General features: G+C 54.6%; 52 protein-coding genes (1 of these 52 only partly in view). 8 read left to right on the forward strand and 44 right to left on the reverse strand.

Annotation, left to right across the window (positions count from 1 at the left end; genetic code table 11):
• From DF196_RS06825 to DF196_RS06915, 19 genes are all read right to left on the reverse strand, one after another.
• On the reverse strand, positions 1 to 250 hold the 5' portion of the coding sequence (locus DF196_RS06825; protein ID WP_158276288.1) for a hypothetical protein. The gene continues 53 nt to the left of window position 1, outside the view; 250 of the gene's 303 nt are visible here — the first part of the coding sequence; the start codon lies at positions 248 to 250; its stop codon lies beyond the left edge, outside the window.
• 4 nt (positions 251 to 254) lie between these two features.
• A complete protein-coding gene (locus DF196_RS06830; RefSeq protein WP_109057110.1) occupies positions 255 to 1,343 on the reverse strand; it encodes an RNA ligase family protein in 1,089 nt (362 codons plus the stop codon).
• A 97-nt stretch (positions 1,344 to 1,440) separates the two neighbouring features.
• Positions 1,441 to 1,839 (reverse strand): hypothetical protein, encoded by a 399-nt coding sequence (locus DF196_RS06835; protein ID WP_109057111.1) that lies wholly within the window; start codon positions 1,837 to 1,839, stop codon positions 1,441 to 1,443.
• 91 nt (positions 1,840 to 1,930) lie between these two features.
• Complete coding sequence (locus DF196_RS06840) at positions 1,931 to 2,734, reverse strand: thymidylate synthase (RefSeq protein WP_241519628.1); 804 nt, start codon at positions 2,732 to 2,734, stop codon at positions 1,931 to 1,933.
• 90 nt (positions 2,735 to 2,824) lie between these two features.
• Positions 2,825 to 3,256: a hypothetical protein gene (locus DF196_RS06845; RefSeq protein ID WP_109057113.1), complete on the reverse strand. Its 432-nt coding sequence runs from the start codon at positions 3,254 to 3,256 to the stop codon at positions 2,825 to 2,827.
• Positions 3,257 to 3,260: 4 nt separating this feature from the next.
• On the reverse strand, positions 3,261 to 3,770 hold the full coding sequence (locus DF196_RS06850; RefSeq protein ID WP_109057114.1) for a hypothetical protein: 510 nt from the start codon (positions 3,768 to 3,770) through the stop codon (positions 3,261 to 3,263).
• Complete coding sequence (locus DF196_RS06855; protein ID WP_109057115.1) at positions 3,767 to 4,429, reverse strand: P-loop NTPase family protein; 663 nt, start codon at positions 4,427 to 4,429, stop codon at positions 3,767 to 3,769. Before DF196_RS06855 ends, DF196_RS06850 begins: the two co-directional genes overlap by 4 nt.
• The gene (locus DF196_RS06860) at positions 4,426 to 5,016 is read right to left on the reverse strand and encodes a hypothetical protein (RefSeq protein ID WP_109057116.1); all 591 of its coding nucleotides are present in this window, start codon (positions 5,014 to 5,016) and stop codon (positions 4,426 to 4,428) included. Before DF196_RS06860 ends, DF196_RS06855 begins: the two co-directional genes overlap by 4 nt.
• Before the next feature lie 14 nt (positions 5,017 to 5,030).
• Complete coding sequence (locus tag DF196_RS06865; protein ID WP_109057117.1) at positions 5,031 to 5,330, reverse strand: hypothetical protein; 300 nt, start codon at positions 5,328 to 5,330, stop codon at positions 5,031 to 5,033.
• Between the two features lie 84 nt (positions 5,331 to 5,414).
• Positions 5,415 to 6,065 (reverse strand): DUF2637 domain-containing protein, encoded by a 651-nt coding sequence (locus DF196_RS06870; RefSeq protein WP_109057118.1) that lies wholly within the window; start codon positions 6,063 to 6,065, stop codon positions 5,415 to 5,417.
• A gap of 103 nt (positions 6,066 to 6,168) precedes the next feature.
• Positions 6,169 to 7,473 carry a hypothetical protein gene (locus tag DF196_RS06875; RefSeq protein ID WP_109057119.1) on the reverse strand — a complete coding sequence of 435 codons (1,305 nt, stop codon included), beginning with the start codon at positions 7,471 to 7,473 and terminating at the stop codon, positions 6,169 to 6,171.
• Positions 7,474 to 7,572: 99 nt separating this feature from the next.
• Complete coding sequence (locus DF196_RS06880; protein ID WP_109057120.1) at positions 7,573 to 7,797, reverse strand: hypothetical protein; 225 nt, start codon at positions 7,795 to 7,797, stop codon at positions 7,573 to 7,575.
• 153 nt (positions 7,798 to 7,950) lie between these two features.
• On the reverse strand, positions 7,951 to 8,652 hold the full coding sequence (locus tag DF196_RS06885; RefSeq protein WP_241519626.1) for a C40 family peptidase: 702 nt from the start codon (positions 8,650 to 8,652) through the stop codon (positions 7,951 to 7,953).
• Positions 8,653 to 8,762: 110 nt separating this feature from the next.
• Positions 8,763 to 9,524 (reverse strand): metallophosphoesterase family protein, encoded by a 762-nt coding sequence (locus DF196_RS06890; protein ID WP_109057121.1) that lies wholly within the window; start codon positions 9,522 to 9,524, stop codon positions 8,763 to 8,765.
• A complete protein-coding gene (locus tag DF196_RS06895) occupies positions 9,521 to 9,925 on the reverse strand; it encodes a PH domain-containing protein (RefSeq protein WP_109057122.1) in 405 nt (134 codons plus the stop codon). Before DF196_RS06895 ends, DF196_RS06890 begins: the two co-directional genes overlap by 4 nt.
• Complete coding sequence (locus DF196_RS06900; protein WP_109057123.1) at positions 9,922 to 10,626, reverse strand: hypothetical protein; 705 nt, start codon at positions 10,624 to 10,626, stop codon at positions 9,922 to 9,924. Before DF196_RS06900 ends, DF196_RS06895 begins: the two co-directional genes overlap by 4 nt.
• Positions 10,623 to 11,015: an HTH domain-containing protein gene (locus DF196_RS06905; RefSeq protein WP_109057124.1), complete on the reverse strand. Its 393-nt coding sequence runs from the start codon at positions 11,013 to 11,015 to the stop codon at positions 10,623 to 10,625. The genes DF196_RS06900 and DF196_RS06905 overlap by 4 nt, the downstream gene beginning before the upstream one ends.
• Positions 11,016 to 11,083: 68 nt before the next feature.
• The gene (locus DF196_RS06910; RefSeq protein ID WP_109057125.1) at positions 11,084 to 11,428 is read right to left on the reverse strand and encodes a hypothetical protein; all 345 of its coding nucleotides are present in this window, start codon (positions 11,426 to 11,428) and stop codon (positions 11,084 to 11,086) included.
• Between the two features lie 105 nt (positions 11,429 to 11,533).
• Positions 11,534 to 12,337, reverse strand: a complete 804-nt coding sequence (locus tag DF196_RS06915) for a helix-turn-helix domain-containing protein (RefSeq protein ID WP_109057126.1) — start codon at positions 12,335 to 12,337, stop codon at positions 11,534 to 11,536.
• 125 nt (positions 12,338 to 12,462) lie between these two features.
• On the opposite strand from DF196_RS06915, the gene DF196_RS06920 reads away from it, so the two are divergent.
• Positions 12,463 to 13,008, forward strand: coding sequence for a hypothetical protein (locus DF196_RS06920; protein ID WP_109057127.1), 546 nt, complete (start codon positions 12,463 to 12,465; stop codon positions 13,006 to 13,008).
• Between the two features lie 108 nt (positions 13,009 to 13,116).
• Here the strand turns inward: DF196_RS06920 and DF196_RS06925 are convergent, their stop codons facing one another.
• The 12 genes from DF196_RS06925 to DF196_RS06980 all read right to left on the reverse strand — a co-directional run bounded on the left by DF196_RS06925 (position 13,117) and on the right by DF196_RS06980 (position 26,033).
• Complete coding sequence (locus tag DF196_RS06925; RefSeq protein WP_146194726.1) at positions 13,117 to 13,950, reverse strand: hypothetical protein; 834 nt, start codon at positions 13,948 to 13,950, stop codon at positions 13,117 to 13,119.
• Positions 13,951 to 14,084: 134 nt separating this feature from the next.
• Positions 14,085 to 15,482: a 3'-5' exonuclease family protein gene (locus tag DF196_RS06930; RefSeq protein WP_109057129.1), complete on the reverse strand. Its 1,398-nt coding sequence runs from the start codon at positions 15,480 to 15,482 to the stop codon at positions 14,085 to 14,087.
• 12 nt (positions 15,483 to 15,494) lie between these two features.
• Positions 15,495 to 16,787, reverse strand: a complete 1,293-nt coding sequence (locus tag DF196_RS06935; RefSeq protein WP_109057130.1) for a hypothetical protein — start codon at positions 16,785 to 16,787, stop codon at positions 15,495 to 15,497.
• 113 nt (positions 16,788 to 16,900) lie between these two features.
• On the reverse strand, positions 16,901 to 18,466 hold the full coding sequence (locus DF196_RS06940; RefSeq protein WP_109057131.1) for a hypothetical protein: 1,566 nt from the start codon (positions 18,464 to 18,466) through the stop codon (positions 16,901 to 16,903).
• An 11-nt stretch (positions 18,467 to 18,477) separates the two neighbouring features.
• On the reverse strand, positions 18,478 to 19,470 hold the full coding sequence (locus tag DF196_RS06945; protein WP_109057132.1) for a hypothetical protein: 993 nt from the start codon (positions 19,468 to 19,470) through the stop codon (positions 18,478 to 18,480).
• Between the two features lie 3 nt (positions 19,471 to 19,473).
• Complete coding sequence (locus DF196_RS06950; protein ID WP_158276289.1) at positions 19,474 to 20,265, reverse strand: hypothetical protein; 792 nt, start codon at positions 20,263 to 20,265, stop codon at positions 19,474 to 19,476.
• A 146-nt stretch (positions 20,266 to 20,411) separates the two neighbouring features.
• The gene (locus DF196_RS06955) at positions 20,412 to 21,533 is read right to left on the reverse strand and encodes a hypothetical protein (RefSeq protein ID WP_109057134.1); all 1,122 of its coding nucleotides are present in this window, start codon (positions 21,531 to 21,533) and stop codon (positions 20,412 to 20,414) included.
• 2 nt (positions 21,534 to 21,535) lie between these two features.
• Entirely contained in the window at positions 21,536 to 22,633 is a 1,098-nt protein-coding gene (locus DF196_RS06960; RefSeq protein ID WP_109057135.1) for a hypothetical protein, read from the reverse strand.
• A 129-nt stretch (positions 22,634 to 22,762) separates the two neighbouring features.
• On the reverse strand, positions 22,763 to 23,449 hold the full coding sequence (locus tag DF196_RS06965; RefSeq protein WP_109057136.1) for a hypothetical protein: 687 nt from the start codon (positions 23,447 to 23,449) through the stop codon (positions 22,763 to 22,765).
• A gap of 81 nt (positions 23,450 to 23,530) precedes the next feature.
• Positions 23,531 to 24,379: a hypothetical protein gene (locus DF196_RS06970; RefSeq protein WP_109057137.1), complete on the reverse strand. Its 849-nt coding sequence runs from the start codon at positions 24,377 to 24,379 to the stop codon at positions 23,531 to 23,533.
• Positions 24,379 to 25,251, reverse strand: a complete 873-nt coding sequence (locus DF196_RS06975; RefSeq protein WP_109057138.1) for a hypothetical protein — start codon at positions 25,249 to 25,251, stop codon at positions 24,379 to 24,381. The genes DF196_RS06970 and DF196_RS06975 overlap by 1 nt, the downstream gene beginning before the upstream one ends.
• Positions 25,251 to 26,033, reverse strand: a complete 783-nt coding sequence (locus tag DF196_RS06980) for a hypothetical protein (protein WP_109057139.1) — start codon at positions 26,031 to 26,033, stop codon at positions 25,251 to 25,253. Before DF196_RS06980 ends, DF196_RS06975 begins: the two co-directional genes overlap by 1 nt.
• A gap of 224 nt (positions 26,034 to 26,257) precedes the next feature.
• Here DF196_RS06980 and DF196_RS06985 point away from each other — a divergent pair, with 224 nt between their 5' ends.
• From DF196_RS06985 to DF196_RS07005, 5 genes are all read left to right on the forward strand, one after another.
• Positions 26,258 to 26,638, forward strand: coding sequence for a hypothetical protein (locus tag DF196_RS06985; RefSeq protein ID WP_109057140.1), 381 nt, complete (start codon positions 26,258 to 26,260; stop codon positions 26,636 to 26,638).
• The gene (locus tag DF196_RS06990) at positions 26,631 to 26,834 is read left to right on the forward strand and encodes a hypothetical protein (RefSeq protein ID WP_109057141.1); all 204 of its coding nucleotides are present in this window, start codon (positions 26,631 to 26,633) and stop codon (positions 26,832 to 26,834) included. The genes DF196_RS06985 and DF196_RS06990 overlap by 8 nt, the downstream gene beginning before the upstream one ends.
• On the forward strand, positions 26,828 to 27,433 hold the full coding sequence (locus tag DF196_RS06995) for a 3'-5' exonuclease (protein ID WP_109057142.1): 606 nt from the start codon (positions 26,828 to 26,830) through the stop codon (positions 27,431 to 27,433). The genes DF196_RS06990 and DF196_RS06995 overlap by 7 nt, the downstream gene beginning before the upstream one ends.
• A 65-nt stretch (positions 27,434 to 27,498) precedes the next feature.
• Positions 27,499 to 28,380: a DsbA family protein gene (locus tag DF196_RS07000; protein WP_158276290.1), complete on the forward strand. Its 882-nt coding sequence runs from the start codon at positions 27,499 to 27,501 to the stop codon at positions 28,378 to 28,380.
• An 87-nt stretch (positions 28,381 to 28,467) separates the two neighbouring features.
• Positions 28,468 to 28,938 (forward strand): hypothetical protein, encoded by a 471-nt coding sequence (locus DF196_RS07005; RefSeq protein ID WP_109057144.1) that lies wholly within the window; start codon positions 28,468 to 28,470, stop codon positions 28,936 to 28,938.
• 81 nt (positions 28,939 to 29,019) lie between these two features.
• On the opposite strand, the gene DF196_RS07010 is transcribed toward DF196_RS07005, so the two are convergent.
• Positions 29,020 to 29,328 carry a helix-turn-helix domain-containing protein gene (locus DF196_RS07010; protein ID WP_109057145.1) on the reverse strand — a complete coding sequence of 103 codons (309 nt, stop codon included), beginning with the start codon at positions 29,326 to 29,328 and terminating at the stop codon, positions 29,020 to 29,022.
• 56 nt (positions 29,329 to 29,384) lie between these two features.
• On the reverse strand, positions 29,385 to 29,732 hold the full coding sequence (locus tag DF196_RS07015; RefSeq protein ID WP_109057146.1) for a type II toxin-antitoxin system RelE/ParE family toxin: 348 nt from the start codon (positions 29,730 to 29,732) through the stop codon (positions 29,385 to 29,387).
• An 803-nt stretch (positions 29,733 to 30,535) separates the two neighbouring features.
• On the opposite strand from DF196_RS07015, the gene DF196_RS07020 reads away from it, so the two are divergent.
• On the forward strand, positions 30,536 to 31,510 hold the full coding sequence (locus DF196_RS07020) for a replication protein RepA (RefSeq protein ID WP_109057147.1): 975 nt from the start codon (positions 30,536 to 30,538) through the stop codon (positions 31,508 to 31,510).
• Between the two features lie 805 nt (positions 31,511 to 32,315).
• Here the strand turns inward: DF196_RS07020 and DF196_RS07025 are convergent.
• The 5 genes from DF196_RS07025 to DF196_RS07045 all read right to left on the reverse strand — a co-directional run bounded on the left by DF196_RS07025 (position 32,316) and on the right by DF196_RS07045 (position 38,908).
• Positions 32,316 to 35,600, reverse strand: coding sequence for a hypothetical protein (locus DF196_RS07025; protein ID WP_109057148.1), 3,285 nt, complete (start codon positions 35,598 to 35,600; stop codon positions 32,316 to 32,318).
• 241 nt (positions 35,601 to 35,841) lie between these two features.
• Positions 35,842 to 36,561, reverse strand: coding sequence for a hypothetical protein (locus tag DF196_RS07030; protein WP_109057149.1), 720 nt, complete (start codon positions 36,559 to 36,561; stop codon positions 35,842 to 35,844).
• A gap of 14 nt (positions 36,562 to 36,575) precedes the next feature.
• Positions 36,576 to 36,839 carry a hypothetical protein gene (locus DF196_RS07035; RefSeq protein WP_146194728.1) on the reverse strand — a complete coding sequence of 88 codons (264 nt, stop codon included), beginning with the start codon at positions 36,837 to 36,839 and terminating at the stop codon, positions 36,576 to 36,578.
• Positions 36,840 to 36,904: 65 nt separating this feature from the next.
• Complete coding sequence (locus tag DF196_RS07040) at positions 36,905 to 37,909, reverse strand: hypothetical protein (protein ID WP_109057151.1); 1,005 nt, start codon at positions 37,907 to 37,909, stop codon at positions 36,905 to 36,907.
• A gap of 105 nt (positions 37,910 to 38,014) precedes the next feature.
• Positions 38,015 to 38,908 (reverse strand): PD-(D/E)XK nuclease-like domain-containing protein, encoded by an 894-nt coding sequence (locus tag DF196_RS07045; protein ID WP_109057152.1) that lies wholly within the window; start codon positions 38,906 to 38,908, stop codon positions 38,015 to 38,017.
• A 334-nt stretch (positions 38,909 to 39,242) separates the two neighbouring features.
• Between DF196_RS07045 and DF196_RS07050 the strand changes: the two genes are divergently transcribed.
• Positions 39,243 to 40,298, forward strand: a complete 1,056-nt coding sequence (locus DF196_RS07050) for an ssDNA-binding protein (RefSeq protein WP_109057153.1) — start codon at positions 39,243 to 39,245, stop codon at positions 40,296 to 40,298.
• 127 nt (positions 40,299 to 40,425) lie between these two features.
• On the opposite strand, the gene DF196_RS13270 is transcribed toward DF196_RS07050, so the two are convergent.
• From DF196_RS13270 to DF196_RS07085, 6 genes are all read right to left on the reverse strand, one after another.
• Positions 40,426 to 43,485 (reverse strand): hypothetical protein, encoded by a 3,060-nt coding sequence (locus DF196_RS13270; RefSeq protein ID WP_146194729.1) that lies wholly within the window; start codon positions 43,483 to 43,485, stop codon positions 40,426 to 40,428.
• Positions 43,486 to 43,577: 92 nt separating this feature from the next.
• A complete protein-coding gene (locus DF196_RS07065) occupies positions 43,578 to 45,392 on the reverse strand; it encodes a cell division protein FtsK (protein ID WP_109057156.1) in 1,815 nt (604 codons plus the stop codon).
• 20 nt (positions 45,393 to 45,412) lie between these two features.
• A complete protein-coding gene (locus DF196_RS07070) occupies positions 45,413 to 46,759 on the reverse strand; it encodes a hypothetical protein (RefSeq protein WP_109057157.1) in 1,347 nt (448 codons plus the stop codon).
• A gap of 139 nt (positions 46,760 to 46,898) precedes the next feature.
• Entirely contained in the window at positions 46,899 to 47,840 is a 942-nt protein-coding gene (locus tag DF196_RS07075; protein ID WP_146194730.1) for a P-loop NTPase family protein, read from the reverse strand.
• Between the two features lie 103 nt (positions 47,841 to 47,943).
• A complete protein-coding gene (locus tag DF196_RS07080; protein WP_158276291.1) occupies positions 47,944 to 51,324 on the reverse strand; it encodes an FtsK/SpoIIIE domain-containing protein in 3,381 nt (1,126 codons plus the stop codon).
• A gap of 126 nt (positions 51,325 to 51,450) precedes the next feature.
• Positions 51,451 to 51,993 (reverse strand): hypothetical protein, encoded by a 543-nt coding sequence (locus DF196_RS07085; protein ID WP_109057160.1) that lies wholly within the window; start codon positions 51,991 to 51,993, stop codon positions 51,451 to 51,453.
• Between the last annotated feature and the right edge of the window lie 338 nt (positions 51,994 to 52,331).

The raw sequence follows: 52,331 nt of genomic DNA on the forward strand, positions 1-52,331 counted from the left end.
CGGCTGGTGTGGTGAAGTACCAGCCTTTCCAGATGATGCCGAGGATTTCACCGTCCGGCGTTGTGTCGGTTTCGGCGTCTGAGCCGAAGATTCTGGTGGGTTTCCCGTTGTCGAGATGGTTCAGCCAGAGGTCGTGTCCGTTGTGTTGGATGGACCAGTCTTTGCCGAATATCATTCCGGTTCGTTTGGCCCATTCTTCGATTGTCAACGTGGGCGGTACGCCTCTGCCACGTAATCCCAAATAGGTCATGCGATTACAGCCCGTACTTCGTCAGATACTTGTTATTGATGATCTTGAAGCACCGGTTATCGCCAAGCATGGCGGCGAGCTTCGGACTGATCTGCTGGTCGGTGCGAACGTGCCAGACGATACCCTCATCCAACAGGTTCGGCGTAACGTTCCCGCGTAGACCGTCGACTTTGCGGATCATGTCGTCCATGCTGCCGGTCAACGCCCATTCGGTTTCATCCAACTGTGGGGCAGCCCAGGCGAGCAGGCCGGGGTTCCAATCCTCTCGGTCGATTTTGTGGTGATTCTTCCAGACGGCGAAAACGAACGGCTGGAGTTTCGCCAGTTTTAGACGGTTTGACTGGATGCCTGGACCGCACATTTCGAACTGGCAGACCATGCCGGGTTCCAGCATGGTGTCCAATCCGGCTCTTAATGCGACCTGCATGTTGGTGCTGTCCGCCGCCAACTCCCAGTTACGCGAGTAGACGTGCAGATTATTGTCGCCATCCTTGTAGAGGGTGGTGCTGGTACCATCGACCTTCACAGTCGGCACAGCCTTCAGAGACTTGAGTTCTTCCCACCCGGCGTTGGCGGGTTTGCCGGAAACCGTATTCCAAATCTCATCCTGCACTGCGGCGATCGACTGGACTCGTGGAGCGTCGGACTTGTCGCAGGGCGCGTTGAATCGGCCGATCTGATTGCCGCCGACCGGAATCGGCTCCTCGTATTTGACTACGCCCGTCTGCATGGTGATATCAGTGCCGACCGGCGTATCCGAGGCGATGCCCAGCTCGTTCAAGCTCATGATGAGCCCTTGTGAGTAGACGCCGCGGAGTTTCATGGTGCGCAACACGTGTCCACGGACTTCCTTACCGCCTTCGATAAGCATGGTTTTCTGACCACGCGACTGGAATGGGGCATAGACTGGGTTGATTTCAGGTAGGAGGCTGTCAGTTTCGAAGTAAGCGACCTTATCCCCCGGCTTGAGGTGCATGTCCTTGTTGACGACGATCTTCCAGCCGAGAACACGGGCGACTTCGATTCGGTCGGCTCCTTCGATGGGGTCGATGCCGATAATTTGCTGGACGCTGACGAGTTTTCTGCTGCTCATGTTGTTTTCCTTACGATATTATGCAAACGTTTTCAGAGTGTGACCGTTTTCGGCAAGGTAATTCCGTGGACAGAACGGTCTTAAACAGGACTGCCGGTCACATGTCCTTCGAGGTGCGTTCGTCTTCCAGTTTCCGCAGCAGGTCCAGCTGTCGGTCGGCCAGCAGTCGCAGGAACTCCTTCAGGGATTCCTCTTCCGAATAGGATTCCGCCTCATCGGCTGTCATGAACTCGGTCTCAACGGTTGCATTAATCTTCTCGACGGGATGGACTTCTGGAAAATCACCGGAGTAATACTCGTTCTCCTGCATTTCCGTATTACCGCGATACCACGTGATTCGATAATACTTGCCATCGTCGTCCATCTTGACGACGCCTTCCATCCTGGTCTGCCATCGGCTCTCGCCCACGGGTTTGCTTCTGACGATCTTGCCGGTGTCTTCGTAGACCGCGGATTCGAGTTCCTCATCGGTAAAATGTCTGGCGTTGTCGGTCAATGTCTTTCTCCTGCTGTTTTAACTTCTTAACGTGTGGACGTTTACAGTATATGACAACAGGCGGAAAGACTCGCCCGAAACCAACCAAACATCAAACAGCAACCAGCGCCTTAATCGAAGGATGATGCCGGTATCCCATGATGGTGAAGTCGTCGTAGTCGTAGTCGAACAGCGAATCGGCCTTGCGGATCTCGATCTGCGGGTACGGGTACGGCTCACGTGAGAGCTGTTCGAGCACCTGGTCGATGTGGTTGTCGTACACGTGGCAGTCGCCGCCGGTCCACACGAACTCTCCGGGCTCCAGACCGGCCTGCTGGGCCATCATCAGCGTGAGCAGCGAATAGGACGCGATGTTGAACGGCACGCCGAGGAACATGTCGCACGAACGCTGGTACAGCTGGCAGGAGAGCCGGCCGTCCGCCACGTAGAACTGGAACAGCGCATGGCAGGGCGGCAGGGCCATCTGCTCCACTTCGGCCGGATTCCATGCGGAGACCACCATGCGGCGGGAATCCGGGTGGTTTTTGATGAGATCCATCACATTGGCGATCTGGTCGATGGTGCGGTTCGGGTCCTCCGGCGTGGGGGCCGGCCAAGAACGCCACTGGGCTCCGTACACGGGGCCCAAGTCTCCCTGGTCATTCAGCTGCCATTCATCCCAGATATGGACTCCGCGCTCTTGGAGCCAGCGCACGTTCGTGGAACCCTGTAGGAACCATAGCAGCTCATAGGCGACGCCTTTGAAGAACACGGTTTTCGTGGTCAGCAATGGGAAGTACTGCGAGAGATCGAATCGCATCTGCTGGCCGAACAGGCTGATGGTGCCGGTGCCGGTGCGGTCGGACTTCAGGGTGCCTTCGGTCAGGATCTTGCGCACCAGGTCCTCGTACGGCATCGGGATAACCGTTTCGGGGCGCGCGGGGATACGGGTACGAATGTCTGCGAGCTGTTCTTCGGTCAAAGCCATATTCTCTCGTGCCTTTCTTTAATCTTGAGTTTCTGCTGTCAGATCGGCTACAACAACCCCGAGTTTCCGCGGCTTATGATTGGCGATATACGCCCACTTCGGATCGAACACAAGATGCATTATCTCCGGATAATCAACATCGGTCAGATGCTTCGCATCGTACCGGCAACGGTCCCCCATGTGTTCTCGCGCTTGGTTTCCTATCTGCGCATACCACAGATTCATACGACGCTCGAAATTATTCAACTTCTGCTGGCTATCGCCGCGCTTGAGAGGATTACAGGGCGGAGAATCGACAACCAGTCCTTGGTTGGTTATGAGAGGCCCGCTATCCAGCGGGATGATCGCGATTTCGCGTTCCTCATCGAACTTAGGACGATATGGTTCGCGGCCGCTACCCGTTGTCTTATCTGCGGACGACTTATCTTGATTTCGCTGGTTTCTACGCACTCACTCACTCCTCTTGCCGTGTTTTTACTTCAGGCACATCCTCTGACGGAGGCTCGTCCGGCGCTTCGAAAGCCTCGTAACCGAGAGTGATAAGCGCATCCTCCAAATCCAAGGACTCCTCTACAAGAGGCCGCATTGAATCAGCATCGTGCAGTCGCCCGTTCTGCCAAACAACGCAACCGACACCCTCGTAAGGCGGTGTGAGGTCCGCGAACCGGAACGCGCCGATCGTATATGTTTCCGCCCGACCGGGTCCACGCTGATGCAGGATAACCTCCATATGCGGGTCGATTGCGGTTTCGAACAAGCCAATCCAACGGGAGCCGACATGCAGGGAGGGAAGTCCAGTACGAGGTTCGACAGACACTGTGAATTCCTCGGCGTCGAGTCCGTGGCATAAGGCGCCTTGGTCTCCGACTCTTGGCGAGTCCGGCCCCCAACCGTCGTCGGTTCGGTCCGCGTAATGGAAGTGATTGAGGTAGGCGTGTTGGAATCGTTCGTCTTCAGCGTTCATCGATTCTCCTTCGCGGCCATGCGTTCGACGCGACGGTATTTCGCATCCGAATCATGTTCAATCCACTTCCGCCACGTCGGATAGTCGGACAGGTTTACGGTCTTCAACGTGCGGGCGGCAAGCACAGTCGCATCATGCCGGTTCGCCCAGTCGACTGGTTCGAACGTGTTCGAGGAGACAATCGCATATGTGGGCGAGTCCTTTCGCTCCTTGACCAGCCAGTCACAGGAGTCAAGGAACACACTAATCTCGTGAGCGTCCAGCCCGGAGTCGAGCGCATCCACGGCAAGCAGGAACGGCCCGTCGCCCGCTTCAGACAAAGGTCGGGATAAGGCGCGGGATTCCATGCCGAGAATATACGCAATCTGCTGGCCTTCAGAAGACAGTTTCGCCCCGAACGCCCGATTGAACGAGTCAACATTACCGCTCCATGCGGCGCGGCCGATCAGATCGTTCGCGGTCGTGGCACGCGCATCAATCGCATGAGTAACCCACCCCATGTCCTGAGCTGTTTCCTGGAGCCGATTCAGCAGCGTCGTTTTGCCGGCACCGTTCGCTCCAATGAGAATCGTCACGCCCGGCTCCAATGAAATCGTGGCGTGCGGGTAGAGCGGCAGCTGCTCGTGGTTCGGGTTCGTCCCGATACGAAAGTCCGTCACGTTCGCTCCTTCAAAGGTTGCAGGGTTGTCGTCCACGCCGTTTCATGGGCTGCGATGATGGAACGCAGCTCGTCAGCTAATTGGTCTCCATTAACCAGCCCATCCAAGCTTGGAACGTTCTTGTATGGTTTGTCGTTGATAAGAATGACGGCCGTACCGTCTGACGCGGGGATGACGGATATCCAATTGAAGCCATGTTCGATACGGCCTAATCCATCAGGCCCGTTCGTTCGCTCCCAATCACTGTTATCCGCAGCCCAAGCAAGGGTTGAATCTGCTATCTCCGCGTTAGTGCGTTGTACGGCTGAAATCACAATGCGCTTGGATTCGGTTTCCAACCATGCTGCGACAATACCCGGGTCAGGGTTCGAGCAGGCGACTGGGGTTGAAAGAGCGTCCCAACCGAGCGAAGTCGGCCCTGATGAGTCGAGCACAGGCAGGCCGTTGATGAGACGAAAACGCACTCGGCAGATGTTGTATGGTGCGAATCCTCTGGCGATGTTCTCATGATGGTCGACGAACTTGAACAAGCCCGTGCTTTTCAGAACCATTGCGGCGTCCGCCGTCGTGAAGCTGCTATACTCCATGTTTTCGGCTCCTGTTAGGCGATGTTCCAAGTGATGTCCTTTGCCTCATCGTTGGTCTTATGTCCACGGAATCGCAGCGCATGCCCGGCGCAGGATTCGCAGAGGTTGAGTTTCTGGATGCGTACGATGGTGCGGGTCTGCTGGGTGTGGTGTTCCTCGTCATAGTGGTTTTCGTCGATGAGAATCGGGTAGTCGAGCTCCCAGTATTGGGGGTTGCCTGCATTGTTTCCGCAGATGCTGCACTTGTGCGGGTTCTTTTTGACGATTGCGAGTCGCTCTTCGAGGGTGAGGTTGTCGTATGCGGTGTTGTTCATTTTTTCTCTCCGTTTTTGTTTTACTCTATTTTGTGTGGACAATTACAGTATACAGTGAAGAGAGAAACAACACGCCGGAAACAACTAAGCCACAGCATCCTTCGCAACAAACAACGGAGCCTGACTCCATGAAGTATCGGTACCCTTCCGACTCTTCTTACCGGTGGGCTTCCGCTGAGTCATGCCAACAACCTCATCATCCGAGACGCTTTCCATCAAACGCCTAGCGGCTTCGAGACGCAGATACCATTCCTGGAACTCATCGAAACGGACGGAGGAATCCTTATCCTCTACTGCAGCAAGAGCCGGTTCGGCTGTGGGTTCAGCTGCCGTCTGGCTACCTGCGACGATAACAATCAAATGAGTCGAATACATGAGCGCAATCGGCGGAATCGCCATAACCATAGGACCAGCCCAAGCAGGCAACAGGCCGCCATCCTGAATCCAAGCATGCAGCGCGTTACCGAGAATACTCAGCAGGCCGGCGACAATGAAACCAGCCCACGGATACCACCTGTAATGGATGCCATTGCGTTCGAAGCCCCAAACAGCCCAAGTTGAAAGCAAGATAGTTCCGTCGATGCAAATCGGTCCACCCCACGCCAACCACGGCGACGCACCGCACTCGACGAATAGGCTTTGCAGGGCGTCGAAGCTGAGCAGGAATGCGATCAGGCCGATGAGTGTTCCCGCGAGGAAACCGGGCCAGAGGCGGATTTTGGTTTTGTCTTTCATGATTCTTTTGCCCTTTGGTTGTTTAGGATAGCGACATTTATCTGAGTCCGACGAAGTGGGGCGGACTCAGATTTTCGCGCAATCTCACTGCTGATTATTCGAGTTACTTCATGGCTTTCCACGCCACGCCTTCTCCACGCCATCCGCGAGAAGTCACCGTTCTGTATTCGGTTTCGCTGGTTGTGTAAAGGTGTTCGCCGTTGCGCGGATTATAGGCACGCCAGACGTTTACAGAGCCAGCCCCAGACGTATACCAGCCGACGCCTTCTCCACGCCAACCACGCTTCCAAGTCAGTACCTGGTATTCGCGTTGGCTGGCGGTCCAGTGGTGATTGCCGGTTCGCGGATCATAAGCACGGTAAACCGGGGTTCCGGTTTTCGACTGAGTAAAGCTGACGCCCTCATATCGCCAGCCGGAATTGATTAACGATACGGTTTCCGTATCGCTGGCCGTGTAATGGTGCAGGCCGTGGTTTGGATTGTAGAGTCGGTGGACTGGTTGGCTGTTTGGGTCCTGCTGACTATCGTCGGCTGGACCCATGTTTTCCGCTTTGCTGATGATTGTGTTCTGGGTGTTAACCCAGTTCGTCAAGTCTGCGCGGAACGCGGTGGCAGTCATTGTCCTGCCGAGATTCAGGTTTGCACCGTTGCTGTTGGAACGAACCTGAAGCTGGTTATGCATGTTGAGCGCCATGACGTAAGGATATTGTCGGCCGAGATGACTGATGGCTGTCCCGGCGTACTGTATTGTCGAATCGGACATGGTCACGTAATGACCGGTCTGCGTTTCCTGTTCCTGTCCGGCTACACCGTAGTAGACGGTCGGCCAGCCCTTGGCAACCTCGTAAGCGTCATGACGTATCGATTGGAGTCTTGCGTCTTTTGTCGCATGCTGTTCAAATCGGACCTTTTCTTTATCCCACCAACGGTAAACGACGTTATCGGTGATATCCCACGCCCAACCGAGGTTTTCCGCGGAATTGTACTGTTTCGAATGCTTGATGTGATTGGCGCTCCAGTCGGCATCAACGATGCTGATGGCCGTGATTGTGTCGGACATTTGCAGTGGCGGCAGGCCTTCGGTTGCGCGCTTCGCGTTGGCTTCGTCGAGGATGTTGATGCTTCGCAGAAGCAGGCTGATGTTGGTTGCACTGTTCTGACTGCCGGCTTGTACCGAGTCGAGGTATTTGGTTGAGCTGCGATCGGTGAGGACTTTCACCGCCGCCACGGCTCCCTTGTCCCGGAAGTAGGCGATGGCACCTTGGTTGAGTTTCGCTCGTGCGGTTTCGGCTTGTTTTTGTGCGGCTAGGATTTCGATGGATGTTGCGGCTTGCGCGACTGGGGTCAGTGTGAGCGCAAGTGCGGCCAGGATGATCGCCGCGGTGAGTTTGGTTGCGTTTTTGGGCATGGTTGCTCCGAATACTTTTAACGTGTGGACGTTATCAGTATATCTTTAATGCGTTAATAGGGGCGCCCTCCTGATTTAGGAAGGCGCCCCGAACTTGAATCAGGCGAACCGGACGTCGTGGGCGCTATCGGCCACCCACATGTAGTCATGCTTGATTTCCGGCGCATAGCGCATGGAAGCGGTGCCGGTCACGACGTTCTTGCTGTTGAGGTACTTGCGGACAATCGCTTCGGGCAGCTTCTCGGTGAGCATGTACATGGTTCCCGGCTTGTCGCCGCGGTTCATGCTGGTGGCTTGGAAGAATGCGGGGATGGTGATAGTCATTGTTCTTCTCCTTTTGTTTTGTGGAACCGGTTTGGTTCCCGCTCTATTCTGTGTGGACATATTCAGTATAACAACATATGCGAGAAGACACGCCGACAAACAAAAACGGCGGACGCAAAAGCATCCGCCGCACAACACCCAGATCAGAAAACGCTACTGCAACACCCGATAAAACGCCATACCCGGAAACACAGCAGTCACCTTCGTCCCATCAACCGGATTCATGGCATGAATCATCATCCCATTCCCGATATAAATACCAGCATGCCCCGGCCCGACCATCAGATCACCCGGCATCGGATTCGAAACCAACGTACCCATCGACGGTTGAGCATACGAGGAATGCGGCATATTAATCCCGAAATGCGTATACACGTACTGGGTGAAACCACTGCAATCCCAGCCCGCAGGCGTATTCCCACCAGCCACATACGGGTAGCCTTGGAATTGGAGGGCGAACTTCACCAGACTCTCCGCATCCTTCGACGCAGGCATTTCAATCGGCTTCGCCGCCAGCTCGGCCTGCTGTTGCGCTTGCGCCGCCGCCTGAGCCTCCGCCTGCTGTTTGGCCACCGCTGCAGCCTGCTGTTCTGCCGGGGACTGGGTTTCCGGCACGTTCAACGTTTCGATTCCACCCCAATCGCCGGTCACGTCGGTGGTCGTCGCTTCGGCGGTCAACCGGCGTATGGCGATGTTCTGTTTGGGGAACTTGCGTGCCGATGATACGGTGGCCGCCGTTTCAGTGGTCGTGTCGGCGGCGTATACGTTCGGCGTGACCATGACCGAACCTAAGAGGATGATCGATATGCCGGCTGAAATGCCTGCGATCAGGTTCTTGCGATTCTCCAACTCCAACAGAACTCACTTCTCTACAGAAATCAAGGAAACAGCCGCCAGACGGTAATGGTCTGACGGCATTATTCGACAACCAGAAAAAATGATAACGGTTCCCAACAAGAAAACCATCAGCCCAACAGTGGAACCTTGCGATACTTGCCCTTGTTCGACTTGAACAGGAGCGTACCGTCACCGATATTCCGTCCATCCTGCGTCGTGGAGAACGTGTCGCAGAACCAGAACCCGTTCGACTCAGTCACAGTCTCAACCGGGGAGTGGCCGACGATCTGAATGAAATTATGGTCACCATCCCGCAACAGTTCCGTCAGATCAGCCCATACGGGTGACGGCGTCTTCGACGTGCCGCCACGCGCCGCACCGATCTCCATATACAGGTTCGCCAATGAAGCGGAATGCTCCATCTGCTTGTTCAACCATGCGGCGATATTCAACGGCGACTGGTTCCGCAGATCATGTTTGATCTCCCACATGTCCGTCACACCAGCATGAGTGGCCAGCAGACTCCCGTCCGACCATGCGACTCGGAACGGGATGTGTTGCATGAGTTCGTTCACGCGACGGTGTGCGCCCGGCCTGAATCCGGGGGCGATGTTGCGGACACGGTCGAATGCTTGGGAACCGTTGTTCAACATGTAGGGGATGTCATGGTTTCCAAGCAAGGGGATCAGGTCCCTACGGCGTCCTTCGGAGCGGCTCCAGTCAGCGAATGTTTTGAACCAGGCGCTCATCATATTGTTCGATAGACCCCAGTCGTCGCAGACGTCCCCCAGTAGGACGATCCGGTCGGCGTTCTCCCGGTCGGCTACCCGTGAAATCAGTGGTAACAGGTCGGGTTTGCCGTGGAGGTCTCCTACGAATAAGGTGCTCACCAGTTACTGTTTCCTTCCTTATCATTGAAATCCGTACCCATATATTCGCGCGAGGTGACACGGTTCACTGATCGTGCTCCGTCCACTGTACGGTCGATCAACCGTTTCGCGTTGAACACGTGGCGAATGTTCTTGATCTCCAAGTGACCGCCTGTGGACTGGTCGAATCCTTCCACGATGATCGTGCCCAATCCGAAGATACGCTGCAATAGTCCGCGTGTGACGGTCAGGTCGGTGATGCGGAAGAGTTTGACCGTATCGTATTTCTGGCGGAGGAAACCGCTTTTGACAATCAGACTGTCGTCGGTCAGCGTATACGTGGTGAACGTGAACGGGGTACCGCACCAGTTGCGCTTCCGTTCACTCCACATGACCTCTTCCGGGTCGATGCTCGCGTTCACTTCACTGTCTCCTGTCCTGCGGACGGGATCACCAGATCATTACTGGTGGCCATCAGCGTGATACGACCGTCAGTGATCAGCAGGTTCGCAGCCTTGATCTCCGGATTACCGGGCACGGAATACCAGATGATGTAACGGCCCAACGTGTGGATGAGTTTGACCGGTTCGGTCACATCCGTGTCCTGAATGACCTTCAACACGTGGAACCCGTATCCGTCTTCGATGGACCGCACCAGGGTGGTGACGGGCGTCCAGTCGAACACGCAGATACGCCAGCCGATCAAACCGATGACGGACAGGCCGAGGATGATGGCCAACGCGAACTGGTTGCAGACGAGACTCACGACGGTCAGCAATACGAGACCGGCCGCACCGAGAATGGTCGGTAGGGCGACGAGGCTCATCTCCTTGAACGTGGCCGGTTCCAACGGTTTCGGACCATACGGGTCGTCAACCAACGTCGGATTCTTCACCGGCTCCGGCTTAACCTCCTCGGTCTTCTCCGCAACCGGAAGCTCCGGCTTCTTCGCCTGACGCGGCTTGCGCTTGCGCACGCCGGACGGCTGGAAGCTTTGCGGCGTCGGCTTCTTCCCCGTAGCCTTCATGGCGACGGTCTCCGTCTCATCCGGATTCTGATTCTCTCCGGGGGTGCGCACGCTGTCGTCCAGTTCCTTCTCCAAATGCTGGATGCTGCTGTTCATCGTTTCCTATTCTCCATTGCGTCGAGCACGGCTTGAAGCTGCTCGACCTTCACTTTCAACATGACGTTTTCGAGTTTCATTTTCTGGACTTGCTTCTTCAAATCCTGATATGTGGGGCGGCTGCTTTTGGTTTTCACCCTGCGAACCGTCTTGCGGGTCAATCCTTCGGTCCACCGGCTCATGCATCGTTCGATGCGTTTACGGCCGATGAGCGCCGGATCCAATCCTTTGCTACGGAAGATTTCCTGCGGGGTTTCACCGTTCTGCCATCGTTGGACGGCTTCGGCGCGGAATTCAGGCGAGTAGCTGATTCGACCGTTGATGATGTCGTCTACTACATCGAGTCTGAGGAGTTGTTTGACGTCTGAATCCGTTAATGGTTTGCTCAATGGTCATGTCCTTCTGCATTGGCAGACTCGTTTCCGGCTTGCTGGACTCTCCGTTTATCATTGTTCGGTTATTCTCCGTCTCGGATTCGCCTGTATTCGCTGTTCATGCTGGCGATGCGGCATCGTAGGCATTGCGTGTCGATCGGCGGGTTTTTGATGAGGTTGTGGGGCCTGTTGTCTCCGAGCATGGTTTGTCCGCAGGCGGTGTGGAGGAAGGTGCCTTTGAGGTCTACGGCTTCGAGGATGTGGTAGAGCTTGTCTGGCTGGTTTGCGGGTATGCCCCACATGCCTGGGATGGAGTCTTCTGGTCGGGCTGGGTCTTTTGCTTGTTGCCAGTCTTGGTGGTTGATGGTTTGTAGGGTGATGATGGGGTCGGTGACGGCTGTGTCGTCTATGTTTTGGGGTGTTGGCAAGTTCTTTTCTCCTGGTTTTACCCTGTTCTTATCGTGTGGACAGAATCAGTATATAACCTTTTAGGGGAAAAATAAACCGCGAACACCCCCTACGGCATGTTTCGGTTAACGAATCACCCTCAACGTGATCAGACGGGCAGGCCAACCATGCGCACGACCAGCATCTCGAATCAGACCAACCGCACGCTGCGTGATCGCATTCTGCACGCCGAAATACCCCGCATCGGGAAACACGGTGAACGCGCAACCAGCCTCCAACGCTTCCACGCCACCCTCGGGTTCACCCGACTTCGGATAGAACCGGTTCACCATATCCAAATACGCTTTCTGACTGGAGAAGAACCGGACCGTCAACGTCGCATCCAAACCATCAATCATCGACGGCGGGGCAGGCGCACCCGAACCATTCTCAGTCAAATCACCCAACTGTTTCACCAATTCGCACACATCATGCCACTCCCCCGGTTTCACCACGGCACGATACGCGGTACGCTCCACATACTCATCCAAACCATCCAACCACTTCCACGCCTCATGGCTCGGCGCATACGGTTGATCCGGATCCTCCCAACGCCGCACCGTACTCAGACTGACGCCAAGTGAGTCGGCGGCCCACTGTTGGGCGACACCACACCGGTTCCGCAGGAACATGAACTCACTGCCGGTGCGGTTGATGAGACGCTTGGTTTCCTGTGCTGTCAATGTGGTCATAGCGAAATCCAATAGTGTCCTGTATTCCCTGTCGTTCAGTTCCGCGAATGTCAATGCGGCCACGATGTCACGCAGTTGGAGACGTTGGAGGCGGGCGAAACTTGCGTCGGGTCGAATTTCCGGGTCTGTGCTGGTGACGAATCGTTGGATGTTTCTGATGTCCGAGACTATTTGCGCGCTTTGGTCTGGTCTTTGCATGTTCACTCCTTGAAGCTACTTCGCCAGTCATGACTTATCGGCAATCATTATATGAACACATTATGCTCACATTGTGTTGTACCTTATATTACAGGTAATCCGAACAAGGAAAGCAGGGACGGGAAATGCCGATAGAACAACAGCTCAGACCCATATGGAAGAGATGGAATGGGGTCATACCCATTTGGGAAGCGGAGCAGGCAGGCGTCGACCGCGAAACCCTCCTCACTTGGGCGCAAAACAATCCCGACACCGATATCGTCACCACCGAAGCGATAGCCTGGTATCCTGACTATCCGGAAACGGAATCCATCAATTGGGAAATCATCCCCCACGTGTTTTCCCTCGCCAGCGCGGGACCCGGCGCATACCTGTGGGGTCCATCAGTCCTGGAATTCGCGGAACTAGGCACCTGGGGAAGCGGCATAACATTCATCGCCACACCCAGAGAACAACCCGAGAACACAGGCATCCACTGGACCGTCACCGATAAGAAAGCCGACAGCAGCATTTTAGGTTTTCTCTCCCAGAACATCAGAGACGCCATACTGTCCTCAATGAGATTCTTGGACGGCGACAAATACGTTGAGGCGCTAGAAGATGCAAACAGTCGGGGCATTATCACGGACGTTGAACGCTTGCGTCTTGAGAAAGCCAAATACAGGCAATGAGTAAATCACCTCTCAGATTGAAAAACCGGCTCCGGACAAGGGAAACGAAACGACATCGCCCACATGTTGCAGGTTCCGCCTCCTTCTTGACAAAACCTGCAACACATATCAACCTTCGAACGGGTTCTCATCCAACGCATCCAAAATCCGCTGGCGTTGTTTAATCTTGTAATTTCTGTTTTCGGCTTCATCTTCAAGTATTTGCCGAAGCTTGTAATTCGTTCGAGACTGCGGATTCCTTGCTACGGCCGCTGTGATTTCTGATCGTTTCGCCCATGCTTGTTTACGTCTCTTGATTAGAGCTACCAGCATTTTCGGATGAACATTCGGATTGACAGCGAGCCTACAGTCATCCTCAGAGGAATACGAATCAGGCAATAGTGCATAGCAGCGGTTAATAAACTCCTGGTCATCCGATAATTCTCGAGTGTATCTTCGAGCCTCTGCCACCTGTCGTCTGCAGTCATCGTCGAGCGTAGGGTTTTCCTCTAACTTGGTAATGACCTGTGCTTGATATTTGGACTCTATCGATAGAAGTGCCTTGACCCGATCGCTATTCAAATCCGCTCTATCGGCCAATTCCACGTTTTCGTCGGATCTCACGATAGCTGCAAAAGCACCGTCACTTAATGGTTTCTCCTGCCGTGCCATATCACATAGCAGCTGCTTTTCCTCATCGTTGATTTGTTTTAATCGCTCAGCTCGGACGAGAGTAACCGCTACGTCCGTCTCATCATCGTGTGGATAGTAATCTCGCCGAATCCAACGGTTTCCCATTATTCCCGCACTAACATTTGACGATTCCCGTTGATAATCCGAGAGCTCTGACCAAGGTATTTCTTGGAGATTCAGAGCTCTCGCGGAAACCCGGTTATGCCTTTCATAAAAAGACTCAACCTTTGGAAGTTCATAATTAGGATCTTCCGGATCTAATTGAGACACTTCCTCGGTTGTTAAATCTTCTTCAGGAAGAACTGAAGGCAGAGCCCCCCCCCGCGGATTTCCGCATATCTGCCTCTAGGGTCACGTGGCTGTTGGTTTGGATCGTACATTGGTTTTGCCTCCGTTATTTACGGTTACTTCCAGTTCTTGTCGCCGGTGCGTTTGCCGCCGACACCGGTCATCGGATACTTCGGGTTCCATGGGCCGAGCTGGTTTTCGTGCAGCCAGGACATATGGTTTTTCATGGCGACTAGCATTCCGTCCGTGTCTTCGAGGCCGCGATGTACTTCTTTGCTGGTTGCAGGAATCGCATTCCATTGCTTCATGTACGTGTCAAGTTTGAATCCTTTGAGTGCTTTGGCGGATTCCGGCTTAGGCAAGGATCGACTCATTTGCATGGTGTCCATGAGCCGTACTTTGCCTTTTCGATAGGCTTCAGCGTAACCATCCACGTTGGCCATCAGATGATGATGTTCGAATAGGGCGTTGTGGGCGACGAGTGGGGCACTTGTCGCGAAGTCCAGAAGTTGCTTCTGAGCGGCCGGGTTCTCATCCAATGGTTTGTACTGGGTGAATTCGCGAGGATCGATGTGGTTTGTGTCTTCTGCTGGATTACCGGCGAGCGATCGGACGTTGTCGGTTCCGTATTGGAAGCTGCGAATACCGTAGGCGCCGTTATCGCTGGAGTAGCAGTCTTCGCGGTACTTATAGTTTCGATCGGCTTCGGAACGCTTGTCCTCGTGCTGAATGGTCGGATTGATATCCATGTATTCCATGCCGGCATCAACGATGAAATCCGTGTCTGGATTCAAGCCGGTTGTTTCGAAGTCCAGACCAGCGACAGTGTTGGCGTCCTGTCCGGGCATCCACCGGTAGGCTTTCGACCGTTGTTCCAGTCTTGCCTGTCGTGTTTCCTTGTTTTGGGCTTTTATTTCTTCTGGAGTGAGCAGGGCTTTCGCTGCTTCGGCGTCTTTCTTGTTTTTGTCAGTAACGTCGTCCCTGTATTTCTGCAGGAGCTTTTCGACTGGCTGGCCGCCAGTTTCGTCTTGGATGCGCTGGTTAAGCAAATCAATTTCGCCGTCCAGGCGCCGGTTGGCATAGGCGATGGTTCGCGCGGTTCGATAGGATTCGATGTTGAAGCCGTCACCGTATAGGAAGTCGCGGGACATTTGATCATAAGCGGCGTGGAGTTCTTCCTGCAGTTGAACGTCCTTGGTGGCGCCTTCAACCGGGTCTGGGTAGTCGATTCCGACTCCGACACCGTTACGCAGGTCAAGGTCAGCGATCTTATCCCAGTCGATTTCTCGACCTAAAGCGTCGGTTTTGGTGACTTGGCTCCACTGTTCGATGTCCTCTTTGGCATCATCAACCCAAGCGTTGCCTTCTTCACCATATGAGTCGTCGTCATATGTATCGAAGTCATTGTCTTCTGGCGGGAGACCGCCTGGCGTATTGCCATTGTTGGCATCCTTCCATCGTCCGGTTTTGGCTTCGCGTGGATGTTCGCTCGGATCGAATGCCTTGTTTCCCATATTCGCCTCCTATCAGTCCATCGGATGCATGAAACGACTGGTACGCATGACCAACGGTTTCCCGTTCTCCCCCAAAACGGGAGTGCCATCCCGATGTACCAGGCCAAGGGTTTTGATATCCGGCGTGTAACCAAGTTCGGAGTATTCGGCGTTCCGGTCACTGTGATGTTCCAGCAGGAACGTCTGCCGGTCGGCGCTCACCCCTCGGAGATCGCATTTGACGCTGTCATGCAACTGGGGCATATTCTCCACCAGTTGCCGGTCGCTATCGTTGCCGGGACGGATCATGGTCATGTCTTTGGTTTGACGGTAGAAGGCGAGACAGGTTCTGGCCTCATCGCGTTTCATATTGACGTGTTTTCTTGATTCCTCATTGGCTCTCCGAGTTTTCTCGGTTTTGAAGATCTTCTCCTCGAGCTCATTACGCTTGCTATTGAGCTCATTGACCTTCACACTCAACGGACCGGACTCATCGAACGGGAGTTTCCGATCATCCGTATACCGGTAGTCAGGCCACCCATGCCCCGGATACATGAAATCAGGATCATCCAAACCACGCTGCAGACACCTATCAGCCCACGTCATGGTTAGGAGTTCCTTCGCATGCTGGGCTCTATCCTGCTGCTCACCGGTCAAATCCATGGCGTCGGCCGGGAAAGTGACTTTCCCTTTCAACCCTTTACTCGTGGTGTAGTTGACCCGATATCGTGTGGAACCCCGGTATTTGTAGGGTTCGACCTTGTCGATCTTGGTGTCGAACGCGGTGATGGCCCAATACTGTTCGGGCTTGTATTCGTGGATGCTGTTCAGATAGCGTTGGCTTCGGATGAAACGTCGAGGATTATCCTGTCCAGCAAGGTTATCCAATTGCTGTTGGATGGGTTGGCTGGTTTTCTCCCAGTAGCGTTTGTCGCATTCGTCGAGTTTGGTTTGTTCTTCCTGCCGGTATTCGGCTAGGCGTTCGCGTGATTGTTTGACGAGTTCGATGGTTGCCGCGCGTTGTTCTTCGATGGTTTTGGCGAGTTCGGTCTGGACGGTGTCGTCGACGGGGTATCTGTTGTTGATTTCCTCATCGGTGAGGTTTGATATTTGTTCGAGCCGGTTAACAGTGTATTCGTCGTAGAGACGTAATAGGTCGTCTTCTCCACCGACTTGGGCTTCCTCGCATTGGTCGAGCAGGTCGTCCATTTCATCCCGAGCCTTGGCTGGCAGGGATACGGGCTTGCGTTTGGCGTCCTCATTGTCGAATTCGCCGTTGCGCTTGCGTCGGCGTTGGGAGACATCTGGACCCTTGTGTTCGACCATGCGGAACCACTCCTTATATATAAGGAATCATTTTCTGCGGTTGACGCTAATGGTTCGGACTGTGCTTGGTTGCACAGTCCGTAATATGTCCACTTTCTGTCCGTATTATGAAATCAGTTGAAGAGTCGTCCAAACAAGCGATCAATCCGCTCCTCCTCGCCTTTGAACGGCGCATAATCGAAACGGGTCTGATAGGTTTCCTTCGACTCCAGGAAACTGGAGCCATCGCCACCATGTCGGCTCATCCAGGTCTCCGCGCAGCGTGCGAACACTTCAGTCGGAGCGAGATACCGGTCCGGGTTAGTGCCCGTCATCTGCTCCCGGTCGACTGTCGCCCGGTAGTGGTCGAGAATCGGCTTGAAATCAGGGTCCAACGACAGTTCATGATCGGACTTCGTGAAGTCCATGTGATGGAAATACTCATGGGTGAATGACGCCGGGTGGCGAGGGTCCACCGCGATGTTGACGAAACCCGGATGGTAGACGCCGGTCGCATTATGTCGGCCGGTGTACCGGAAGCGGAGGTTCGCCGTCTCAGTTTGTGCGGGTAGAAGATGCTTGTATTTAGAGTATTCGGAGCCTAGTGATTTGAAGCGTTCGAGGTCAACGTCATTGTCGATTTCTATATGGCCGAAGTCACGGGCGAACGGACTGGTTCGGCCTGCTTCCACGTGCGCTGGATCCTGGTTCTTCTTATCCATGAACACGGTTGCGTTCGTTTCGGAGGATTGTTTCTTCTGCCAATCCCGGTTGGCTCGAACATTGCCTTCCGTATTTAGAATGTTGCTGACTGAGTTGCGGAAGGATTTTGCAGGCCCGACCATGTCAAGTTGCGGTATCGCCCGTTCGACGGTGGTTTGGATGATGCGCATCTCGTCATAGGGGCGGTCTTTATTGTCCTCCTCATACTTATCAACGATGCTTTTCGCGTGAGCCCACCATTGTTTAGCCTCATCCAAATCATCGGATGGAGAGTCGAGTTTGATGCCGGTCTTTTTCTCTATGACGGCAATGGTTTGATCGGCATTGGGCATGCCTTTGATGTTGAGTTTATAATGCGACCAGCTTTTACGGTTATCATCAAGGATCGTCCGAATGGTGTCGGATGGGTTTGGGCCAAGCTCATCCATTCCGTTGACGATTTCCCGAGTTGCAAGCATGTCCGCCAGGTTGGTCGTATCCAAGTCGCGGCCGCTTTTACGGAATCGGTAGTTGAATTTGTTGACCGCCGCCTTATGTGGTCCGAGGTTAACGAACAGGTATCGTCCGTCCGGCAGCTCGTAGGCGATATCCTGACTGCCAGTTTTTTCCTCATCCAATCTCATATGTAGGGCAACATCGGAATCGTCACCATCATATCTGACGACACCGGGCCACAAATCGTATACGGTTTCGTCAGCCAAGGCTTCCCGGTCTGCGTTCTCATCCAGAGAGTTGTACAAATATCGGCCAAGTTTGGTGCGTGCTTTAACCGAATCATCATCAGGGTCGAGCGTCGGGACCTTCATTCGACGGTTGAAGTCCAATGGTAGGCGTTCTTCCAGCAGCGTCGAAAGCCGCTCTTCCTCATCGAAACCGGTCTCCTCGTCGGGCAGTTGTCCCGGTAGGTTCCCGTTCTTGTCGCGGAAGGTACCGTCAGTGCGGCGCGGATGTTCTTTCTCGAACTGCTGGTTGACCATCTTCTACCCGCTTACTGTTGATCCGACTCGATGTCATCGAGGAAATCGGAGTAGTTGCCGAATGTGTGGTACATGGCCTGCCCGTCGCCCATGCGTCCGAAGTCCTCGATGGTGGTTCGCTGTGACTGATGGTAGACGCGGTCCAACGCGCTATCAGGGTACTGGTTGAGGTTGAATCCGCGTGCACAGGAGTTGGCGAAGGCGCGGCGTCCCTGTTCTCCGTGGTCGATGATGAAATCGTCTATCTCATCCCATGCATCATCGTCATCCAAACGGTTGGCTTGCTCGTAGAGTTTGTCGGACTGGTTTTGAAGTTCCGGATCGGTCACCGGCCAAGGATTATGCGCGGATTGGGCTCGTGGTGTGACGACGGCCGGTTTCGTTGGAGTGGGTGTAGTGTTCTGGCCCATGACCTGCAGTAGGGATTGGGTGTCGATGAACGATTGTTCGATATCACCGGCGTATGCGGCGGAGTCATTGTCTCCGGCACGATTGCAGGCGTTCGTGTAGATGTTATCCACGAGGGCCTTGTCGAAGATTCCGTATTTGGATGCCAGTGCATTCGCATACTCGTCGTCGTAGGAGCCATCCTCGATCATTTCGCCGATCGCTTCGTAATCGTCCTCATCCAACAGGTCGTTGACACGCATCTGTTCGTTCGGGTCAGTGTCGTATGGGCCGTATGGTTCCATACTGGCGATCTGCGAGTTCACATGCGGTCCCTCAGCGTCACGTCGCCAAACCATTTCCTGATGCTGGTTATAGTAGGTGTCGCCTTCCCGATGGAGATACATTTCCATCGGCTTGCCGTCCATGTCCAGGACGAGAACCTTCATCCCATCCCACTGGTTCTCGTCTTCTGGCATGGAGGGGCGCAGCCGGTTGAGTGCGGCTTCACCCGAGTATTCATCGACTTCGCCAGGCAACGGGTTGGGATTGTTGCCATCCTTGTCCTTGAATTCGCCTTTGCCGTTACGCGGATGCTCTTTGGGATCAAACGCCATGGTTTAGTGCTCCTGCTTGTATTCGTTTAGTTTGCTGTTGATGAAGTCGCCGGCATTCTGGTCGGCCGGGAACGTGGTTCGCCCTTCGACCAGCCAATCCTTGTGGTAGAGACGCCGTTCGCGGGTCAATGTGGCCTGCCCGTTATCGTCGAGGCTGACATGGAATCGTTCGTCGTTCGCCTTACCTGCTTCTCCTATATATATGGAGCCATCATCGGAATCAGGCCATGCGGTCATGCCATGATGCGTGTTCAGATTGTTCTGGACCGCTTCGACCAGATCATTCCCGCCTTGCATGTCTTGGAATTGGCTATGCCATTCAGGATTCTCGCCCTTGTTGGCGCAGAGGACGGTCAGGTAGGAGGCGTCCACGTAATCGTCTTCATCCTCCTCGGCATCCTGCAGGTAGCCGGCTGGCATGATGGAGTACATGTTGACCGTATCGGTTTTCCCGTTGAGGAAATCCTGGACGGGTTGCAGGTTCTCCCATTGGTGTGAGTTCATGTTGTCGATGATCCTGTAATCGTCCGGCGTATCCATGCCGAAATCGATATCCGCATAATTGGCGTTCCCATCGTTATCGTATGGGAGGTCACAGGACCGGTAGCCGCTTTCATCCAATGAGGTCAAACCCCAGCCGTCACCTTTACGACTGATACCGATACCACCCTCGTAGGTTTCCAGATAGTCGGCGGCCTCCAAAGCGTCCGACCGGTTGTCGTACACTTTGTCCATTTTCTCCCGCAGCTCATCCTCGAACACTGCAGCAGGGTCGGCTACGGTTTCCGTTTCCACTGGCAACGGTTCCGGAATACCAGGCTTGTTCTTATCAACGAACTTTCCTTTTTTACGAGGATGCTCGCTTTCCTTGAATTGAGCCATTGTATGCTCGCTTTCTCACGTTAATCTCGTAATCGACAGGCGTCTTGGATTGTCGTCTATCACCATTCGTCATCGGAGTAATCCAGGAGCTGAACCTTGCTTCGGAACTGTTCCGATAGGCCTTTATTGTTTAGTATTTCCACGCATACAGTTGACTTGGATTCGGCACGATTAAGAATCTTCCGGGCTCTCGCATCCCCGATACTTGGATTGCTGACCAACAGTTGGTCCACATACGGGTCGTTCTGGGACATCATCTCATCCAGAATCCTGTCAGGGGTGGCAGGATTCGCAGCAAGTTGGTCTCGGATCACACCTGAATGCTGGTAATTGCTCCGATACAGTTCTTCGGCCATTTCCGGCGTGATGCTCGGATTCATGGAAGCACCAAGGGCCGCGTCACTGTTGTTGTAGGAGCAATAGGACTTGTAGTCTTCGAGGGTTTCCTTGTCCAATGCCGGATGTGAGAACACTCCTATGGTTCGACCCATGTCGTATGGTTTCTTGGCGAGCATCGCATGTAATGCTCGTGGCCCGCATTGCGGGTTGTGTTCGACGTCATAGTATGCATCCGAGTTTGGTTTCAAATGTTCGACGGCCAGGGCGAGGGTCATGTCGTTGCTGTTGGGGTTTCGGACTGCATGTTCGGCTATTTCGCTGCTTGGATATTGTTGGAGTATCCGGTTGATGGTTTCCGAACGCATGGTTGGATTGTCGAGCATGTTGACGGCGATGCGGCGTCGTGATTCGGAGGGGATCTGACTGTCCGGTTGTATCCAGGTCTCACACTGATTGGTCAGGTCGTCACTAATCCCGTATCGGCTGGCGACACCTTCCCGAACCGTCTGCATGGATTCGTCATCGGGTTGCCGGTAGAGAATATCATCAACCTGATAGTCGCTGATATTCTCATTACTGATGATGTAGCCGTCCAACGTCGGATTATTCGCCTCAAACAAGCGTTGGCAAACCTGTTCAGGCGCCTGACGGGACAAGTACTCAACCTCACCGGGAGTCAAATCCTCACCAGACTCAGCCTTCTCAACCGCCCGAGCATTCAACCGCCGCACCCATTCAGGCGTGGAATCCTCCGGCAACTGGTTAGGCGTACGACTCTTATCCTTATCCCGATACTTACCGAACGGGTCACGCGGATGATCCGCCTCGTTATAGTTCGCCATGATCAGTATGCCTTCCCGTGCTCAACAATGCTTACGTCCACGTATCCGTCTGTGTCGAAGTAGTCGACCATGGCGTTGTTGTTGCTGTACGTGTATTGGTGGCCGACTTGTTCGCAGAGTTTGCGGACTTTGCGAACTTGCGGGGTTTCGACGCGGCAATCCCATTCGGAGCCTTCGAGTTCTTCCCCATTCTTCATTTTCTGGTTGATGCGGTTGGCTTGTTCACGCCATTCGTCGTCCGTGAGACTGCCGCCGTTCGCTTCGAGTAGACCGCGGATGGCTTTCTTGTCTGGATTGTCGTAGCGGTCGTTTTCCGCGATGGATTTCCAATATTGTTCGGGTGTGGGCACGTAGTAGCGTGGCACGCCTTCGGGGAGTGTCACTTTGATTCGTGCGGTCCAGTTCATCGAGTATTCGCTTTTACGGACGCTGATCTTCCAGTCTTTTGGAATGTCACCGTTCTTCTTCAACTGTTTGAAGTCCTCGCGCATGAGCTTGGTTTTCTCGGTGGATGTGAGATTCGGATCGTATTTGCCGCCGACTCGTTTGGTTCCGCCCAGATAGCCTTCGGATACGGTTGATTCGGTGATAACAGGATTGTCCTTGGAGCGGGATTCCGGATTGCAGGCTTGATCGTATGCGGTGCGAATGTTCGCGCCCATTTCGTCTTCGAGCCTGCCGGGCGTGCTGGAGACTCCCCATCCGGTGTCCTCCCAGTCGCCGTCCTTGTTGATTTTCTGTTGGGTGGCGGTGAGCATCATCCCGTCCGGGTCTTCGTCCATTTTCAGTTCGGATCGGAGGTTCGGGTATTTGTCGCTGGTTATGTAGACGCGCCCGTGGTCGCCCATGATGATGGTCGAGTCGGGGTGTTTTTCCGCTTGTTCTTTGACGGCCGCCGCCGTCTCGTGGCATGCGTTGAGGCGCGGGTCGTCATTGTCGAGCCATTCGTCGCTGAAATCAGTGAATGCGTATTCGGTGAAGTCGGCTTCGCGTTCCTGATCGGTGGTTTCCGGTATTGTCCCGGGATGGCTGCTTTCGTCCTTTTTCCGGTATTCCCCGAACCGGTTGCGTGGATGATCGGCTTCGTTGTATCCGGCCATTGGTGACGCCCCTTAAGAGAAGAATTGGGAGAAACCTTGTTGTGTTAGGTTTCTCCCAAAAAGCTAAAGGTGTGTTCTGTTTCTGTCCGCACGGTTCACATTGAGTCCACGAACCGTCCGCATATTGGACTACCAGTCGAATGCATCCCTATCCTGCAACTCCGCAGCAGCATTCTCACGCACGTTCGTATTATCATCCCACAACATTTCACGCACCCTATCAGTCGGCAGACTATGACTGCTGATGGCCGCGCTGCGAATCATCCAATTCTCGTCACGACTCTCATACAAGCATCGTTCCGGACTCAACTGGCCCGACTGCAAGGCTGCGATACGAACACACTGCCGGTTATCCAAACTCGCGTCACCAATATCCCAACTCATCTGCTCCACACGCTCATCAGACAGTTGACCACTGTTGATGGCGGCAGCACGCAGCATGGCGGTATCCCCGTCAATCGGACTGCACCGGCTCAACCAGTCGGCATCATCAGCCGAAACGTTCCCATTCTCCACGTAATCCAACGCCGACTGCAACGACCGTTTACCGGTCATATGCCGCAAATCGCTCATACTGCATGGATGGTCGAGGGTCATTTCGTAAGCCATATGCTTGCCAATGACCTCCTCCCTATAGGAGCGGTCCTGCACGCATGGTGGCACAATATCGTATCCGACGCCGGATCGAGCGTCCAATGATTCCACGTCCGGAGTGTATTCGGGGAGCGTGCCGGGTAGTCCTCTGCCGTTCTTTTCGCGATATTTGCCGAACCGATCCCGTGGATGTTCGGCTTCGACGAAGCCTTTGTTGACCATGCGTAGACTCCTATAGGATTGTACGATTCTGGGGTTTGGTTATTAACTTATTGGAATGTTGTTGGCTTATAGTGCGCGACGCTAATACGGTTGATTCGCGAGCCTTCGCGGATCGGTGGGAATCGTCGGAAGCGTCCCGTACACGTTCCGCTGTGCCGTCCTGTTCTTGTATTCCGCGTATTCCGCGTATCGTTGCTCATGTTTCCGCAACCTGGCCTTGGTCGTCTCATCGATGTCGTCACGGTCGGAAAGCAGCGCACCCATCTCCGGGTCACGGAATTCCCTGAAGGATGCCCGATCAGTTTCGGTTTGCAGAGCATCGTTCTTCTCCAACCACTGGTCGGCGAACTCCTGCGCGTGCGGCCACGCCGGGTTCTTGGCTAGACTGTGGATGAGTCTTGGCGAATACTGCTCCTCATAAGCACGCCAGACATCCTCATCCGTATGCTCATTAAGCGAATCGCAGGTCAATTCCGCCATATCGCTACCGCCATAGAGGTCACGGTTGCGTTCGAAAATGGCCCTCGCCCTATCGCCGGTCAAATCCTTGCGAAGCAACACTGCACGATTGACCTCCCGCTCGTTCGCGGCACAGAGCATGCCGAACTGAACCGGCGTAATCCTTTCGGCGGTCTTGGCGAACGTTTCGACCGAACCCCACTCCTCGTCCTTCACGCTTCCGCGCCTGTTGGCTCGGAGACGACGCATCAGCTTTCTGGTCGTATCATCCAGGTCAGCGGTATCGGCTTTGAGGATACGCCCCTGCCGTTTGACGAGCTCCTCGCCACGTTCGATTCCAGCGGCTTCCTCATCCGGGTCGTATTCGCTGCTCTCCACAGTTGGCAAAGTGCTTGGTAACTGTTTCTTGTTCTTGTTTGCATACTTGCCGGAAGAATCCCTGACATGCTTGCTTTCGTCGTAGACTGCCATTAGTTACCTCGCTTGAAGAGCCGGGAGAACCATCCGCGTATGCCAGAACGTTTACTTGCCGGCTGTGCGGGTTGTTGTTGCTTCGGTTTGATGGACTGTTTCCACGCTTTCTGAAGCTGGTCGCGTACGTCGTCACTGAAGTCCATTCGTTGGGCGAACAATGCTCCGGCGTTCCGATCGTTGACAAGATACTTTCCCGTACTACCGGAGATAGGACGAGGTTGAGCGCCGGATTGCTGCAGCATCCAGTTCTTCGCATACGCATAGGCGCGCCCGGTAGGCCACGCATGGTTCAGGATCATTTTGTTGCGGACGACGGCGGCATCTTTACCGGGAGTGGACCATGCAATTTTTTCGAACTCGTCCCATTTATCCATTGAAGTACGCCGGTCAAGCCGTTCGACCGTGTGCATCGCCAAACCGGACGGGTTTCCGGATCGTGCGAACAATGTGCGGGCGCGTGGCCCGGTGGTGTCGGCTCGAACCATGAGATCCTGGTTCATGCCGGCTTGTTCAAGGAATGCGAAGCGGGTTCCGTTCATGGGTTTGGGGCTGAGGGCGAGGCGTTTCAACGCGCTTTTATCACGCTCGTTCAACGGGCCTTGTTGGGCGCGTTTGGCGATATCCAATGCGAGCTTGTCGTCATCATCCAATCCGGTGAGACTATCCAAGTATTCCGGAGTAGGCTCCTCCCCATCCTGAAGAAGCTTGTATCCTCGGATCATCGCCTTGTCATGCGGGTCGACTCCCAGCATCGGATCAGCGGCTTTCGGAGGCAATGGCACGGATGGTCTGCCGCTTTTATCGACTTTCCGCCATCGACCGTACTTGTCTTTCGGATGCTTATTCGGATCATAATCGGAACCGGACATCACGCCCTCCCCTCTTCAACCCACCTGATACCAGCCGCCATTGCGTCACGCGCGTTCGCGAACGCTTGACGGTAGGCGGTTGGATCATCGTTGAAATCCTTGGCTTCTGGCGCGTTCGGCCCCTGGTAGATGAGCCGATAACCGTCGCCTTCCCTGCCGAGGTTCGCGGTTCGTTCCTTATTGGTTTTGCTGACGATACGCCCATACCCGTTCGGGCCTTCCTCCATGTCGATGTCAGGATGGTGGGCGAGGGCTTCGTTGGCTCCGTCGTTGAAGTCGTATCCGATTTTGTCGTCGAATTCGGGAGTGTAGGAGAGGTCGTCCGCGTAGGTGACTTCCGCTTCGGTGTAGTAGACATTCGCATCATCGTCTTCGACGCTGTTCGCCGCGAGGTCTCGTATGGCGTCCTGATCGTTCCATGCTTCCTTGAGTTCGTCGGCATCATCGTAGAGGTCCATGTTGCCCCATGCGATGTAACGGTTGCGGTCGATTTCGGGGAGTTGTTCGAATTCCTTGGCGCTCACATAGAGTCCGTTGTCTATCCGGTAGCAGTCTTCCCCGGGTGCTAGTGCGCGTTGATCGTATTCGTCCTGGGCTTTTTTGATGAGCGTCTGGTCGAGGAAGCTCATGCGTTCCCTGCCACGTTTGGCGAAATCTTCGTTGATGTTGACTTGGTTCATATCGGGCATGGGGAGTGCGCCGGGCTGGTTTTTGCCTGTTTCTTTGAAGGTGCCGTCGGTGTTGCGTGGATGTTCGCTAGGGTCGAATTCGTTTGATGCCATGGTTTCTGGGCTTTCGGTTCTTGTGGTTTTGAGCTGGTTTCAGGGTATTGGTGGATTCTGTTGTTGGTTGCACGGTTCGCATGATGTCCGCGTTTTGTCCGTAGTGTGGACGTTTTCAATGGTGGTGCGACATGCCGGTTCCCGTGAAAACATCCCACTATCATGATATTCTGATATCGTCCACACGATATAACTGAAAACAACGGAGAGGAACAAACAAACAAATGACCCAAGCAAACATCGGCAAACGCATCGGATTCACCCACGTCGACGGAACCACAACCATCCCCGACGAAAAAACCATGCACAACCTAGGATTCCGCGCCACCAACGGAATCTGGTACTACAGCCGACCCGTGGGCCCTCTCCAATACAACACCAGCTTCAACATCGAAATCGACCCCGAAACCGGCGAATACGGGGAACTCACTTTGGACGAGGATTTCGGCCAACCCTACTATTACAACGGCATGCAGGATGAAATCCGCAACCAGTACGTGCAGGACATCGACCGGACCGTGGAACGCTTCCACCGGAACGGGTTGACCGGCATCAACGTGGATCACTCCATGTACGGGTATCACCGGGAGGTGGCCCATGCCTAAACTCACCCCCACCTCCAAGGCGATGGACATGCTGCGTGCCGGCGACGATCCGACATGGGTCCGCCAATGCACCGGCGTCTCCTACGAGCAGCTGCGAATGCTGCAGAACCTACTGTCGCAGGAACACGAGCCACAGGATGAAGCCGATACCCGGGAACCCGACGCTCCCGGCGAGGAGGCGATCGGATTATGGTAGCCGTCGCCAGTCTCAAGCCACAGGAAATCCCCACCGACCAGCAGGAACGTGAGGATTACTTCCGTATGCTCCGAGCCATCCCATTGGACAGGGTGCTCGTGTTCGATACGGAAACCACCGGCACCGGTAGTAGGGATGAGGTCATCCAGGCATCCTTCTGCGACGGCAACGGTGACATCCTGTTGAATGAGCTGGTCAAACCGTGGAATCATTACAAGTGGCCGGACGCGCAGCGCGTGCATGGGATCAGTCCCATGGATGTGATTCATAAGCCGTTCATGAGCGAGCTTGCGCCCACTATCACCCGCCTGTTGGATGAGTGCGAGGCTGTAGTCACTTATAACGGTGTGTTCGATATTCGTGCTCTACTGCAGTCCGGGGTGGAGATTCCGGACTTGGCGCATAAGCCGTGGGTGGATGTGATGAAACTGTTCGCCCCAATCTACGGGCAATGGGATTCCCGATATGACGACTGGAAGTGGCAGCATCTGGGAGTCGCCGCAGATTACTACGGTTTCAAATTCCACGCGCATGATGCGGCCGAGGATATTCGCGCCACTGCAGCCGTATACAGGGGTGTGATCGGACTGCCGGTCTGACACCACTACCACTGGATTTCGTTATTTCCTAATGTAACCGACACCTATATATAGGAGTACCAATCTTGTCATCCAAGAAAACCAGTAAGAAAACAACCACTACCGACAACGTCTTCGAACAACCTTTCACCGAAAAAGAACGCCGACAGCAAACCGTAATCGGCGCAGTCGTCGTCGCAATCATCGCCATCATCGTGTTCGTAGGAGGATTCTTCCTCTACCAGAACCTGAACGCCGACAAAATCGCCCAAGCGAAAGTGGCAGAGGAATCCGAACTCGCATACCAGAAGCTACAAAACGATCCGAAACCCAAGTATGCAACCAAAGACGGGGCTTTCATCATCAGCAACCGCGGCTACAACCAGCCAATCAAGAATGTACCGACAGTAGGGGTATATCTGGAGCCTTTATGTCCCGGCTGCGCGAATGTTGAACGTACACTCGGCTCTACATTCCAGAGCCTTGTCAAGAACGGACAAATCAACCTGGAAGTTCATTTCATGACCTTCCAAGACAACAAAAGCTCCGACGACTACTCAACCCGCGCGATGAACGGGGCCATCAACCTCACCCAATACGACAAGAACCCCCAGCATTTGTTGAAGTACCTGTCGAATATCTTCGCGGAGAACTTCCAACCCGGAGAACTCTCCTCATACAAGAGCGTATCCACAGAGCGATTGAAGCAACAGGCCATTGACGCCGGCGTAAAGAAACAAGTCGCAGACCGTGCCTTCAAAGATGATTCCAACTGGCAGACTTGGCTCAAAACGGCCGACACCTACACTTTCGGCCGAACCGAACTCTATGCAAAGGGAAACGATAGCTTCAGCACTCCAACTATCACTATCGATGGCAAGCGTTGGAATGCAGAGAATATGACGACCGAGAGCCTGCTGTCAAAACTTGGTATTCCATCAATGAATACAACCACAGAAGCAAGATGACTCTTTGACTTCAGGTAATTAGTTCCGGTGCTATCCACGACAATCATTGGTAGCACCGTTTTTTATGTTCTAAGTTAGGAACTCTCCATGAAGCTCTATTACAAACTCATCAGTCTTTATCAAAAATACCAGCTTATTTGTTGGGTAACGGGACTTGCCACTGGTCTAATGACTCCGGCTCTTGGTTACGGTGTCTACATAGTACAGTTCATTAAGAAGAACCGCGGATTAGAAGCTGATAATCCCGAATTGGTATCGGAGCGCGTCATGGCTAATCCTGTTGAGTTTCTAACGACCAGCCTAGGTGGCATCTTAGGGATACTTGCAAAATGGATTCTCATCATTGGGCTTGTGATTATCCTTCTGAATATCTTGTTTTACGTTTTGAGTCTTGCCTCTAACCTAGCTACCTCAAAACCCCAGAAGTCAGAAGAAACGGAATCCGAATCAGACGACACCGATCAAACGGAGGCAGACAGTGAAGAGCCTCCCGTTGATTTGGACTCCGAAGAATTCCTTGATGATCCGGAAGAACTAGATGATTACGGTCAGGACTGATTCGAGCTCGTCAAGAGGTCCAATCAGTCCTGACATATCCGAGTCATGGAATCACCAATACGTCAAGACCAGCCTGATACATCAGACCAGTTGAAGCTTCCTACCATCCGGCATCAAAGCCGTGATTTGCAGTTTTCCACCAATAGCTTCCAGGTAGCGTCGGAGAGTGCTGACTTCCGTCTTATCCACGTCACCGGATTCGAGGGTGCTGATTCGTTTTTGGCTCACCCCCATACGTTCCGCAATGGTCTTCTGGGTAAGATCCTGAGCCTTCCGAGCTTCCTTTAGCTCGTAAAGACGGATCTCGTCAAGCATGCGCTCTTGCGCCCGGGCGATTTCCTGTTCGTCAAGGTTGTGATCCGCCTTGAATTGTTCCAGTGTGTAGCTCATTTTTCGATTCCTTTCGCCTGTTTCATTAGATTGAGTGTTTTTGTTTTGGATTCTTATCACTCACTGTGGTCTGATAACCATTTCTCGTAACGGGCTTCTGCTTCATCTATGGCTTTTCTATACCACTTGTTCCACTTGTTCTGCTTGTCACCTCCTACCAGCATTACGGCCTGTCTGCTTGGATCGAATACAAACAAGATTCTGACTTCGCTTCGACCGGATGATCCCGGTCTGAGCTCTTTTAGGTTTTGTATATGAGAGCCTTCAATCTTTCCGACAATAGGTCTTCTCAGTTGCGGCCCGTACTGCTGCAGCAGCCGGAGGGCTGCGTAGACTTGAGTGGCACTGTCTTTATCCAGATCCTTCAGCCAGTCCTTTATTAGTTCAAGTTCTACTTTAAACATAACACAAATATACCTCTAGGGGTATATTTTGTCAATCATTTCCATCACCCCATTCATCGACCGCCACCTATTACCTGGGCGTACCACGACAAGACCAAGTCTTGAATATACGTAAGTATTCGAGCAGATGAAGCCGGGATCCCAGCAACCAATAGGGCTGTTTAACAACGACTGAAGTATGCCACACTTACAAGGGAATCGGATTTTGCATATCTCCAAAAGGGTGATATACTGTCAATTACTACACGAAAAACGAGGTTTCAATGAAAATACGGCCACATAAACGAAAACACTCCCTCGGGATCTGAACTTGAAGCATAAGGCAGTATTCCCGAGTCTAAAGAAAGTTTCCACCGATGTGACTGAGTGGATCCTATAATCCGGTTTCTGCTTCATTCCCCACGTCAGTGGGGTTGACCCTGTACGCCGGATACAGGGATGACAGGGAGCCTCTTTAAGTAGAGAAAACAGGAAATCTGCTGTCGCTCAACGGAAAAACACACATTTTCCAGAGAAACGACCGTTGGAATTCCGCCGTTTCTCTGCCTTGTCCCCACGTACGTGGGGTTGAATCCCATCACCATCGACGGCAAACGCCGGAACAGCGCTTGTCCCCACTTACGTGGGGTTGAATCCGCTGGTCAAGCCATCGCCACTGGTGACTGTGCCTTGTCCCCACGTATGTGGGGTTGAATCCATCGGCATCATGAAAAATTTCAAGACCGTCTTCTTGTCCCCACGTACGTGGGGTTGAATCACGTCTCCTCTTTCACATCTCCTGACGGCAAAATAGAATCATCTTCATGACCGAAAACATGGGAGATGCCACGCAGGAGGCTTTTGACGCGGAGATCGTAGGCAACGAGTTGGATCTGCGCAAGGCTGACTTGTTGAACGATATCAACAACCGGCAACCGAACAGTGCCGAAATCTGGTATGGCCACAGTATTCTGACCTCGACGCTTTTCCCTGCATCTCCACCTAAGCCTGGCGTGGATTTCGTTGCCAAGAGCAACGGAACCTTGGAGTACCTGTTGGAAGCCGGCGTGGATTCTAACCGCCAGCGTAAGTTTCCTTACGGGAAGTATCCTCGTCTGCTTATGGCGTGGATGGCAAAGCAGATTAGGGCTGCCGGGAAAACCAAGACTGCTACGGTCGACCCATCCACGCATACGATTACCATTCCCAGCATTTACAAGCTATGTGATGAAATGGGCCTGTCACAGGGGGGTAGAACCTCTCATGATGTACAGGAACAGCTAAGGCTTCTGCTGGCTTGCCGTATTTCGGTGCGTCGTTCCACTGGTTTTGCCGGACGTTCGATTGACGATATAGTCTATCTTCCATTGGTAAAGGCAGTCAGGAATGTCAATGACAAGAATGACGCCGGTTATTCAGGGGCCATCTTTGAGCTAACCGAAGAAGTCTATAACCGGTTAGCACGGGAGTCTGCTCCGTTCGACACACGCGCGAGCTCCTACCTCCTAAATGGGAGGAGTGTCCTTCCGTACGATGTGTACGTCTGGTTGACTGGGTCCATGAAGGAACTCAAACATGATCTGCCTATCTCATGGGAATGGTTGCATGAAAGATTCGGCGACACAATCGGCACTTTGAAAAACTTCAAAGCGGGCTTTCGGCGTGCCGTGGAGAAAGTTCGTCAGGTATACCCATCCGTGAATGTGGATTTCGACAAGAACGGAATCGTGCTCCACCCCTCGCCTACCGCTATTTCGGCACGGCCATCGAAGGCTGAGAAGTGGCTGTCTGAAGATTGATCGGATGCGATACTCCAATGTGATTTGGATACGATGGCCCATTAGCACTGGTTCAGCCTACATGGAGTATCGTATCCTTTTTGCTGTGCTCCGGTTTAGGAATGGACTATCGAAGTATTTTCGCGGAGTATCGTATCCAGCTGAGCGGCATCATGCCAATCTGAGGGTTGGAAGGCATGGAATCTAACGGTTTCCGGGATTATCGAATCCGTTTTCCTCTCGAATTCTGCCGAAAGGGGACTAGCATATCCTGCTCCCTGGTTTTCCGTGGAGTATCGCATCCTTTTTGTTGAGATGAGACACTGCGAAGCGTGGAGTATCGTATCTTTTCCTTTGACAGGTCATGGAGTATCGAATCCGATTAGTGGAGTAACGTATCCTTTTTGCGCAATGAGCTTCGATACTCCATTAATCAGGAGGCTCACTCCGGCAAGAATCGCCGCGACACGCCGATCATCCTACACATGGAGCATCGTATTCATCCGTAATGGAGTATCGAATCTATCATGCAGTATGAGAAAAATGCGGTTTGGAGTATCGAAGCCGGCTGATTGGAGTATCGTAGCCTCAAACATGGAGTATCGTAGCCTAAATCGTGGAGTATCGTATCTTCCAATGTTGAATAAGCCTTACTCCCGTAAGGGTTGAGAGACTCCACTTATAGTGTTATAGAATCATATTTACTTATAGTTAACCGAATCCGGAAGGACTGTAAAAACCGGATAGGATACTCCATTACGAAAGTGGCTTGCACCCAAACCAAATCGGGTGCAAGCCACTTTTCGCTCAACCTAATGCCGGTTGATTAGTCCTTCTTTTCCTCACTATCCTGAGCCGGCTTACCGTCGTCGTCTAGAGCGATGTCGGCGGCGTTGATGTCCGTTCCGTTCTTGCGACGTAGCAGTTTGTTGATGCCCATGACGATGGCGGCAATCACTGCGAGGATCACGGCGCTGATGCCTACGATTGCTCCGTTGACGCCGGTGGCGGCCAGAGCTGGGTTCTCGTACACGTGCACCTTGTATTGGACGCTGGTCAACCCGTCACCACTGGTGACTGTGATGACTGCGTCGGCACCGTTTTTGTCGGTGTTGACGCTCATGCCGGTGAGCTTGTCGTACTGGGGGCTGACCATCCACTGGTCGGCACGGTTGACAGGCACCTTGTACTCGTGCTTGTCGGGGTTGAAGCCTTCGATCTTCTTGCCGTTGACGAGAATGCCGGTCAGGCTCGCGTAGTTGGTTTTCGCAGTGATGTAGGTGACTGTGAAAACATGCTGTTGCGGGAAGCTCATGTCCTTAGGTAGGACGGTGACCGTGTACTGGTAGGTCATGCCGGTGGTGAGCTGGCTGACGACACCAATGGATTGGCCGGTCTTGCCTTCGTAGGAGAAGGTTGCGCCTTCGGGAATCTGGTAGTCGTCTTTGTCGACTGCCACGTAGGTTCCGTCCTTGGTGACGTAACCGTGGGAGACCAGGCTGGCGTCGGAGTCGTTCTCCGGGTCGACGGTCGTCTTCTGGGCGATCGGATCGGCCGGTTTGAATTCCTCGACGGCGGTCTTCCAGGAGTGTTCGCGGACGACGGTCAGAGAGTAGGTGCGGGATGCGCCGCTGGCCTTGTCCACGACGACCCACTCCTGTTTCACGCTGTCTGCGGTCTGGGTGACCTTGCCCGGGTGGACGTCGACAGCATCCTTGTCGAAGGTGGGGAGCACGTACGGGCTCGGATCGTTTTCGCCGACCGTAATCGTGTAGTCGAGGCGGTTCGGATTCCAACCGTCAACCAGTTGGCCTTGCACGTTTTCACCGGTCTTGTTCACGTAGATGCCGGTCAACTTGGCCGGACTGTCGGCTTTGATGTCGGCGGATGCGAACTTGACGGTCACCGTGTAGGTGGCTTCCGTGTCCTTGCCCTTGTTCAGGGTCATGGTCAGGATACGAGTGCCGTTTGCACCGACGCTCACGCTGACCGGGGTGACGGTGGCGTCCGCACCCAGCTTGTAGCCGAGCGTGAACCCGTTGTTCGTGGACTCGTAGGGGCGTTCCACCGTGTAGTCGTGGGTTTGCGCGTCGAACTTGATGTCGACCGGAATGTTCTCCTTCGGGTTCTCCGGGTTGCGTTCCAACACGTTGAGGCTCAGGAGACTGTCGTTCCAGGTTCGGGTTGCCGTGGCGTCGACCTTGTAGCGTTGCGTGACGTACAGGTTGGAGGCCGGGTCGGTGACCTTGTATTCGCCTTCGATGCTGCCAGTGCGGACGGCGTGACGGGTCTTGTCCTCGTCAACGGTCTGCTGCTTCTCCCCCAGTGGGACGGTGATCTTGGTTTTCTCACTGTCGTTGAGGGTGATGCTCACATCGTCCGGCTTGTCCTGATCATCCAAGGTTGCGGTCGGTGCGGTCGTGGTGAACAGGCCGCTGTCCTTGTCTTGGGTGAATTCGCCTGGCTTGTCGCCATCCTGATCGTATGTGACGAGTTTGCCGTAATCGTAGTTGACGGGCACGTCCAGCTTGAACTTCTGCTCGTCGTTCTTGTAGTTGGCGGTGCCGTTGATGTTGATGACGCCAAACTTGCTGGTGCTGGAAGCAGTGCCGAGCACGCCGTCATAATTGAGGGTGACCTTGGTTTCACCATCGGTGGCGGTCAACGTCTTGTCCGGGCTGGCCTTGTGAGTGTCCTTCACGGAAGCCGTCCAGGCGCCATCCTTGTAGGTGAACTGGATGGTCTTCCCATCGACCTTGGCCGTCCACTTGTAATTGGCGACGGTCACGTTGACGGTGATGGTACGGCCATCATTGGTAGTGCCATTGTAGGTGGCGACCTGCTGGCCCTTGTCGTTGATGGTCTTTCCACCGAGCTTCAACGTGACGTTTTCGGTGCCGTCAACGGTTGCAGCGGTGAAGCTTTTGGCTGCGTTACTCCATGGCATGTCCGTGCTGGCGGTCATGTCACCGTTCTCATCAGGGGTGAGTTCGATGTTCTTGTCCTTGCTGACCGCGGCGAACCATTTCGTTTCAGTTCGGGAGGCGGTCAGTTGCGCGGAGTATTTGAATGTGGCCTTGAAGTCCTTGGCGTTGTCCGTGGTTTCCTCGACCAGGCTGAATCCGCCGGACGCGCTGCCGGTCATGCTGAAGATGTGATCCTTGCCGACCTGGCTGCTGGATAGGCTACCCCAGTTGATGCTGACACTGTTGCCGTTGGACAGTTCAAGCTGCTTGACCAGTGGCGTGTTGAGCGAATTGCCTTTCACGCCGGACAGGGCGGTGACGATCGGGGATGCTGGTTTGAAGCTGCCGTCCGCCTGCTTGACGAACTGGACGGTGTATTTGCCGGCCTGATCCTTGGCCTTGATTTCATCCCCGGACTGGTAGTCGGCCGGCTGGGTGATGTGGAACTTGTTGGACGCATCCTTCTGACCGGAGTAGTCGGCCGTGCCAACGACGTGGAAGACGCCGAACACGTCTGTCGTGTCGATGCTCTTGGCGGTCAGACTGTCACGGGTGAGGTTGATAGGCGCATCCGTCTTGTACGAGTAGACGGTGTAGGTCTTGCCCGGTGCGCTTGTCGCCGCTGGCGCAGTGCCGTTCCATGTTTTGGAGGCCGCGTCATAGGTGAGCGGAATCTGCTTGCCGTCCGAATCCTTCAGGTAGAAGGTTTCCGGGGCGATGTAGGAAACGGTGACGTTCGCGCTTTTCACTCCCCCCAGGTCTTTGAGACCGGAGTCCGGTACGGTGTAGGTGACGGTACCGTCCTTGCGTTCGTTGATTTCACTGTAACGGTATGCGTTCGCGGTCTTGGTGGTGCCGTCCGCCGCCGTATAGGTGATGGTGATGTACTGGCCTGGGATGCCCTGGTAGCCGGTGATGGTTCCCAACAGGTTGCCATCCTTGTCCTTCACAAGATCAGCGGTCTGATCGCCGGCCTTGACGGTCCAGGTTTCCTTCTTTTCCGGGGCAGTGGTGCCACTGTCACCGGTGCCGCCGTCGACTGCGGACGCGGTGATTGCAGTGCCGCCCATGGTTCCCAGTAGGGCCGCGGTCGCGGCCATTCCGGCGACCGTTTTCCGGAAAACGGTCTGCTTTGTTTCTGACATGTATTGTCTCCTTCTTCGTCCCCGCATGCGGACGGGTTTGAGAGAGATTTTCGATGCCGGGATTCCTGAGTGTCCTGTGAGGATAGGGTCTCGGCATCCGACAGTCAGTCAGACTAGTGGTAATTCGGTTGGGGTTATGACTCGGTTCTTGATTGGGTTCTTGCATGGAAAAGCCCGGTGGTTCACGTCACGTTTTGCGACGCTCCCCTACCGGGCTTTCCCTTAATTGTTCCGTTCCGTACTATGCCTGTCGGCCGAAAGCATCGAAGGCGGCAGACAGCTTGTCTCTGATCTGCGCGAACTGAGCCATGGCATCAGCCGCGATCTTCTTCTGACGTTCCGCTTCGGCCGTCGCATCATCCATCAGCTTCTTCGCGGCCGCAGCAGCATCCTGCTTCGTCTTCTCGGCATTATCCGTAGCCTCATTCAGCAACTGTTGAGCCGCATTCTCCGACTGCGTCTTCAACGATGCCGCGGTCTGCTTCGCACTGGTCACCAGATCGTTCGCGCTCTTCTGCGCGGCGGACACAATCCCGGAACCCTTCTCCGTCGCCTGACGGACGATACCTTCGGCCTTCGTCTTCGCATCCGCCACGGTCTTCGCGCCGTCAGCATTCGCCTTGTCCACAACCGCCTGGGCGACCTCCCCCAACGACAGGTACGCCTTACTGGAGCGTTGCAGCTTCTCATTCTCCGCTTCCAACTGCTCATTACGGGCGGACAGCTGCTCGATCTGCTTCAACAGGGCCTCATGTTCCGTCTGCAACCCCTCATGCTGGTTGGCCAACTGTTCATACTGGGCGTTCGCCTCGTTGAGCTTGCCGTTCAACTGCTGGTTGGTTTGATGATCCTCATCCAACTGATGCTGCAGGTCGGTGACCTGCTGGTTCAGATCGTTGACAGCGGCATCGACCTGAACGGGATCGTAGCCTCGGAAAATCGTGGTGAATTGTTCCGCCATATGATGTTGGCTCCTTACTTGTTGCGGCGTTTGCCTTGTTTACGGGTCTTCTTGGAGGTTTTCTTCTGCGCCGCCTTTTCAAGATATTGGTCTTGTCGGGCTTGTTCTGACGCGGCCTGTTTCGCTTGTCTGCGTTTCTCCCTGTGGAGCATGATCTTGTTCCAGATGAGACTCCACCATGCGTGGATGAGAACCAGGAGGGCGAACAGGAGGCTGAGGACGGTGACGAGGCTTTCACGCAAGTCGATTTGACCGTCTTTGGGGACGATGACGCTCATGTAGATGATGCTCGCGATGAAGATACCCACGGCCAATAGAGTGCGTAATAGGGCTGTCCGGAGGTTCATCGGCGTCTCCGATCGTACTCATTCCAACCGTTTTCAACGCTCAACGCGGTCGCCAATGACAGGTAGAACGAGTCAGGTACCGGAATGACGCGCAATGTCACGTAATGGTATCCGCCGATGGAGGGGATGCTGTCTCGATGGAAGACGACGCCGCGACAATACTGGTATTGGGTTCCCCGCCAGGCGTGCGCGGCCACCCCTGATTGGAGTAGCGCGTTCACGGTTTCGGCTGAATTGTCCGGGTCGGCTTCCATCGGGCCGACGTTGCCCGTATAGCTGATGCCTGCGAGGATCAGGTATTTCTCGCAACCCCAATAGGTTTGCTTTCCCCATTGGTCGAGCGCACAGTCGATGAGTTTCCGAGTGGTTTTCTCCCGCTGGCCGAAAGCGTCTCCCCTCCCCCATGTGGTTGACTTGTGGGCGCCGTGCTGGCGGGCTTTCAGATCGGAGTCGGTTAGGTTGCTGCTGATCCACAGGTTGTTGGGGATTCGGAATTTGACGACGTAACCACCCCACCCGTCCGGTTTGAGCGGGGTTGAGGCCCATTCGCGTTCGATTTCACCGGACAGTCCGCCGACCGGTTGGAATACGGGGTTGCTGTCGGGTACTGGCAGGATGAACAGTCGGAGGTGGTAGGTGCCGCGGCTGGCGGGTTCGGATAGTTGGAAGTAGATGGTTGCGCAGCGATGCCAGGCGTCGTCGTCGGGCCAGAGTTTGCAGTCGCTTCCGGCGTCGATGATGGGTTTGACTGTTTCGGCGGCGCGACTGGGGGTGACGTTGTTCATTCGCGGGTAGGCGACGCCGACGAGTGCGATGAACCTGTTGACTTTCCATGCGCGTCCCTGTTGTTTGGCTTGGCGGATGACCTTGCGTGCGATGTTGCGGACTTCGTGGCGTTTGCTGGCACGGCTTCGTTCGGTTTGGAGCGTGTCTGTTCCGCTCCAGTACACGTCGGGTATGGTGAAGTCGAGCTGGTAGCCGTCGCGTTTGTTGGGTATCAATGTCCGCCTCCGAAAGGTGTTCGGGAAGTCGTATGAAGAGTGGTTGGAAGAAAGATTAAAGGTAGGGGGAAGTCGTTAAGAACATTCCCCCTACCTTGGGTTTCACTACAGCAGGTTCTCGGCGGCCTTCACGATCCAATCCGGGAACTCCGCCTCATGCGGGGTCTTGGAGTAGCCGTTGCGGATGCACCATTCGGCGGCCGCATCGATGCCCTTGCCGTATCCGGCGTCCTCGCCCTTCTCGACGCATTCGGCCATACGGGTCAGACCGTTGCGGATGCTGGTGCGGGCAGCTTCGGCCATTGGATTGTCGGCGCTGATGGTGATCGGGCTCCAATCGCAGGCTTCGGTCTTCTCGAAAGCCCAGAACTGCATGCCGGATGCGAGGCGCTCCTCACGGCCGATTTCCTTGGGGTCGACCTGTGCGACGGCGGCACGGTAGAACTCGGCTTGGATGTGGTACCCGTAGTTCCATGCTTCCTTGGCGAACTCCATGTCGTTGGCGCTGCGCGTGCTCTTCAGATCGATGATGTAGTCGACGCCGACCGGCACGCAGTCGGGCTTGGCCTTCAGGGTGAGACCACTCTTCTTGTCGACCCATTCGATGACGTGCTCGCAGTAGCCGGATGCGAGGATGTCCATGAAGTCGATGGGGCCTTCGAGGCTGGAGCGTTCGATGTTCTGCTTCATGAGTTTGAGGGTCTGCATGTCGTCGTAGCTGACGACGATTTCGCCGGTGCCTTCGTGTTCGGCTTTCCAGGCTTTGCCGTCCTTGGTGGTGAATTTCATGCCTTCCGGGGGTGCGATGACGTCGCCGGTGTTCATGAGGTAGGCGTGGAATGCGGTGCCGAAGCTGAGGGCTGCGGTTTTCTTGACGGTGCCGTGGAGGCGGCTGTAGCCCCAGTTGGCGGGGTTGTTGAGGAATGCTTTGAGTTGGCTTTGGTCGAGGGATGGGAGGGCGAAGTATTCTTCGTCGGTCATGTCGATGAGGTGGCTCATGGTGTCTTCTCCTTTTTTGTTCCACCGTTTTGGTGGTGCGGTGGTTCCGCTTTTTGCTCTTTCTGTGTGGACGTATTCAGTATATTACATGTGGCGGGCATGACACGCCGATACTGATATTTTTCACACGTTTTTATTGGCGGGCATCTAGCGGGCCTTATATTCGCGACGGTTTTACGTGCGTACGCATGTAAAAGGTGTGGATTCGATACTCCAGTTGGGCTTGCGTCGGGCTGTACGCTTGTTTCGGCGTGTCGGAAAACCGATAACGCTATACTGATAACGTCCACACAAAGAGCAGGGTAAACAACCACTCAAAAATAAAGGAGAAGAGATGCCTACCATCTACCAGACCCACGTCAAAACCATCCTCCCTGTCCGCCTCGGCTACTCCAACCTCTACGAGCCCCGAGCCTTCAAAGCCCAGAAGGAAACCGACGACAACAAGCCGCAGGCCGCACCCAAGTACTCCCTCAACGCCCTCATGGACAAGATGAAGGACGCCAAGAACATCAAGCGCTTCACCGCCGCCCAGCAGGCCGCCATCCAGCGTGCCGTAGACCGCGGCAATTGGAGCAAGCGCATGGTCAACTCCGCCAGCCTCTCCTTCCGAGACTGCGACGAATACGAGATCAGCGTCAAGGTTGGCACCGAGGACAAGGTCATGACCCTCGCCGAACAGAACCCCAAGAAGGAAGGCAAGTACGAGCTACGCGCCTCTAGCAAGGCCAACGCTCGCCCGCAGGTCTACTACATGGACAAGAAGGGCAAGATCATCCCTATGCCCAAGCCCATCACCGACCCGGATCCGGACGACCCTCGCGCCATGGCTGAGGCCGACCGTATCCACGTGTTCTGGGATGAGCAGGTGTACGCCGGACAGAACGCGCTCGTGTCCGTGACCTTCGGCACTTGGAACACTCCTGCAGGTAACGGTGTGCGCGCCAGCATCGACTGGGTGCTTATCGTCGGCGGTGGCACCCCGGAGGGTCAGGTCGAATTCAAGGACGACTTCAACGAGGACGACATGAGCCAGCTGCTGGCTTGGCGTAACGCCAACGCCGCCTCCACCCCGTCGTTCTCCTTCGAGGATGAGGATACGGTGGATGAGACCACTGGTGAAGTGGTCGATGAGCCGAAGCCTCGCAAACGCAAGCCCGTCGACGATGAGGATGAGGAGGAGACTCCCGCCCCGCGTCGTCGCACTCGTAAGCCGGTTGAGGTTGATGAGGATGAGGCTGATGATGAGGAGCCCGTCACTCCGCGTCGTCGCAAGGCCCAGCCTGTCGAACTCGATGACGATGAGGAGGAGACGCCGGTTGTCAAGCGTCGCTCCCGTCGCCCGGTGGTTGAGGAAGAGGAGGATTTCGACGAGCCCGATGTCTTCTAATCTCTAATCGATTCTCGCACTCATAAAGCCGTTGGTATCACATGTCTCGGGGTCACGGTTCCCGAGACATGAACGGTTATGAATTAGGTCCACTCCCCTGCAATTGGTGAGTGGACCTAATTGTTTATCAGCCGATGTTGCCGCCCGTGGTTCCAGGCGAAGGCGTCGGTGTCGTCGGCGTTGTCGGTTTCGACGGTTGGGTTGGTGTCGTCGGCGTGACCGGCGTATATGAGGGTGTGTATGAAGGCGTGTAGCTCGGAGTGTAGCTGGGCGTGTACTGCGGCGTCGACTGCTGTTGCTGTTGCTGCTGCTGGGCTTGCTGTTGAGCCTCCTCCTCGGCCTTCTTCTTCGCTTCCTCCTCCGCTTTCTTCTTATCCTCCTCGGCCTTCTTGGAATCCGCGTCAGACTTGGACTTGCTCAACGAGTCCACGAGCTTCGTCATGGCCTTGATGTCCGTCGAAGCATCCTTATAGTTACTGGAATCAATCTGCACTCCATCCCATTTCGACTCGTAGGATGCGATCGTCTTCTTCTGCGCTGCGGTCGCGGCTTCCTTATAGGTGGCGAGTTTCTTCAACAGGTCATCCAACTGGCTATTCATCTTCTCCGCTACCCCACCCATTTGTTGCGCGTAGGCTTTACGGAGATTGTTCGTCGCCGTGGTCAACTGTTTGGTGGTTTTCTGCATCGTCTTCAAGGATGGTTCCTTGGCTTTGACGAGCGTCTGGAGATCCTTCAATGGTGTGGCGACTTCCTTCTCGTCGGCGACGGGACTGTCTTTCACTTCGTTGACGAGGTTGTTCGCGTTTTCCAATGCTGTCGCATAGTTGGCTTTGATCTTGTCTTGCTGCTTCTGTTGCGCGACCTGGGCCTGTTGTTGTTCCTTTTCCAATTGTTTGACCTGGTATACGCGGATGCCCGCACCGATGCCGATGACGATGAGCGCGGCGACGAGGAAACCTACGCCGATGAAGAGGATTTTCTTCAGGTCGAGGCCTGACCCGGATTCGTCTTCGTCGTCTTCACTTGTATTAGGGTTGTCGGTTTGAGCGTTTGCGGGGTATGGGGGTCTTTTGATTGAGGACTTGTTGCCTCTACGATTTGAGACATTGTTTGCTTGTGGTTGTGTGGTGTCTTGGGTTTGTCCCCAATCGTCTTCTGTATCTGTAGTGTTGTCGTAGTCTTCTCCCCAAGGGTTAGAGGAGTCTACCGTTTTCCGGTTCGTTTGTCGTGGGCTTGTATTGTTCTGTGGGTTGCGGAGTCTGCGGTTTGTATTCCTATTAGGCTCTACGTTTTGTTGGGCGGAATCGTCTTGTCTTGTATCGGTATCGAAGTCTGAACCCCAAATATCATCGGAGTCTACGTTTCGAGTATCAGAGGACTGTGGAGCATTGTTGGACGGAGCATTATCGGCGTATGGGCCTAGAGGGTCGCTTTGCTTGCGGGATTCATCGTCCAGAGGATTGTAATATCCGGAGTCCTCTCCCCATATATCCCCCGAATCATCTTGGACGGTAGGGGTATTGGACACGTTCCTATTGGAACTATTGTTGTCTAGTCCTGTATTGCTCTGTCCGTCTGTATCCCAATCACCCCAATCATCTTGCCCTGTAGACATAGATGATTGTGTGGCATTGAAGGAATCATCTCCACGATTATTGGAGACGCTGTTTCCTCGGCTGTTATTGCCATACAACCCTATAGTGTTGTGTGAGTCTTTGCCTTGTCCCCCATAAATGTTGGATGCACTGAAAGTGGGTTCCTCTACGTCCTGTGGACTGTCGTCGTCTGCACCCCAAAAGTCATCGGCGTCGTCGGTTGGAGGTGTCGCCGGGTCTTGCTGTGTCCGGTTTGATGCTTGTGGGGTATCGAATTGGTCGTCGAAAGGATTATCGAAGTCGTCAGAGGCCCGCTGCGCGGGTTTGACCGGTTGACCCGACTCGTTGTGTGGGTCGGGTTGAGTTCGCCTGTTAGAAGCCGGTTCTGCGGCTGGGGGATTCGACGGCTTTATGTTCCAATCATCAAAGCCGTCATCGTACTGATTGCCAGAGTCGTACAATCCTATAGAGTTGTCCGACTCTGGTTCCGTACGCTGATTGGATTGTACGTTGCTGGCCGGCAACGCCTCTATCATCCAATCATCAGAATCATCATCCCCCATATCAGACGGAGGTTCTTCGACAGCGTTCGTCTCCGGTTCTCGCCCTTCAGATGTTGCCGGTTCTTCCACTGGAGCCTTGATGGGGTCTTCGAGCGTAGACCAATCATCCTCATCATCCAGAGGCATGACGTTGTCAGGAGTATTCGCCTTTGCTCTTACTGCAGGAGAAGATTCCTCCTGCACAGTATTGGAAGGCTCCTGTCCTGTATCATTCGGGACGTAGAGGCTTGGAATGCTTATATCCTCATACTCGTCTTGGTCCATATCGTTCAATGGCACATCTTCGGAGAGAGGACTGGGAGTATCCGGTTCTATGTCTCGCTGGTTTGAAGCATCCGGACTTTGTGCTGAGTAATCGTCTGCACCACGACGGTTCTGTTCTTCAACACTTATTGGATTAGGGGACTCTGCCTGTCGGGGAGTCTCGAACGGTAAGGCTTCGATTACAGACTGCTCTGGTTTCTCAAGCGTATGAGGTTCGAGGGCTTCAACATTATTACCCTCTGACCTCGTAACATCATGGGCTTCAACAGGCGTAGCCTTATCACTCTTGTGCCCTGAAGTCACGGAGGGTTTAATCCCAAGAGGACTCCTGCGTTTGCGGGCTGCTGAATCAGAGGACACTACTCCATCGGTATTATGGGACGCTTCGTTTATGCGACTCTTAGCCACTGAACGCATTGCATTAGAAGCCTCTGACGTTTTAACACCAGAAGACTTTGCTGTTAGAGGAGCCTTCTTCGATACTTCACTAGTCTTCTTAGCCTTTGAAGACTGAGTGTTAGAAGACTGTTTGTCTTGCGGTTTGGAAGCCATCACACCAGTAGGCCTAGACGACTTGGTGGCAGTAGTGGCAGAAGCCTTCTTTCTTGTAGTCGTAGAAGACTTCACTGCGTGAGATTTAGAAGACGATTGGCCTCTCGACTTAGAATCATTCAACCCTATAGGATTGTGTGACTCTCCCGAACGATGACTCTTCGGGTCATCATCCACGACATTATTGCCGAGAAGCCAATCTTCAGCCATCCCGTACTCCTAACAAATCTACTCGGAGTTCCGATTCCTAAGCGACGAAAAGAGTACTGGACGAAACCATGCGGTTAGGACGCACTCCGGGTTCACATGCCCTTCGCCGCAGCGTTCCTCGCCTCCAACTTCGCCGACTCGATCGCACTCATATGCGCGGCACGAGCAGCACCCTTCAACGGCGCATCATGCTCCGCGACATCACGACCGTCGATACCGAAACCGCCTTCGTCATGCAACCGGTCGGATGCTTCGTCGAGTGGATCGTCGTCGCTGGTGAGACCGTCGTCGGGTTTGCCTGCGGCGGTCGGGAACAGGTTGACGATGACATCCCAGGTGAGTCGTCCGGAGTTCATGTCGCCCTGTGGCGGGTTGATTTGGCGGACTCGTTCGGCGAGGATGTCCACCCAATCCTGGTTCTTGTTCGCTTCGAAGTAGCCCTTGTAGACGCAGGCTTCCTGGCCGACGAGTTCGGCCACGCCGGTTCCCTTGCCCATGCCTTCCTTGATGACGTTGAGCGGGACGACGGGAGCGTGCTTCGGGTCCTTCAATACGCTTTTGCGGGTGGCGTCGGGGACTTTTTCGCCGACGATGATCTTCGACTGGAGGTTGGTTCGCATGATGGGTGGGATGCCGGCTTCCTGTGTGGCGGATTGGCTGGCGTAGATGCCGGTGACGCCGACGTATCGTGCTTTCTGGACGATTTGGAGCATGCTTTCCTGGATGCTGAACTTGACAGCATTCTCATATTTTTTCCTGAGTACATCGGGGTTATCTTTGTCCAGACCAGCCGGAAGACGAGCCGGAACATCAAGCTGGCTGATCTCATCCATGACCAGAAGAATCGGCGGATACTTCTTCTTCATCTCCGGAGGAATATCCCACCAGTTCACCCAACCATGCTCATGCCAGACCTTCGCACGCTCATCAACCTTGAGCAGCACCTGCAGGAGCATCGCCGCAGTGGATTCCAAACCGTCGCAACCCCAGCCGTTGAACGCCACGTAAGGGCGGCACCAGTTGTAATCAGTGCTCTTCCCCTGCTCGTCGCCGATATACAGTTCCGCGCCGGCAATCAATCGTCCGTAGATCAGCGAGTCGATGACGACGGACTTACCGCCACCAGCCTCACCGCACACCAGGACGAAGCTGGCGTTCTTCCAATCATTCGACAACGGTTCGCCGGTCTCGCGTCCCTTGTCCGGCAGTTTCATGCCGAAGTAGCTGCGACGCACGTCCGGTTTCGACCAGATGCTTTTCGGCATGCTGATCGACGGTTTGAATGTCGGAGGATTACCCGGGTAGACGATGACGACGCCGCTTTCCGGGTCGGCTTTGAAGAACCAGCCTTCCTTGCCGACGGTTTCCACGGCCTCCTGCATCTTGTTGTCGTATTTGGACGCCTGGTAGATGGTGGCGTCCTTCTTGATGCGGATACGCCAACCGTTCTCCGGGGTGCGGGTGACTCGAATCTGCCATGGTTTGACACTCAACGCGGCGGCGAAGATACGACGAGTGGACAGGGTCTTCTCATCCAACTGTTCCAAACGGACCATGCACTTGGTCGGCTCGGGTCGCATGAATTCGGTGACATAGAATCCCGGATTCTGGGATTCAAGCAAGGCGACGGTTTTCTTCTGCGCGCCGATGTCCGCACCTTGGTTGACGTCGAGGCTGATGAATTTCGACCCCGCGTTGTCATCCTGACTGTAGTTCATCGGTGCGATGTATGCGTAAGTGCCGTCATCGTCCACGTTCCAAACCGAATAGCCTTTGATGGCCGGGTCTTTTGCGGCTTTCTCCTGGATGAGCGTGGTCAGTTTGATCATGTCGTCCGGATTGGTTTTATCGAATGCGCCGAAGATTTTCTTCAACGGGATTTTCTTGACTGGGTTTTCCTTGGTCATAGGAGAAGTGTTCCTTTTGTTTAGAGGACTGTGATTTCCGTATGCTTGCCGGAACTGGGGGAGAGATAGTCGGCGTGGCCTTGCGTATCCTCCAAGGTGAGGCTGGCGAACGAGTACGGGTTGCCGGTCTTGTGGGAGGAGAGCAGCAGGTGTACGTCGTTTTCGGTGTTTTCGATCAGGGCGCGCAAGTGTTGTGCGATGCGGGCGACGAGCAGACTGGCCTTGATGTTTTCCGGTGTCCGGTCCAAGCGTGCCTGCACTTCGGGTAGGCCTTCGACGGTGACGAGCAATGGCAGGGGAGTGGCGTCGTTGAATGTGCGACGCAAGTAGTCGAGGGCTTGTTCGGTGTGGTGGAGGACTTGGAGTTCCTGCTGGTCATCGTCGGTGACGAGGTTGAATCGGACGGTCATCCATCCTTTGGCTTGCGCGTAGGAGCAGATGTTGCTGGTGGTTGCTGTCTCGTAGACTCCGCGCACCCAGAGGTGTCGGTCTTGGAGCGTGTTCCAGTGGATGGTCTGATTGTTTTCGTCTATGCCGATGCGGAGCCTATGGGTGGTGTCTTCGTATTGGGTTTCGCTGTCGATGTCGTCGGTTTCGTCCGTGTCGTCGTAGTCGTCCGACTCGTCTGTCTCATCGTCTTCGCACTGGCTGTCGCACGGTTCGTCGCCGGTCTCGTCTTCATCCGATTCATCCCAATCTGATGGACTATCGAAGTAGTCGAACAGGTTGCGGACATCCCCATTCAGATCAGGGATAGGCGGGAACAACGGCAGTCCCGGCTCATCATCTTCACGCTTCTCACTAGTGCAAGCAGGATGCTTCTCCCCGTCACCCGGATAATCATCCAAATCCAACCGGTACGTAAGCCGCTTATCCTTGAACAACTCCCACGCCAGATCATCATCCTCACGCAACTGCGTGATCACATGAATATTCACACTCCCGCCCGCACGGACGATACGAGTCAACGTGCGACGCAAATACCCGCTACCCGGGCCAGTCGCCAACAAATATTCGACGTTATCCACCAGGAGAAGAATCGGATTCAAACGAGGACGATACGAAAACCTCGGGTCAGCTTTCTCAACAGCACGCTGACGAAACTCAAAAGTCTTCAACACGTCATCGAGAACATGAGTAGCCTCCTCATGATCCCAACCATTCAACGTCGCCAACCGCCAGCCAGCTGACGCAGCCTGCAACATGATCCGACTGAGCATACGATTGCACGCATCATCCTCCCCCGTAACAGTCAGGTTCGGAACCCAACCGGCATCCCAATACACGGGGAACCCTTCCGAATCGGTTCCGATGGGAATGATGTATGGGCTGAGCCGATGCTCAGGAGTATTGGGGATTGATTGCATAAACGCTCCCTAAATCGTGGGGATTGAGATTCTGGAAGCATTGTGATGGTTTACAGATGAGCGTAACTACGCGGGGTAGGGGGAAAGAAAAGGGCTGAAGCCGGATGAAACCATGCTTCAGCCCTTCATGCGATTACGTCTACTTCACTTCAGGCGGCAAGTATTCGTCAAAATTGATCTTCTCGGCCGACTGGACACCGGATAGAACATCACTGATGTCGTCGGAAGTTCCAGGCCACCAAGTTTGGACCACCGACAACATGCCTTCGGCGGACTCATAAATTCCACGGCCAATCGTCTTCCCGTCATTGATCTCATAATCCTTTTGCAGACGGTGGGCCTCGGACAGATTCATCATGCAGACGACGTCAGCTAGGCTTTCTGCTCCCAAGACCAGTTTTCCTACCGTCTTGTAAAAGGCCCGACCTCCGGGGAAAACATCACAATCGCGACTGGTCAGGCGGTGTGCTCCAATGAGAATGCTGATACCTGTCGTGCGTCCTTGGATTGCAATGCGTGATAGGGCTCCGCCGGTTCTTCTGATAGAAGCGTTTCTCGAATTGATTCGCCTGTTTAGCTTAGCGATCTCTTGATCGTCGGCTGGGTTTGCGGTCGGCTTCATAATCCCCTTTAAATAGGATTCGAATTCATCAAAGACCAGAAGAATCCGTTTCGGCCTATCCGCTTCCGGGAGATCGTCAATGTGCGTGCACCCGGTCTTGGCCAGGAGCTTTACTCTACGATCTAGCTCCGCTTCAACCCACAGGACACAAGCTTCGGTCTGACGGTAATTACCTTGTCCGATGAATGCAATGGACCTTGATTCGCCCCATGGTTTGAAATCGGATGCACCCTTCGAGGGGTCGATGACAATCAGGTCGTACCCGTAGAGGAGTGCTTCGATTGCTGGAGTCACCATCGCATAGTATTTGCCGCTTCCGCTTTTACCGGCGACCAATAGGTTCGGAGTAGATCGAGTGTTCCATGAGACGAGCCGTCCGTGCTCATCAACCCCTAATGGGAATGTCCGCTTGTCTGACTGTTTAACGATCTCCCAATCTGCATCTTCCTGATATTTCACGAGACCCCTTACGTCTGGAGAACCGAATGGGTTACGGGAATAAGTGTGATGGTGGTTCTTGTGCCGCATATGCTCGGGAAAAGATAGATGCGGCACAAGAACGTCACCAGTCGAGTTCCTCAGCGTCCTCGATCTGTTCGTCGGAGATTGTCTGATCGGATTCGGAGAGGACCTGTTCGGCCTGCTGTTGGTCGACTTCACCGAACGTGTCTGCTTCAGGAGGCAGGTATTCGCTGATGTCCACTTTTTCAACCGGTGGCACGTCGGCGAGGATTTCCTCGATCGCCTGATTACCGCCGCTATACCATGTTTGGACAGCGGACAGTCGACCGTCGGCGGACTCGTAGATGCCGCGACCCATCGGCATGCCTTCACCATCCTTGATGCTGCGTTGCAGACGGTTCGCTTCACTCAGGTTCTGTGCTGCGACCACGCCCGCCAACGAGTCGGAGCCGAGCATGATTCGACCCAAGGTCTTGAAGAAAGCTCGACCGCCTTGAATCTTATCCATGTCGTCGCCGCTGATACGCTGCGCACCCAATAGCATGTTGATGCCGGCGGTACGGCCTTGGACGGCAATACGGGCCATGGCTCCACCGGTTCGACGGATTGAAGCGTTCCTGTTGTTGATGCGACTGTTGAAGTTGGCTATCGTCGTATCACCGGTCGGGTTCGAGGCTGGTTTTTCGATGCCGTTCAAATAGGAGTTGAACTCATCGAAAATGATGAGGATACGTGGCGGGCGTTCCTCGTCGGGCATGTCCACGATATTCTGATACCCCTGTTCGGCCATGAGACGTACGCGACGACCCATTTCGGCCTCAGCCCAGAGGATTGCGGCTTCGGTTCCACGGAAGTCGCCTTGGCCGATGAACGCGAGCGAACGCGGGTCGCCCCACATTTTGAAGTCGTTCGCACCCTTCGACGGGTCGATGATGATCAACTGGTATCCGTGCAGTAGGGCTTCGACGGCTGGTATCTGTGCGAGCGAGGATTTACCTGTACCGGATTTGCCCATGACCGCCAAGTGCGGGGTCTGTCGCACATCCCAGACGACGGGTTCGCCCATATCGTCGACGCCCAATGGGAATCGACGGTCGTCGAATTTCATGGCTTCCAACCAGTCGGCGTTGACGATCTTCGGGAACGGACTGTGTTTGGATAGGAGCATGTCCCACTGGTCGGAGCCGTTTTCGTCGCCACGTTCGAGGATTCGACCGTATGAGTAGTCGGCGGCGGTGAGGAATTTACCGAGGTTCGCCTGCGGCTTGTCCAAGGATAGGCCGGCGGGGATGCGGAATCGGGCTTTGATGACGCTGTGGTTTCTGGGTAGGACGGATAGGTCCATGACTTTTGGCGTGTTGCCGCTTCTGTCGGCGACGCCTGCGATACCCCACGAGTTCGATAACGCGACCTTGATGAGCTGTTTCTGGGTGGCGGGTTTCTTGAAGTGGCTGATATCCTCCGGAGCCAAATACGGTCGGTTCATGGCCCAGATGGTCGCTTCGCTGGCGCTCTGCCAATCCCAGTAGATCGTGCTGATACCGGCCGCAGCCCGGATACGCTCGTCCTTGTTGCGGAAGTCGGCGACCGTCGCACCCCCGCCCAGTCGGATTTGGATACGCCACAGTGGTACGTCGCGGGATTCGAGCAGACAGGAGGAGATCGTCACGGTCTTCGACCCCGACAACTCGTTCAACAATGCCTTGTAGATGAGGCATTTCGCATACACTGCGGTCGCAGGTGACGGGCCTTTCAACTGGTCGAGACGACGGGGAACGCGCATACCGTAGATGCGGATGACCTTGGCGAAATTGTTGCTGGATTCGCACATGCCGATATATGCGGCACTCGGGTCCAATGCAGACATGTCCAGTCGCGCGTAATCGGCTACGGTGCGCGTGCTTGCGATGATGTATTGCATGGTCACCGCGCGCACATCCATGACACGACCTTCGGCTTCGGAATCAAAATAGGGTTCCGGGGCTTTGATCTTGCTGTTGCCGATGATGCTGGTCCAAGTGTCAACTTCCTGCTTATACCTGCGTTCCATGTCGATATACGCTTGGAATGATGGTTCCCTCGTAACCACATTGGGCTTGCCGTTCTCATCAAAACCTCGACAGTAAACCCCGCTCGGCGTCTTGCACTTGTTGCCTTTATCCGACAGTGGTGTGCTCGGGTCTGCTGCCAGATGGAATTTGTCGAACAGGTCGCGGTGTATCGGCAGGTGGATGATGTCTCCGGGGGAGGGTTCGTTGACCAGCCAGCTTAAGCCGATGTTGCTGAGTTCGTCGCCGCCGACTGGCGGGTCGGTGAAGGTGATGAGCCATGCGGCTTCCGTGTCGTCGTCGCTTACGTCGGTGACGGTCGTCAATGGTGGCTGCTTGTTGAACAAATGGCCGACCTGCGCGTATGCGATATCACACATGAGGGTTGCGAGTTTTTCACCGGCGGAACGTTGCGTGATATCCGGCAGCGCGCTCTCATCCTTCGCCAAGATGAGACGCACACTGTTCGGACTGAACGTGTCAACACCCTGCTTACGCTGCTTGGCGCGCAACAGTTCCACGAAATTGTAGTCGGCGTCGAACGCGGCCGGTTTGATGGCTTCAATGCCGGCTTTCATGACGCTCATCACATCCCCTTGGATGCGGACGCGGAGCACGATCAACGGATTCTGCCGGTCGCCCAACGTGCTTACCTGCGTCAAATAAGCGTTGTTCCACGGTTTATGCATCGGCGAGTTCTCGTCGGCAATCCACCCATCCAACGTCTTCTGCCATTGGACTTGTTCCTTCCAAGCGGCCGTCTGACGTTTCCCATCCAGCAAACAGATCATCCATAGCATGACCGACGCGGGCACGGCCCAGATCGCCGCGAACCCGGTGAACTCCAGATACCAGGCGAGGAAGAACACGAACACGAGCACGCCGGTCGTTACTCCGACCGCGATACGCTTGCCCATGGGCGCTTTTGTCCAGAACGAGCTGATACTCACACCCTGATACGGGTGACGCCTGTCGACTTTCCTGTCCTTGTACTGCATCCAACACATTCCGGTCCAGAACGAGAACAGCATGTTCAACGGGCCAACCCACGGGTAGGGGCTGTTGAGGCTGACCATCATGCCGAGCAGCATCCACCCCCAGAAACCTACTCGCCAGACAGTGGTCCACTGCTTGTTCGGACGTGCCTTGCCACCATCCTGACCAGCCTGGAACGGGAGCAGTCCGGCGAGCATATCCTTCCACTTCCGATACGCGGCCATCTGCCGAGGGTCCGGCTCATCGGATTTCTTCGTCTGCATCGGGGGTTTCGCAGCCAAACCGGCTATGACTATCCCCAGCCAGACGATTGGCATTGCAGGCCAACGCAGCCACCAGAACAGGAGCGCCACCGCCATGAACATGGAGAACCATAAGCCCGCCGGCACGGGTTGCGGTGGCTGATTGGATTTGCCGCGTTGTCGTGGATACGCCATCAGATGCCTCCGAATAGGGGAGAGGGGATGAAGAAGTCTGATGGGAAGGATATTGGTTTGCGCATGCATACGAGAACGCGCACCTGCAATGGGTGCGCGTTCGGAGTTTAGAAAATCATTCTGTTGTCAGCGGTGCCAGTCCGGGTCGAGTGGAGCGAAATGCTTCCGTTCCACGCCGCAGGCACGATAGGCTTCGATGATCGGACGGCCTTTGACCCAGTTGCGGACGATGCTCGGATGCTTGTCGAGCTCGTCGGCCAAGGTCGTGAAGTCAAGCGGCAGGTCACCGGACACGGGGATATCGCCGTTGATGACGAAGCGAAGACCGTTGGAGACGACGACGCACAGTTCCACGCCGGAGTATTCGAGCTTGTCGACGACGGTCCAGTCGCCTTCCAGTCCTTGCGGGTGAACGATGATCGGTTCCGGCTCTTCGAGGCGACCGTCTTCGATGTGGGTGTCGAGCCACCAGCTGAAGGTGCCGCGATCTTCGGATTCGCAGTCGTTTTCCTGTTCAGCCCAGAGTTCGGCGAGTTCGCGGAGCGTGGTTCGTTCGCCGTTGAGTATCCAACCCTGGTTGCTGCGGGAGTTGAGGCGGGTCTGGTTGTTGATTTCGCTTGCGATGTCGTGTTCGGTGATGGTGCCGATGTGCATATAGTCGCGGTACATGTCTTCTCCTTTTGCTTTTTTTGGGTTTTCCAACCCATTCTGTGTGGACAGTTACAGTATACCGCAGTAAGGCGGCGAACACGCCCGAAAACCCGGTTCCGTGCGACGGAATATCGGCAAGCAGAAAACGAACATGCCGAATGTTCGTTTATATCGAAAAACGATATACGTAACAGCGCGTAACACCGTGCCACACCGCTGCCACACCGGGTGTGGCACCTCTCAGCCCTACTCCCGTAAGGGCTGAGGGGGTGTTGCCACACCGCCACACCGCTATACCCTATAACCCCACTCCCAAACCCACCCCCCAAACCCCTAATAACACTTCTATATACATC

The sequence above is a fragment of the Bifidobacterium callitrichidarum genome, assembly GCF_003129905.1.
Classification (GTDB): Bacteria; Actinomycetota; Actinomycetes; order Actinomycetales; family Bifidobacteriaceae; genus Bifidobacterium; species Bifidobacterium callitrichidarum.

What these genes read in the sequence shown, in the direction of transcription:
- DF196_RS06830 (WP_109057110.1), bottom strand. Translation starts at nt 1,343, where the DNA reads ATGAGCAGCAGAAAACTCGTCAGCGTCCAGCAAATTATCGGCATCGAC.
- DF196_RS06840 (WP_241519628.1), bottom strand. Translation starts at nt 2,734, where the DNA reads ATGCCGTACGAGGACCTGGTGCGCAAGATCCTGACCGAAGGCACCCTG.
- DF196_RS06850 (WP_109057114.1), bottom strand. Translation starts at nt 3,770, where the DNA reads ATGAACGCTGAAGACGAACGATTCCAACACGCCTACCTCAATCACTTC.
- DF196_RS06860 (WP_109057116.1), bottom strand. Translation starts at nt 5,016, where the DNA reads ATGGAGTATAGCAGCTTCACGACGGCGGACGCCGCAATGGTTCTGAAA.
- DF196_RS06865 (WP_109057117.1), bottom strand. Translation starts at nt 5,330, where the DNA reads ATGAACAACACCGCATACGACAACCTCACCCTCGAAGAGCGACTCGCA.
- DF196_RS06870 (WP_109057118.1), bottom strand. Translation starts at nt 6,065, where the DNA reads ATGAAAGACAAAACCAAAATCCGCCTCTGGCCCGGTTTCCTCGCGGGA.
- DF196_RS06875 (WP_109057119.1), bottom strand. Translation starts at nt 7,473, where the DNA reads ATGCCCAAAAACGCAACCAAACTCACCGCGGCGATCATCCTGGCCGCA.
- DF196_RS06880 (WP_109057120.1), bottom strand. Translation starts at nt 7,797, where the DNA reads ATGACTATCACCATCCCCGCATTCTTCCAAGCCACCAGCATGAACCGC.
- DF196_RS06900 (WP_109057123.1), bottom strand. Translation starts at nt 10,626, where the DNA reads ATGAACAGCAGCATCCAGCATTTGGAGAAGGAACTGGACGACAGCGTG.
- DF196_RS06915 (WP_109057126.1), bottom strand. Translation starts at nt 12,337, where the DNA reads ATGCAAAGACCAGACCAAAGCGCGCAAATAGTCTCGGACATCAGAAAC.
- DF196_RS06920 (WP_109057127.1), top strand. Translation starts at nt 12,463, where the DNA reads ATGCCGATAGAACAACAGCTCAGACCCATATGGAAGAGATGGAATGGG.
- DF196_RS06930 (WP_109057129.1), bottom strand. Translation starts at nt 15,482, where the DNA reads ATGGGAAACAAGGCATTCGATCCGAGCGAACATCCACGCGAAGCCAAA.
- DF196_RS06935 (WP_109057130.1), bottom strand. Translation starts at nt 16,787, where the DNA reads ATGGTCGAACACAAGGGTCCAGATGTCTCCCAACGCCGACGCAAGCGC.
- DF196_RS06940 (WP_109057131.1), bottom strand. Translation starts at nt 18,466, where the DNA reads ATGGTCAACCAGCAGTTCGAGAAAGAACATCCGCGCCGCACTGACGGT.
- DF196_RS06945 (WP_109057132.1), bottom strand. Translation starts at nt 19,470, where the DNA reads ATGGCGTTTGATCCCAAAGAGCATCCGCGTAACGGCAAAGGCGAATTC.
- DF196_RS06955 (WP_109057134.1), bottom strand. Translation starts at nt 21,533, where the DNA reads ATGGCGAACTATAACGAGGCGGATCATCCGCGTGACCCGTTCGGTAAG.
- DF196_RS06960 (WP_109057135.1), bottom strand. Translation starts at nt 22,633, where the DNA reads ATGGCCGGATACAACGAAGCCGATCATCCACGCAACCGGTTCGGGGAA.
- DF196_RS06965 (WP_109057136.1), bottom strand. Translation starts at nt 23,449, where the DNA reads ATGGTCAACAAAGGCTTCGTCGAAGCCGAACATCCACGGGATCGGTTC.
- DF196_RS06970 (WP_109057137.1), bottom strand. Translation starts at nt 24,379, where the DNA reads ATGGCAGTCTACGACGAAAGCAAGCATGTCAGGGATTCTTCCGGCAAG.
- DF196_RS06975 (WP_109057138.1), bottom strand. Translation starts at nt 25,251, where the DNA reads ATGTCCGGTTCCGATTATGATCCGAATAAGCATCCGAAAGACAAGTAC.
- DF196_RS06980 (WP_109057139.1), bottom strand. Translation starts at nt 26,033, where the DNA reads ATGGCATCAAACGAATTCGACCCTAGCGAACATCCACGCAACACCGAC.
- DF196_RS06985 (WP_109057140.1), top strand. Translation starts at nt 26,258, where the DNA reads ATGACCCAAGCAAACATCGGCAAACGCATCGGATTCACCCACGTCGAC.
- DF196_RS06990 (WP_109057141.1), top strand. Translation starts at nt 26,631, where the DNA reads ATGCCTAAACTCACCCCCACCTCCAAGGCGATGGACATGCTGCGTGCC.
- DF196_RS06995 (WP_109057142.1), top strand. Translation starts at nt 26,828, where the DNA reads ATGGTAGCCGTCGCCAGTCTCAAGCCACAGGAAATCCCCACCGACCAG.
- DF196_RS07005 (WP_109057144.1), top strand. Translation starts at nt 28,468, where the DNA reads ATGAAGCTCTATTACAAACTCATCAGTCTTTATCAAAAATACCAGCTT.
- DF196_RS07010 (WP_109057145.1), bottom strand. Translation starts at nt 29,328, where the DNA reads ATGAGCTACACACTGGAACAATTCAAGGCGGATCACAACCTTGACGAA.
- DF196_RS07015 (WP_109057146.1), bottom strand. Translation starts at nt 29,732, where the DNA reads ATGTTTAAAGTAGAACTTGAACTAATAAAGGACTGGCTGAAGGATCTG.
- DF196_RS07020 (WP_109057147.1), top strand. Translation starts at nt 30,536, where the DNA reads ATGACCGAAAACATGGGAGATGCCACGCAGGAGGCTTTTGACGCGGAG.
- DF196_RS07025 (WP_109057148.1), bottom strand. Translation starts at nt 35,600, where the DNA reads ATGTCAGAAACAAAGCAGACCGTTTTCCGGAAAACGGTCGCCGGAATG.
- DF196_RS07030 (WP_109057149.1), bottom strand. Translation starts at nt 36,561, where the DNA reads ATGGCGGAACAATTCACCACGATTTTCCGAGGCTACGATCCCGTTCAG.
- DF196_RS07035 (WP_146194728.1), bottom strand. Translation starts at nt 36,839, where the DNA reads ATGAGCGTCATCGTCCCCAAAGACGGTCAAATCGACTTGCGTGAAAGC.
- DF196_RS07045 (WP_109057152.1), bottom strand. Translation starts at nt 38,908, where the DNA reads ATGAGCCACCTCATCGACATGACCGACGAAGAATACTTCGCCCTCCCA.
- DF196_RS07050 (WP_109057153.1), top strand. Translation starts at nt 39,243, where the DNA reads ATGCCTACCATCTACCAGACCCACGTCAAAACCATCCTCCCTGTCCGC.
- DF196_RS13270 (WP_146194729.1), bottom strand. Translation starts at nt 43,485, where the DNA reads ATGGCTGAAGATTGGCTTCTCGGCAATAATGTCGTGGATGATGACCCG.
- DF196_RS07065 (WP_109057156.1), bottom strand. Translation starts at nt 45,392, where the DNA reads ATGACCAAGGAAAACCCAGTCAAGAAAATCCCGTTGAAGAAAATCTTC.
- DF196_RS07070 (WP_109057157.1), bottom strand. Translation starts at nt 46,759, where the DNA reads ATGCAATCAATCCCCAATACTCCTGAGCATCGGCTCAGCCCATACATC.
- DF196_RS07080 (WP_158276291.1), bottom strand. Translation starts at nt 51,324, where the DNA reads ATGGCGTATCCACGACAACGCGGCAAATCCAATCAGCCACCGCAACCC.
- DF196_RS07085 (WP_109057160.1), bottom strand. Translation starts at nt 51,993, where the DNA reads ATGTACCGCGACTATATGCACATCGGCACCATCACCGAACACGACATC.